Source organism: Kitasatospora sp. NPDC058190, from assembly GCF_042883685.1.
Classification (GTDB): Bacteria; Actinomycetota; Actinomycetes; order Streptomycetales; family Streptomycetaceae; genus Kitasatospora.
Genome location: NZ_JBHVVI010000082.1, coordinates 1 through 42456 on the forward strand (window position 1 = coordinate 1; position 42456 = coordinate 42456).

Annotated in this window: 55 protein-coding genes, 1 tRNA gene and 6 pseudogenes; 25 read left to right on the forward strand and 37 right to left on the reverse strand. The window is 69.9% G+C overall.

Features of this window, described 5'->3' with window-relative positions; all coding sequences use genetic code 11:
• Positions 1-323: 323 nt before the first annotated feature.
• From ACFVWU_RS30610 to ACFVWU_RS30645, 8 genes are all read right to left on the reverse strand, one after another.
• Complete coding sequence (locus ACFVWU_RS30610; RefSeq protein WP_387626996.1) at positions 324-734, reverse strand: gas vesicle protein K; 411 nt, start codon at positions 732-734, stop codon at positions 324-326.
• Positions 724-984, reverse strand: coding sequence for a gas vesicle protein (locus ACFVWU_RS30615; protein ID WP_387626998.1), 261 nt, complete (start codon positions 982-984; stop codon positions 724-726). Before ACFVWU_RS30615 ends, ACFVWU_RS30610 begins: the two co-directional genes overlap by 11 nt.
• Positions 981-1790 carry a GvpL/GvpF family gas vesicle protein gene (locus tag ACFVWU_RS30620; RefSeq protein WP_387627000.1) on the reverse strand — a complete coding sequence of 270 codons (810 nt, stop codon included), beginning with the start codon at positions 1788-1790 and terminating at the stop codon, positions 981-983. Before ACFVWU_RS30620 ends, ACFVWU_RS30615 begins: the two co-directional genes overlap by 4 nt.
• Positions 1787-2233 carry a gas vesicle protein GvpJ gene (gene gvpJ / locus ACFVWU_RS30625; protein ID WP_387627002.1) on the reverse strand — a complete coding sequence of 149 codons (447 nt, stop codon included), beginning with the start codon at positions 2231-2233 and terminating at the stop codon, positions 1787-1789. The genes ACFVWU_RS30620 and gvpJ overlap by 4 nt, the downstream gene beginning before the upstream one ends.
• Before the next feature lie 40 nt (positions 2234-2273).
• Positions 2274-2525, reverse strand: a complete 252-nt coding sequence (locus tag ACFVWU_RS30630) for a gas vesicle protein GvpG (RefSeq protein WP_387627003.1) — start codon at positions 2523-2525, stop codon at positions 2274-2276.
• A gap of 12 nt (positions 2526-2537) precedes the next feature.
• Positions 2538-3251: a GvpL/GvpF family gas vesicle protein gene (locus ACFVWU_RS30635; RefSeq protein ID WP_387627005.1), complete on the reverse strand. Its 714-nt coding sequence runs from the start codon at positions 3249-3251 to the stop codon at positions 2538-2540.
• Between the two features lies 1 nt (position 3252).
• The gene (locus ACFVWU_RS30640; RefSeq protein WP_387627007.1) at positions 3253-3702 is read right to left on the reverse strand and encodes a gas vesicle structural protein GvpA; all 450 of its coding nucleotides are present in this window, start codon (positions 3700-3702) and stop codon (positions 3253-3255) included.
• 65 nt (positions 3703-3767) lie between these two features.
• The gene (locus ACFVWU_RS30645) at positions 3768-4154 is read right to left on the reverse strand and encodes a gas vesicle protein (protein ID WP_387627009.1); all 387 of its coding nucleotides are present in this window, start codon (positions 4152-4154) and stop codon (positions 3768-3770) included.
• Positions 4155-4623: 469 nt separating this feature from the next.
• On the opposite strand from ACFVWU_RS30645, the gene ACFVWU_RS30650 reads away from it, so the two are divergent.
• The 3 genes from ACFVWU_RS30650 to ACFVWU_RS30660 all read left to right on the forward strand — a co-directional run bounded on the left by ACFVWU_RS30650 (position 4624) and on the right by ACFVWU_RS30660 (position 7391).
• Positions 4624-5421, forward strand: coding sequence for a histone protein (locus tag ACFVWU_RS30650; RefSeq protein WP_387627011.1), 798 nt, complete (start codon positions 4624-4626; stop codon positions 5419-5421).
• A 3-nt stretch (positions 5422-5424) separates the two neighbouring features.
• Positions 5425-6498 (forward strand): SRPBCC family protein, encoded by a 1074-nt coding sequence (locus tag ACFVWU_RS30655; protein WP_387627013.1) that lies wholly within the window; start codon positions 5425-5427, stop codon positions 6496-6498.
• Positions 6499-7157: 659 nt separating this feature from the next.
• Positions 7158-7391, forward strand: coding sequence for a hypothetical protein (locus ACFVWU_RS30660; protein WP_387627015.1), 234 nt, complete (start codon positions 7158-7160; stop codon positions 7389-7391).
• Between the two features lie 55 nt (positions 7392-7446).
• Here ACFVWU_RS30660 and ACFVWU_RS30665 read toward each other — a convergent pair.
• Positions 7447-7599 (reverse strand): annotated as a pseudogene (locus tag ACFVWU_RS30665) (ATP-binding protein); the annotation flags it as partial.
• Between the two features lie 495 nt (positions 7600-8094).
• Here ACFVWU_RS30665 and ACFVWU_RS30670 point away from each other — a divergent pair.
• On the forward strand, positions 8095-8907 hold the full coding sequence (locus tag ACFVWU_RS30670) for a tyrosine-type recombinase/integrase (protein ID WP_387627016.1): 813 nt from the start codon (positions 8095-8097) through the stop codon (positions 8905-8907).
• Between the two features lie 591 nt (positions 8908-9498).
• On the opposite strand, the pseudogene ACFVWU_RS30675 reads toward ACFVWU_RS30670, so the two are convergent.
• Positions 9499-9612 (reverse strand): annotated as a pseudogene (locus tag ACFVWU_RS30675) (ATP-binding protein); the annotation flags it as partial.
• A gap of 29 nt (positions 9613-9641) precedes the next feature.
• On the opposite strand from ACFVWU_RS30675, the gene ACFVWU_RS30680 reads away from it, so the two are divergent.
• Positions 9642-9899 carry an ATP-binding protein gene (locus tag ACFVWU_RS30680; RefSeq protein ID WP_387627018.1) on the forward strand — a complete coding sequence of 86 codons (258 nt, stop codon included), beginning with the start codon at positions 9642-9644 and terminating at the stop codon, positions 9897-9899.
• Between the two features lie 386 nt (positions 9900-10285).
• The gene (locus ACFVWU_RS30685; protein WP_387627020.1) at positions 10286-10738 is read left to right on the forward strand and encodes a hypothetical protein; all 453 of its coding nucleotides are present in this window, start codon (positions 10286-10288) and stop codon (positions 10736-10738) included.
• A 116-nt stretch (positions 10739-10854) separates the two neighbouring features.
• Here ACFVWU_RS30685 and ACFVWU_RS30690 read toward each other — a convergent pair whose 3' ends face one another.
• Positions 10855-12498, reverse strand: coding sequence for a CHAD domain-containing protein (locus ACFVWU_RS30690; protein WP_387627021.1), 1644 nt, complete (start codon positions 12496-12498; stop codon positions 10855-10857).
• Between the two features lie 59 nt (positions 12499-12557).
• Between ACFVWU_RS30690 and ACFVWU_RS30695 the strand changes: the two genes are divergently transcribed.
• Positions 12558-13598: a PHP domain-containing protein gene (locus ACFVWU_RS30695; protein WP_387627023.1), complete on the forward strand. Its 1041-nt coding sequence runs from the start codon at positions 12558-12560 to the stop codon at positions 13596-13598.
• A gap of 161 nt (positions 13599-13759) precedes the next feature.
• On the opposite strand, the gene ACFVWU_RS30700 is transcribed toward ACFVWU_RS30695, so the two are convergent.
• Positions 13760-14005 carry a hypothetical protein gene (locus ACFVWU_RS30700; RefSeq protein ID WP_387627024.1) on the reverse strand — a complete coding sequence of 82 codons (246 nt, stop codon included), beginning with the start codon at positions 14003-14005 and terminating at the stop codon, positions 13760-13762.
• A gap of 444 nt (positions 14006-14449) precedes the next feature.
• Between ACFVWU_RS30700 and ACFVWU_RS30705 the strand changes: the two genes are divergently transcribed.
• The gene (locus ACFVWU_RS30705; protein WP_387627026.1) at positions 14450-14947 is read left to right on the forward strand and encodes a DUF6328 family protein; all 498 of its coding nucleotides are present in this window, start codon (positions 14450-14452) and stop codon (positions 14945-14947) included.
• Between the two features lie 378 nt (positions 14948-15325).
• Here the strand turns inward: ACFVWU_RS30705 and ACFVWU_RS30710 are convergent, their stop codons facing one another.
• The 3 genes from ACFVWU_RS30710 to ACFVWU_RS30720 form a co-directional block, all read right to left on the reverse strand.
• A complete protein-coding gene (locus tag ACFVWU_RS30710) occupies positions 15326-15493 on the reverse strand; it encodes a hypothetical protein (protein ID WP_387627028.1) in 168 nt (55 codons plus the stop codon).
• Between the two features lie 16 nt (positions 15494-15509).
• Entirely contained in the window at positions 15510-15866 is a 357-nt protein-coding gene (locus ACFVWU_RS30715) for a PRC-barrel domain-containing protein (RefSeq protein ID WP_387627029.1), read from the reverse strand.
• A 118-nt stretch (positions 15867-15984) separates the two neighbouring features.
• On the reverse strand, positions 15985-16152 hold the full coding sequence (locus ACFVWU_RS30720; RefSeq protein ID WP_387627031.1) for a hydrophobic protein: 168 nt from the start codon (positions 16150-16152) through the stop codon (positions 15985-15987).
• Between the two features lie 324 nt (positions 16153-16476).
• On the opposite strand from ACFVWU_RS30720, the gene ACFVWU_RS30725 reads away from it, so the two are divergent.
• Entirely contained in the window at positions 16477-16848 is a 372-nt protein-coding gene (locus tag ACFVWU_RS30725; protein WP_387627032.1) for a low affinity iron permease family protein, read from the forward strand.
• A 323-nt stretch (positions 16849-17171) separates the two neighbouring features.
• On the forward strand, positions 17172-17858 hold the full coding sequence (locus ACFVWU_RS30730) for an HAD family hydrolase (protein ID WP_387627033.1): 687 nt from the start codon (positions 17172-17174) through the stop codon (positions 17856-17858).
• Positions 17859-18770: 912 nt separating this feature from the next.
• Here ACFVWU_RS30730 and ACFVWU_RS30735 read toward each other — a convergent pair.
• On the reverse strand, positions 18771-19727 hold the full coding sequence (locus ACFVWU_RS30735) for a TIGR03557 family F420-dependent LLM class oxidoreductase (RefSeq protein WP_387627035.1): 957 nt from the start codon (positions 19725-19727) through the stop codon (positions 18771-18773).
• Between the two features lie 217 nt (positions 19728-19944).
• Positions 19945-20277, reverse strand: coding sequence for an SsgA family sporulation/cell division regulator (locus ACFVWU_RS30740; protein ID WP_387627037.1), 333 nt, complete (start codon positions 20275-20277; stop codon positions 19945-19947).
• 513 nt (positions 20278-20790) lie between these two features.
• Between ACFVWU_RS30740 and ACFVWU_RS30745 the strand changes: the two genes are divergently transcribed.
• Both ACFVWU_RS30745 and ACFVWU_RS30750 read left to right on the forward strand, forming a co-directional pair.
• Positions 20791-21351 carry a hemerythrin domain-containing protein gene (locus tag ACFVWU_RS30745; RefSeq protein ID WP_387627039.1) on the forward strand — a complete coding sequence of 187 codons (561 nt, stop codon included), beginning with the start codon at positions 20791-20793 and terminating at the stop codon, positions 21349-21351.
• Between the two features lie 196 nt (positions 21352-21547).
• Positions 21548-22060: a hypothetical protein gene (locus ACFVWU_RS30750; protein ID WP_387627040.1), complete on the forward strand. Its 513-nt coding sequence runs from the start codon at positions 21548-21550 to the stop codon at positions 22058-22060.
• Between the two features lie 112 nt (positions 22061-22172).
• Here ACFVWU_RS30750 and ACFVWU_RS30755 read toward each other — a convergent pair whose 3' ends face one another.
• Positions 22173-22364 (reverse strand): hypothetical protein, encoded by a 192-nt coding sequence (locus ACFVWU_RS30755; RefSeq protein ID WP_387627041.1) that lies wholly within the window; start codon positions 22362-22364, stop codon positions 22173-22175.
• A 742-nt stretch (positions 22365-23106) separates the two neighbouring features.
• On the opposite strand from ACFVWU_RS30755, the gene ACFVWU_RS30760 reads away from it, so the two are divergent.
• Positions 23107-23364 (forward strand): hypothetical protein, encoded by a 258-nt coding sequence (locus ACFVWU_RS30760; RefSeq protein ID WP_387627042.1) that lies wholly within the window; start codon positions 23107-23109, stop codon positions 23362-23364.
• Between the two features lie 83 nt (positions 23365-23447).
• Here the strand turns inward: ACFVWU_RS30760 and ACFVWU_RS30765 are convergent, their stop codons facing one another.
• Positions 23448-23726, reverse strand: coding sequence for a trehalase-like domain-containing protein (locus ACFVWU_RS30765; protein WP_387627043.1), 279 nt, complete (start codon positions 23724-23726; stop codon positions 23448-23450).
• A 289-nt stretch (positions 23727-24015) separates the two neighbouring features.
• A pseudogene (locus tag ACFVWU_RS30770) lies at positions 24016-24412 on the reverse strand (enolase C-terminal domain-like protein); the annotation flags it as partial.
• 630 nt (positions 24413-25042) lie between these two features.
• Here ACFVWU_RS30770 and ACFVWU_RS30775 point away from each other — a divergent pair.
• The 3 genes from ACFVWU_RS30775 (at position 25043) to ACFVWU_RS30785 (ending at position 27539) form a co-directional block, all read left to right on the forward strand.
• A complete protein-coding gene (locus ACFVWU_RS30775; RefSeq protein ID WP_387627045.1) occupies positions 25043-26041 on the forward strand; it encodes a YihY/virulence factor BrkB family protein in 999 nt (332 codons plus the stop codon).
• A 303-nt stretch (positions 26042-26344) separates the two neighbouring features.
• Complete coding sequence (locus tag ACFVWU_RS30780) at positions 26345-26761, forward strand: hypothetical protein (RefSeq protein ID WP_387627047.1); 417 nt, start codon at positions 26345-26347, stop codon at positions 26759-26761.
• Positions 26762-27465: 704 nt separating this feature from the next.
• Positions 27466-27539, forward strand: a tRNA-Met gene (locus ACFVWU_RS30785).
• Positions 27540-27912: 373 nt separating this feature from the next.
• Here ACFVWU_RS30785 and ACFVWU_RS30790 read toward each other — a convergent pair.
• Together ACFVWU_RS30790 and ACFVWU_RS30795 are read right to left on the reverse strand one after the other, a co-directional pair.
• Positions 27913-28146: a DUF6296 family protein gene (locus ACFVWU_RS30790; protein WP_387627048.1), complete on the reverse strand. Its 234-nt coding sequence runs from the start codon at positions 28144-28146 to the stop codon at positions 27913-27915.
• An 8-nt stretch (positions 28147-28154) separates the two neighbouring features.
• Complete coding sequence (locus ACFVWU_RS30795; protein WP_387627050.1) at positions 28155-28559, reverse strand: STAS domain-containing protein; 405 nt, start codon at positions 28557-28559, stop codon at positions 28155-28157.
• Positions 28560-28848: 289 nt separating this feature from the next.
• On the opposite strand from ACFVWU_RS30795, the gene ACFVWU_RS30800 reads away from it, so the two are divergent.
• Both ACFVWU_RS30800 and ACFVWU_RS30805 read left to right on the forward strand, forming a co-directional pair.
• Positions 28849-29373, forward strand: coding sequence for a hypothetical protein (locus tag ACFVWU_RS30800; protein ID WP_387627051.1), 525 nt, complete (start codon positions 28849-28851; stop codon positions 29371-29373).
• A gap of 41 nt (positions 29374-29414) precedes the next feature.
• On the forward strand, positions 29415-29870 hold the full coding sequence (locus ACFVWU_RS30805) for a CinA family protein (RefSeq protein WP_387627082.1): 456 nt from the start codon (positions 29415-29417) through the stop codon (positions 29868-29870).
• Positions 29871-30126: 256 nt separating this feature from the next.
• Here ACFVWU_RS30805 and ACFVWU_RS30810 read toward each other — a convergent pair whose 3' ends face one another.
• The 4 genes and pseudogenes from ACFVWU_RS30810 to ACFVWU_RS30825 all read right to left on the reverse strand — a co-directional run bounded on the left by ACFVWU_RS30810 (position 30127) and on the right by ACFVWU_RS30825 (position 31179).
• Positions 30127-30321 (reverse strand): hypothetical protein, encoded by a 195-nt coding sequence (locus ACFVWU_RS30810; RefSeq protein WP_387627052.1) that lies wholly within the window; start codon positions 30319-30321, stop codon positions 30127-30129.
• Positions 30322-30429: 108 nt separating this feature from the next.
• A pseudogene (locus tag ACFVWU_RS30815) lies at positions 30430-30639 on the reverse strand (plasmid stabilization protein); the annotation flags it as partial.
• Between the two features lie 135 nt (positions 30640-30774).
• A complete protein-coding gene (locus ACFVWU_RS30820; RefSeq protein WP_387627054.1) occupies positions 30775-30927 on the reverse strand; it encodes a hypothetical protein in 153 nt (50 codons plus the stop codon).
• An 84-nt stretch (positions 30928-31011) separates the two neighbouring features.
• Complete coding sequence (locus ACFVWU_RS30825) at positions 31012-31179, reverse strand: hydrophobic protein (protein ID WP_380655450.1); 168 nt, start codon at positions 31177-31179, stop codon at positions 31012-31014.
• A 401-nt stretch (positions 31180-31580) separates the two neighbouring features.
• Between ACFVWU_RS30825 and ACFVWU_RS30830 the strand changes: the two genes are divergently transcribed.
• The gene (locus ACFVWU_RS30830; RefSeq protein ID WP_387627056.1) at positions 31581-32378 is read left to right on the forward strand and encodes an SDR family oxidoreductase; all 798 of its coding nucleotides are present in this window, start codon (positions 31581-31583) and stop codon (positions 32376-32378) included.
• A gap of 842 nt (positions 32379-33220) precedes the next feature.
• Here the strand turns inward: ACFVWU_RS30830 and ACFVWU_RS30835 are convergent.
• The 6 genes from ACFVWU_RS30835 to ACFVWU_RS30860 all read right to left on the reverse strand — a co-directional run bounded on the left by ACFVWU_RS30835 (position 33221) and on the right by ACFVWU_RS30860 (position 36348).
• Positions 33221-33760 (reverse strand): DUF6328 family protein, encoded by a 540-nt coding sequence (locus ACFVWU_RS30835; protein ID WP_387627058.1) that lies wholly within the window; start codon positions 33758-33760, stop codon positions 33221-33223.
• The gene (locus tag ACFVWU_RS30840; protein ID WP_387627060.1) at positions 33757-34014 is read right to left on the reverse strand and encodes a hypothetical protein; all 258 of its coding nucleotides are present in this window, start codon (positions 34012-34014) and stop codon (positions 33757-33759) included. Before ACFVWU_RS30840 ends, ACFVWU_RS30835 begins: the two co-directional genes overlap by 4 nt.
• A gap of 32 nt (positions 34015-34046) precedes the next feature.
• The gene (locus ACFVWU_RS30845; protein ID WP_387627061.1) at positions 34047-34226 is read right to left on the reverse strand and encodes a hypothetical protein; all 180 of its coding nucleotides are present in this window, start codon (positions 34224-34226) and stop codon (positions 34047-34049) included.
• A 113-nt stretch (positions 34227-34339) separates the two neighbouring features.
• A complete protein-coding gene (locus ACFVWU_RS30850) occupies positions 34340-34687 on the reverse strand; it encodes a hypothetical protein (protein ID WP_387627063.1) in 348 nt (115 codons plus the stop codon).
• Positions 34688-34880: 193 nt separating this feature from the next.
• Positions 34881-35849, reverse strand: coding sequence for an LLM class F420-dependent oxidoreductase (locus ACFVWU_RS30855; protein ID WP_387627065.1), 969 nt, complete (start codon positions 35847-35849; stop codon positions 34881-34883).
• Between the two features lie 247 nt (positions 35850-36096).
• A complete protein-coding gene (locus tag ACFVWU_RS30860; protein WP_387627067.1) occupies positions 36097-36348 on the reverse strand; it encodes a hypothetical protein in 252 nt (83 codons plus the stop codon).
• Positions 36349-36557: 209 nt separating this feature from the next.
• Here ACFVWU_RS30860 and ACFVWU_RS30865 point away from each other — a divergent pair, with 209 nt between their 5' ends.
• Entirely contained in the window at positions 36558-37145 is a 588-nt protein-coding gene (locus ACFVWU_RS30865; RefSeq protein ID WP_387627069.1) for an SsgA family sporulation/cell division regulator, read from the forward strand.
• Between the two features lie 5 nt (positions 37146-37150).
• Here ACFVWU_RS30865 and ACFVWU_RS30870 read toward each other — a convergent pair whose 3' ends face one another.
• A complete protein-coding gene (locus ACFVWU_RS30870; protein ID WP_387627070.1) occupies positions 37151-37567 on the reverse strand; it encodes a hypothetical protein in 417 nt (138 codons plus the stop codon).
• A gap of 136 nt (positions 37568-37703) precedes the next feature.
• A pseudogene (locus ACFVWU_RS30875) lies at positions 37704-38481 on the reverse strand (aminotransferase class I/II-fold pyridoxal phosphate-dependent enzyme); the annotation flags it as partial.
• Positions 38482-38648: 167 nt separating this feature from the next.
• Here ACFVWU_RS30875 and ACFVWU_RS30880 point away from each other — a divergent pair.
• Positions 38649-38915 carry a hypothetical protein gene (locus tag ACFVWU_RS30880; RefSeq protein WP_387627072.1) on the forward strand — a complete coding sequence of 89 codons (267 nt, stop codon included), beginning with the start codon at positions 38649-38651 and terminating at the stop codon, positions 38913-38915.
• Between the two features lie 218 nt (positions 38916-39133).
• Here ACFVWU_RS30880 and ACFVWU_RS30885 read toward each other — a convergent pair whose 3' ends face one another.
• The 3 genes from ACFVWU_RS30885 to ACFVWU_RS30895 all read right to left on the reverse strand — a co-directional run bounded on the left by ACFVWU_RS30885 (position 39134) and on the right by ACFVWU_RS30895 (position 40601).
• Positions 39134-39481, reverse strand: a complete 348-nt coding sequence (locus ACFVWU_RS30885) for a PRC-barrel domain containing protein (RefSeq protein ID WP_387627073.1) — start codon at positions 39479-39481, stop codon at positions 39134-39136.
• A 36-nt stretch (positions 39482-39517) separates the two neighbouring features.
• On the reverse strand, positions 39518-39793 hold the full coding sequence (locus ACFVWU_RS30890) for an isoamylase early set domain-containing protein (RefSeq protein ID WP_387627074.1): 276 nt from the start codon (positions 39791-39793) through the stop codon (positions 39518-39520).
• Positions 39794-40097: 304 nt separating this feature from the next.
• Entirely contained in the window at positions 40098-40601 is a 504-nt protein-coding gene (locus tag ACFVWU_RS30895; RefSeq protein WP_387627076.1) for a hypothetical protein, read from the reverse strand.
• A 184-nt stretch (positions 40602-40785) separates the two neighbouring features.
• Here ACFVWU_RS30895 and ACFVWU_RS30900 point away from each other — a divergent pair, with 184 nt between their 5' ends.
• From ACFVWU_RS30900 to ACFVWU_RS30915, 4 genes and pseudogenes are all read left to right on the forward strand, one after another.
• Positions 40786-41220, forward strand: a complete 435-nt coding sequence (locus tag ACFVWU_RS30900) for a hypothetical protein (protein WP_387627078.1) — start codon at positions 40786-40788, stop codon at positions 41218-41220.
• 133 nt (positions 41221-41353) lie between these two features.
• Entirely contained in the window at positions 41354-41608 is a 255-nt protein-coding gene (locus ACFVWU_RS30905; protein ID WP_387627079.1) for a DUF5133 domain-containing protein, read from the forward strand.
• Positions 41593-42045: a hypothetical protein gene (locus tag ACFVWU_RS30910; protein WP_387627081.1), complete on the forward strand. Its 453-nt coding sequence runs from the start codon at positions 41593-41595 to the stop codon at positions 42043-42045. The genes ACFVWU_RS30905 and ACFVWU_RS30910 overlap by 16 nt, the downstream gene beginning before the upstream one ends.
• Positions 42046-42058: 13 nt before the next feature.
• A pseudogene (locus ACFVWU_RS30915) lies at positions 42059-42456 on the forward strand (ATP-binding protein); the annotation flags it as partial.

Sequence of the window (42456 nt, forward strand, 5' to 3'; positions counted from 1 at the left end):
CAGCCGAGTACTTGTACGTCCCCAACGGGAACTCCTGTTCTCCGGATCATCACGATCCAAGTGTCCAGGGTGTCCACGTTCCGGGGGAAACCTCCTTCCGTCATCGGCCCCCACGTGGACCACCAGGTGCTGGTGCGCGACCAACCACCTGCGGGATGGCCCTGTGTCCGGCGATAGTGCTGGCTCTGGCCCCGCGGCTGGCGGCCGTCGAACACCACCCGCCCAGCCGTCGCCCGTGTGGCGACCGCAGCCGTCCGACCGCCCACGCCGCGAGCGCCGTCGGCCAGCCGACAACGCGGTGAACCGCGTACGACGGACTTGGGCTATTCGGCCGGTGGCAGGAGGGGGCCCAACGGTCCTAGATCGAGGTTCAGGTCCTGCATGGACAGCCCGTACCGGGTGCACAGATCGGTCATACGGTCGTGCAGAGCCATGAGGGTGGCTCCCAGGTTCTCCTCCTGTTCCTCGGTGAGGTCGCCAGCCTCGACACGGTGCAAAGCCTGACGTTCCATGAGCTGCCGTAGAAGCTCAACGAGGGTGAGGACGAGTTTCATTAGGTCTCGTTCGACCGTCTCGGGGTCGGTGGTGATCCTGCGCGGCATCTGCTGCGGCCAGCCGCGGTCCGCCTGCGGCTTCTCGTGCACGGTGGCCGGCAGAAGCCGGAACGCGCGTGCGGCGGCTTGGGCGACTTCTTCCCGCCGGTCTGGGTGGGGAGCGGCTCGGTCAGGGCTCATCTCGTTCCCATTTGTCCGGCTCGGCCCGAACCGAGCTAGGGCTAGGGCCGGGGTTGAGTTCGCTGATCGACACGATGAGGGCGCGCAGCGAGATTTGTACGAGGTCGATGTCGGCGATGGACAGGACGAGGTCGCCGGTGAGGACAACTCCGCCGCTGAGCAGTCGGTCTAGCAGATCAATGAGGGCGACCTGTTGCTGTGGCAGTGACGTGCTGGCGTGGGGGGCTGGGGTGCCGTCCGGGGGGTTCACGGTGTGCTCGTGCCGGGCTCAGGGAGGCTGGCGAAGGAGTAGGGGGCCCAGGGGCCGGTGACGTCGACGCGGAGGCCCCTGAGGCCGTCGGTGGCGTGCATGGCCTCCTCGCGGAAGGCGTGGGCGTGGGCAGCGGGTACGAGGTAGGCGTCGTTGCTCACGTTCTGCCCGGGGCCGATTGCCAGCTCTCCTTCCTGGAGGCGGTGGCGTACCCGCTGCACGGCGTGGGCGCGGGCGATCGCCACGATCCGTTCTGCCGCCTGCTCGGCTGCCCGGTGGGCGTCGTCGCGTGCGTCCTGTTCGGTGCGGCGCCGACGCAGGTAGGCGCGCCCCGGGCTGAGCCCTCGATCGGGAGGAGCCGTTGCTGCGGTTGAGACGTCGGACGCGGATTCGATGTAGAGCTTGACGCCCAGCTCCACGTGGCCGTCCAGGTGCTCCAGTGTGTCCAGGAACAGTGTCCGGTGGTCGTGGAGCATGGAGCGCACCCGGTCCTCGTCGAGGTAAACCGTTGCCAGGCGCAGGGGGAGGACGGTTGCGCGTGCCGTCAGTGCTTCGATGACGCCGTTGTGTGCCCTGGCGAGTGCTTCGAGCCAGCTGAGCTCCTCCAGGCGGCGGCGTAGTGCCGCCTCGTGGAAGTCACTGGCGGGGACGGGGCTGACGACTGCCACCAGGGGGGCGTCGTAGTCGCGCGGCACTAGGTGGACGGTTGAGCCAACGACGCCAGTGATGGAGCCGACCTCGTTGGCCAGGGTGGCGCTGCGGCCCCGAGCGACGGCGTAGGCGTAGGTGAGGGAGGCGGCGCTCATGTGTCACCTGGGGTGGGTCGTGGGCGAGTGGTGGGCCGCTTGGTCGGGCGTGTCCGGCGGCGCGGCTCCGCGCCTTCTTCGCGCCTGTCGGCGGGCGGAAGGGCGGCGTTGGCGCGCAGGGTCTCGATCTGTTCGCGCAGGTGCTGGTTCTCCTCTTCGAGGCGGGAGGCGTTGCCGCCATTGGCGCGGGAGGAGAGGGAGGGGTCGTGTTCCCACCAGTCGATGCCCATTTCCTTGGCCTTGTCCACGGAGGCGATGAGTAGGCGCAGTTTGATGGTGAGCAGTTCGATGTCGAGAAGGTTGATCTGGATGTCGCCGGCGATGATGATTCCCTTGTCCAGGACGCGTTCCAGGATGTCGGCGAGGTTGCTGGAGGAGGGCTGGTAGGGCGGGGCGGCTCGGGAGGGCAGCGAGGCGAGGCGGTTGGCTAGGGGGTCACTCACGGTGTGCTGCCCTCCGTTCGCTCATTGGGTGGCCGCGCTGTCACTGGTCACGGTGCTGGGCGTGGGCCCTGATCTCCTCGAGGCGGTCTAGGAGTTCGTCCTCACGTCGGTCGAAGGTCTCCTCGTCGATTTCCCCGGCCAGGAGGGCTCTCTCCAGCGCGGCGAGGTCCTGCTCGACGGGAGCAGGATCGTAAAACTCGTTCTCGGCGGTCTCTACGACACGTTCGAGCACCCAGACCGTGCCGCGAACGGGCGCCAGCGGGAAGGTGAGGATCTGGGTGATCAGACCCATGGTTCGCGCCTTTCAGACAAAACTGTAGGCGGGCAGGGGGCCGTGCAGTCGGAATTCGCAATCCGCGCCGAGTTCATCAGCGAGGCCCTTTTCCGCGGTGAGGAACAGCTCCCGATGCTCGTAGTCCACCAGGAAGGAAATGCTCAGGAAGTCGTCTCCGGTGGGCTCGGACGCCCGTTCCTGGCGGGTATAGGGGCGCAGTGCCTCGGCGATGCTGGCGGCCAGGGCCTGGTGGCGGGCCATGACTTCCTGCGCGACGAGTTCGCCGAGGGCGAGCGGCAGGTCGGGGCTGCTGTTGCCCGCCTTGATGTCGTCGTTGAGTTGTCGGGCCTGGGGCGAGTCCCGCAGGATCTGGCGCAGCAGGACGTCCTCGTCGACGGCGGCCTTGAGGTGGTACTCAACGCATCCTCCCAGCTGGTCCAGACGTTGGAGGTACTCGTCTCGGCGCTGCTCGAGGACGGCGCGGACGGCATCGTCATCGGCGGCGGTGAGACCGAAGCGCAGAGGCAGGACAGTACCGTCCGCCATGAGGCGTTCCTGGACGGCCTGGTGAGCCATCAAGTCGCGTCGTTTGGGTCGCAGCTCCGTGGGCGCGTCGCTGACGACGGCGCGCAGTGGTCCCGCGCCGACGGACCGGAGTGCGGTGGGGACGGAGCCCACGGCGTCAAGGCCTGTCAGGTTGAGAGGGTGATCGGCTGCGGTGATGGAGTAGACGTAGACGGTCATCTCACTCCTCCCGCCGCCGTGTGGGTCGGCGGGTCGGCCTCGTGCGCTTGGGTGCGGTCTCCTCGTCCTCTTCCACTTCTTCTTCGTCCTTATCGCGTCCGAGATGGAAAGCGTCACTGACAGCTTCGACGGCGCCGCTCAGTGCACCCTTGCTCTTGCCATGCGCACCCCCTTCGGTGATTTCCCCCACGATGTCGGTGAGTTGGGTCGGTGCTTTACGCCCGGATTCCAGGTCAAGGCGATTGCACGCCTCGGCGAAGCGCAGATACGTGTCGACGCTGGCGACGACGATACGGATGTCCACCTTGAGAATTTCGATGCCGACCAGCGAGACCCGGACAAAGACATCGATGACCAGACCTCGGTCGAGGATCAGTTCCAGGACGTCGTAGAGAGTTCCGGTATTCCCGCTGCGGGAAACACTGGCTGCGCCTTGCGGCACCACGGTCACGGTGCCTCCTTTCGCCGCCCGCCCTCGCGGTGGGCGTTCTCACTTTCGTCGCGCCACGGAGTTCGTCAGGTCGGCCGGTCGACCTGTCCGCGCGTGTAGCGGCGGATCCGCTCGTAGGACTGCAGTTCGCCCTCCTTGTCCAGCGTTACCCGGTAGCTGGCCAATACGCTGGTGGTCTCGGGGATGCGTTCCAGCTCCACCACCTCCACATCGGCCTGCCAGCCGGCTTCGACGGGCTTCAACGCCGACACTGACTCGGGAGCACGCCCGAGAAGTTCCGCCAGCTGCTCAGCGGCGTTTCGCATGGCCTGTGGCGCTGAGACTCGGCGCCGGGGACGTCGTGGGCGTTCTGGCTGGTTCTGCGTGCGGCGGGCGATGCCGGTCCGCGACCCGGTCGGATGCGGGCTGGCCTTCCTCGGCCCCGCGCCGTCGTGCTCCTTGCCTGCGGTCATGTTCCTTCTCCGGATCGGGGACGACCCGCGCCGCGCACGGCCCACAGAGGCCTGACACCAATAGTATCTGTCGGCTTGCGTCTCACGGGTGGCCGCCGATACCACGGGCCGTGCCCCGCAACGACCGCTCTGCGGGCGGGCGGCGAGTGCGCGGACTGCGTCATAACGTGCGGGAGGTCGCTTCCAGGGTGCGCGCAGACGACGGCGGCATGCAAGACTGGGAATACCGGGCGGGCCCTATCTGCGGGGCCTGTGAAGGGAAGACCCCTTGGATTTTCAGGGCGCGTGCCCTGGTCCGGGTGCGGCTGCGGGCAACCGCGACCGAAGTCTCAGCGACGGACCGTCGCTCTCACACGCCGAGCATCGCAGGCAAGAAGCTCGGCGGTTTCGCGTCCGGCAGGACATCAGACGGGCCCCTTCGCTGGTGCCGATCACTCGAGAAGGGGCGATCGCGGGAAAGGGATGCCCCATGAAGGACATCAACAAGGTCGCCCTGGCGGCGGCTATCGCGGGCGGATACGTCCTTGGGCGCGCGAAGAAGGGGCGCCTCGCGTTCGCCGCTGCCACCTACCTCGCAGGGCGCCGGTTCGGTCTGGACCCGCGCCAGCTCGCCACCGAAGGCATGCGCAGGCTCAGCGAGGTTCCGCAGGTCGCCGAACTGAACAAACAGGTCCGCGGTGAGCTGCTGGAAGCCGGCAAGAAGGCGGTCGCCGCAGCCGCTGACCGTCGCATCGGCGACTTGGCCGACACCTTGAGGGAGCGCACCCTCAATATCGGCAAACCGAAGCCGGACGAGGGGCAGGAAGAGGAAGAGCCGTACGACGAGGAACCGGAGGAGGGCGAGCCTGAGGAAGAATGGGACGAAGAGCCGGAGGAGGAAGAGGAGCCCGAGGAGGAAGAGGAGCCCGAGGAGGAACATCGTCCGGCGAGATCTGCGCGACGGCGCCGCAGCGCCGACTCCGCTGGCGGTGACCGGCCGCAGTCCTCCCGTACGGCACCGAGCAGGCCCGCGCCCGAGAGCCCTGCTCGCAAGCCCGCCAAGAAGGCCGCACCGTCGGCGAAGAAGACCACGGCGGCGGCAAAGAAGACCTCGGCCAAGAGCACTTCTCCCGCGAAGCGGCTGCCGGCCCGCTCCGCTGCTTCGAAGACCGCCGCATCCAAGCCCGCAGGCAAGAAGGCGGCCGCACCCGCCAAGAGAACCGCGGCGAAGAAGACCGCGAGCAAGAGCACCGCCGCCAAGCCGTCGACGCGCACCCGACGGAGGTGAGTCATGGCCGCCACGGGACAAAAGTCCGCGGACATGTCGGGCGTGGACCGACTGCGCGAGGAAGCCGTCAGATACATCGGCGCCCAGCTGGAGCACCTGGTGGAGAAGGCCGGTGACAAGGTTTCTGACCTGACCGGCGCCCTCGGTGACGTCGCTCAGAATGGCGGGGTCCTGCCCAAGGTTGGATCCCGCGTCCTGCAGGGCGACTCACCGCTCAAGGCCCTTATCGGCGAAAAGGCCAAGAGCCTCAAGGACGACGTCATCAACAAGGCCAAAGAGACGTTCGGCGGAGGCGGCAAGCCCGGCCGCAAGGCCGGCAAGAAGACGATGAACATCGTGGAGACGCTGGATGTCGGCGTTCCGGTGCGGACTGCCTACGATCACTGGACCCAGTACGAGGACTTCAGCGGCTTCGCCAAGGGGGTGCAGAGCGTCTCCCAGGGCGATGAGGTCACCACCGACTGGAAGGTGAAAGTCGGGCCGTCGAAGCGCAGCTTCAAGGCGACAGTCCAGGAACAGATACCAGACGAGCGCATCGTGTGGACCTCCGAAGGAGCCAAGGGCAGCACCCGCGGGGCCGTCAGCTTCCATGAGCTCGCCCCGAACCTGACCCGCATCGTCCTCGTCGTCGAGTACTACCCCCACGGCTTCTTCGAGAAGACCGGCAACATCTGGCGCGCCCAGGGGCGGCGACTGCGCCTGGACTTCAAGAACTTCCAGCGGCACGTCTCCCTGACAAACGACGAGGCAGAGGGCTGGCGCGGTGAGATCCGCGACGGCGAGGTCGTCCGTACCCACGACGAAGCCATCGACGAAGAAGAAGCCGCCCGGAGCGACCAGCCGGAGGAAGACGAGTACGACGAGGACCAGTACGACGAGGAAGAGGAGCCCGAAGACGAGTACGACGAGGACCAGTACGACGAGGAAGAGGAGCCCGAAGACGAGTACGACGAGGACGGAGAGGAGCCCGAGGACGAAGCCGACGAACAGGAGCTTGAGGACGACTACGACTACGAGGAGGACGACGAGCGGCCGCAAGAGGAGGAGGACGAGGAGTACAGCGACGAAGCTCGCTAGCAGGACCGGTCGGTGCCGGCAGTCCACAAGGGGCGGAAGTCTTTCTGGTCGAGTGACTCTCATGCCTTGTTGGCTCGGCGGCCTCCAGCATCTTGGCGGCCTCGCGTAGAGTCGCGCCCGCCGCGCGGCGCGATTGGCTGGACCCGCAATCCGCGCCGCGGTATGGACCGCGATCGGCCGGTGGTGCGAACCTAACTCCTGCCATCTGGGAGTTGGAGAACCGGTGGCTACGACGATCTGCTGGACGAGAGCCATGCACTTCGTTAGGTCTGGAGTGGTCCGGTGGGCCCTGGTCGGTGTGCGGTGGGTAACTCGCGGTGGCAGGTGGGGCATTCGCCGGTCCAGGCCTGGCTGCGTAGGTGAGACCTGACAGCACTTGTCGGCGAGTTCCGACAGCGGTTGTCGATCTGTTCGACGGGAAATGTTGCCGAGAAGTGGCAGCACTTGGGTCGTGTCGCTCTGGTGGAAGTCGGTGGAACAGCGCGCCGGGCATGGACCATGATCTGTCCATGGAACGAGTTATTGATCTTGATGAGGCGGTTGCAGAAGTAGCCGGTCGGGCGCCGGGGTGGCGGGCTGGTGGCCTGACAGTGGGGCGGGTGACCTGGCGTGATGAAGCCGCTCCCTGGCCTCAGCGACTTGAGACGGACAGGTCGTTGGTGAACGATCCCGACTCAGTTGGTGTGCTCATCTCGGGTCCGGCGGAGGCTGAGCTGTCGGTGGTGCTGTTCCGTGGTGGCTGGGCCGATGTCGACTACGTCGCCAGCATGGACGACGCCGGGGCCCTTCCGGCCTCGGACATCGCTTCAGCTCGGGAGTTCGGCGTCCAGCTCGACGGCTGGGTGGCCCGTGTGTTCGGTCAGTCCTCCTCTTCGGGCGAGCCGAACCTGTGACAGGGTCTTCCTCGGCGCCCGTCGGGTGCAGCCGAGGAAGACCCTGCTGCGATCCTCAGCCGGCAGCTGCCGCGTGCTGTTCGGCCCGGGCGCGGGTGGTGGCGAGGCGGTAGGAATCGGTTCCCGTCTCGATGATGTTGCCGCCGAAGGTGAGTCGGTCGACGATGGCCGCGCAGAGACGGGGGTCGGTGAAAGTCTTGGTCCAGCCATCTGGGGCTGGCACTTGTTCCCTCACACGAGTTGCCGCTGCCACCAGGCCGTTTCCTGTTCCTGCGGTCCTCGTTGGTTCTCGCGGCAGCGGCCTGGTTTTCAAGGCACTGCCTTGACCGTTCAGGCGCGAGGAAGGTGTGCCGGTGGCCGAGGTGAGACTGCACGTCATCGCGGGCGGGGGCGTCCCGCAGGGACCGCTGGCCACGGACCCGTGGCAGTTCCAGACGGCGTGCGTGGACGCGTTCGTCGCCTCGTGGCGGGCCCGCGGGTTCAGTCCGGTGACGATCGACAACGACATCGGCCTGCTGGAGCGGACGCTCGCCGCACGATCGATGGGCCCTTTCGCCCGCGCTCTCGAGGACTTCTTCACCCAGCACGGCCTGGCCCTGCCCACCGATCAGGCCGAACGGCTCGCCGCCGGGCGGCGCAAGCGCCGCGTCGAGGCCGTCCCCGACCCCTCCGGGCAGCCGTCGCCGCCTTCGACGCCTCCCGGATGCGGGCCCAGGACCGGGCCCGCCGGGCCGGCACCCGACCCCGCAGCCATCACACGCTGGAAACCGCCCTCGGCATCCTCCGGGATCTGGCCCGCTTCCTCACCGAACACCGTGGCAGGGACGACTGGGCCGTCGTCGACGTGCACGACATCGAGGCCTTCCTGGTCACCTTGCCCAAGGCCCGCCAGCGCCGACTCGTCGTCCTGCGGCAGTTCTTCCGCTTCGCCCGCTCGCAGCACATCGTCCTCGTGGACCCGTCCCGCGGACTGACCGCGAAGGAGCCAGGCGGCTTCCGCGGCCGCACCCTCACTCTCGACCAGCAGCGCGACCTCTTCCACCGCTGGACCGGCGACGACCACGTTCACCCGCACGAAGCCATGCTCGGCATCCTCGCTCTGCTGCACGGCGCCTCCAGCGCAGAGGTCCGCATGCTCCAGATCACCGACATCGACCCGCTCGCCCAGACCGTCCGACTCGGCAAACGTCCGCACCCCGTCCCGCTGGATCCCGCTTCCTGGGCTGTGCTCCAGCGATGCCTTGCCCACCGAGCGGCATGGACGACGGCCAACCCCCACGTCATGGTTACCAAAGGGACGAAGGCCGGGCGGGGCCCGGCTTCAACTGCCTATCTTTCCCACGTACTTGACGAATGCGGATACCCGGCCCGGATGATCCGCAGCACCCGCCTGGTCTACCTCGTGAACACAATGGACCCCAAGCTCGTCGCCGCCGCGTTCGGCATGGACCCCGAAGCCACCATGATCTACCTCGCCGACCATGTCGAGGCCGGACGCCTGCCCGCCAACAGGTGATCAGTCTCCGGAGACACCCCAGAAGGCAATCTCGTCCGGAATCCCGTCCTTGCAGAGGACCATGCAGCACCCACTCCACCGCGGGACCTGATCCAAAGCGTCCAAAGCCTCGAAATCCATGGCGTCGAAGTCCGCGCGGCTCGGCTTGTCGGTGCCGAAGCCCGCCTGGATGACGGACGAGACCAACGGGCGCACGGTCCCGAAGCCATGATCCTCGTCGGAAGAGATCACCCGGCCGACATCCAACACCGAATTGGTGCCGTTCGTGCCCAGGAACTCCCAGTAGAGCTCGTTCTCGAACAGCTCGTCGACCGAGGCGGGCGCGGGCATGCCCCACTCCGTAGGGCTGCAGTAGTTGCCGGAGGCGAACTCCGCCACTCGCAAAGCCTGCAATGCGGCGCCGAGGTCCTCCTGGTACGGCGCGACGTATCTCCAGCCCGATGCACCCACGTGTCGTCTCTTTCCTGCGGTACTGACCCCTTGCGACGCGAGGATGCTAACCGCGTGTACCGACACCACGATCTTCGCCGGTGAACCCGGTGACTTTCGGCACCGCCTGGCACAGGTTCGCCGGAACACGTGCGCTTTGCCGAAGGACTCGTTGGAGGCGATGGCGACGCTGTTCTTCTCCTCGCGCTCGGTCAGAACCTGGAACAGCAACTCGGCGCCCCTGCGATCGAGTTCCATATATCCGAGTTCATCGATCTATGCCGATATCGGCATAGCTGGACGAAGTGGGATACATCCCTTTCGAATCAGAGGCCGCGAACCTGTTCTTCCAGCTGATCTCGAACAGATACGAACGCGCGAGCGTGATCGTCACCTCGAACAAGCCGTTCGGGCGCTGGGGAGAGGTCTTCGGCGACGAGACCGTCGCCGCCGCCATGATCGACCGACTCGTCCACCACGCCGAGGTCCACTCCCTCAAAGGCGAGTCCTACCGCATGCGAGGACGCGAACTCGGACGCATCCCTACCGACGACAACGACTGACGCACACCATCCAGCGAGACCAACGGATGGCCCACAACTGAACCGTTGGAACCGGCCCGTTTTGAGCCGTTGCCGACACGGGCGACATCGGAGAGCTTCACTCCCTCCACACGTAGTGCACAGACACCTTGGCAAGGACCTGGAGCGTCTCCCGGTGGAGCCCACCGGGTGCGTCGTAGCCGAACTGGCCGAGTTCGACGCAGTGGGTGCGGTACTGCCATTTCCGTGGACAGGCCCAGCTCGTGAAGGCGGTGCGCTAACGCCACCGCGGCTAATCTCCGAATGCCGTCTGGCCTGGAGGATCCATGCCGTGGACGGGCCCTTGGGGGCGCGGGCGAGTAGTCGGCCGCGGGCATCTGGTGGGCCCCGGATTCGGCGTCGGGGCCATGCGGAATCTGCTCCTCGCCGTGCAGAACGAGGTGGCCGAGCTCGCGGGCTTCGTCGAAGCGGCTACGCTCGGCGATCTTGCCGGTGTTCAGCAGGACGAACGGTACGCCGAGGTTTCGAAGGAAAATGCGTCCACTGCGCTGCAGTTGCGGGAGAGCGAGAACACCCGGTTCCAGCAGGTGCAGCATGTTCCCGATCGGGGGGTCGCCGAGCCCCCAGCGTGCCCGCACAAGGTTGGCGGCCTCTTCGGCCGGGAAATGGCGGAGGCCGACGCGTCGGGCAGGGGAGGTCGGCTTGACCTTCGGGTCGGCAGCGGGCAGGCGGAACCTCTCCCCGATCCAGTCCTGGAGGTTCCAGGCGCGCCGGCCGTTGCTCCGCGATGTCCGCACGCTGCCAACCAGCGGCGATGGTTCACCACCCGGGGCCGGGCCGCGCTCGGTCGCGACTCCTAGGTGCCCTGCTGGACCCGCGCTCGCCCCCGCCTACACCACCACCGGCGCCCCCATGCTGGACCAGCGCCGCTGGGGCAAGCTCTGGGTCATGCCGAACGACACGTGCGGCGCGCTGGTCAGGGCAGCTGCGTGAGCTTGCGGCGACCAGCCCGCCGGCGCAGCTTCGGCAAGTGCTTCTGTGCGGCTTCGGCGGTGTGCCGCTGGCGTTCGTAGAGGACACCGTAGGCGAAGGCGTGCCGGTCGTCGCTGCTACCGGGGTCCTGGCTTTCGAGGGCGATCAGTTCCTGTAGCGTCACCACGCTGTCCTGGTGCGTGCCCAGCACCTTGTGCAGCTTCTTCATCTGGATACCGAACTTCGCTGCTCGTTTCGCCGTGCGGCGCGGGATGTGCGATTGGCCCTGGTCGGCGGTGTAGCGGGCGCGTTTGGCGGCCTTGCGGGCGCGGTGCAGCGCCTGGTCGCGGTGCGGGCCCGGCTCGGTGCGCAGGGCGCGGTCGAGACGTTTCAGGGTCCGGCGCTGCTCGCGCCGCAGCGCGACGGACAAGTATCCGCGCGCCTTTCGGTTCGCTCGGTGCCGTAGTGGCGGGTCGGTGGCGAAGGCGTCGAGGCCGTCCAGGAGGGCGAAGTAGCGTGCGCCGTCGAGTTCGGCGACCGCTTGCTGCCAGGCCTGCCTGTAGCTCTCGGCGTAGCGTTTGGTGAGTCGACCTCGTAGAGCGCCTTGGCGTAGCTGGGCGGGGACGGCGTCCAGCAGGTTCACCAGTTCCTCGCCGAGTACTTCCTGGTCGCGGGCCCGGCCCAGTACCCTGCCGAGCCAGCGAAGTTCTGCGGCCAGGGGCTCGGCGCGGTCGCGCTCGAAGAGCCGCCGGTGGGCCTTGAGCAAGCTCCGCAGCCGGCGCGCGGTGACCCGCATGCGATGTACGGAGTCCGCCTGGCCGCTGCGCACGGCCGCATCGCGGGCGAGGAGCGCATCGCGCTGGGCTCGGAAGGCGTCCATGACGAGAGCGCCGGCCGACCCTGCCGCCGGGGCGCGCGGTGACCCGGCCAAGCGGGCTTCGGACATGCGGGGCTTGCCGAGCGCCCGGGAAAGCTTCGAGGGCCAGGCCGAGCGCACCAGCCCCGCGTCGGCGAACACGGTCTCGATCCGGTTCAACAGGGCCGGTGTGCCGTGCTCCAGCTCGACCTCGAACTCGGTCCACCCACTGACCTCTGTACTGGTCCCGCCCGCCGGGCCGACTTCACCTTCGGACCGGTATCCGGCCGTGTCATTTTCGGCGAGAGCGGCCTGATCGCCCGAGGGCTCGACGAGCACCCGTTTGGCATCGAGGATCTGGGCCGCGACCCGGTCTTCGGTGATCTGCGCGAGCGTGCATCCCCGACCGTCGCACAGCAGCAGCTGGGCGCGGCGGGTGTGCAGGTGTGCGACCGGGGCGAGGTTGGTGCCGCGGACGAAGGCCGCGACGAGTCCCGCGAGTTCGGCCGGGACGTCGTTGGGGCCGCCGGCCGCCAGCGGCAGCCGCGTCTCCTGGCGCTCATCGTCGCCGCGCGGCAGTTTCAGGTGCCAGCCGGCGTCGCTGCCGCCGGTGCGCCGGCGCAGGGTGATGTGGCGACGCAGCAGGCGCAGGTCTTGGGTGTCGTAGTAGATGGCGTCGAGGTCCTGGGGTTCGGCGTTCTGCGCGGTCGCGACACCGGGCACCCGGTCGAGCCGTTTGGGAAGTGTGGTCCCGTCGTACTTCCGCTCCGTCTCCACATGTTGTGTGCTCATGCCCTGCGCGTGCCCGCGCCAGCTGCGGCCAAGCGTGAAGACCGGAGGACACTGGGGGCATGGATCCGGTCGAAGCGCTGCGGCGGATCGCCTTCCTCCTGGAGTGGAGCGGTGCCTCCCCGTACCGGGTGCGTGCCTTCCACACGGCGGCCGGCGCCGTCCGCGACCTACCGCCGGGCCCGATCGACGCGGCGTGGGCCCGGCGGCTGCCTGGGGTGGGCCCGGTGACCGCCGAAGTGATCGCCCAGGCATCCGTCGGCGAGGTCCCGGCTTATCTCGCCCGGTTGGAGGCGCAGACCGGGCCGGCCGCCCGGGTCAGCTGGGAGTTGGCGGCGGCCAGCGCGGGGGACTGCCACCTGCACTCCGACTGGTCGGACGGCGGCAGCCCGATCGAGGAGATGGCGGAGGCGGCCCGTGCCCTGGGACATAGCTGGGCCGTGCTGACCGATCACTCGCCGCGCCTGACGATCGCCCACGGCTTGAGTCCCGAACGGCTGCGGCGCCAACTGGAGGAGGTGTCCACCGTCAATGCCCACCTCGGCCCAGGCTTTCGGCTGATGACCGGTATCGAGTGCGACATCCTCCAGGACGGCTCGCTCGACCAGGAGGAGGACCTGCTCGCGCGGCTCGACGTGGTGGTGGCCTCCGTACACTCCAAGCTCCGCTCAGAACCCGGGCCGATGACCGCCCGCCTGGTGGCGGCGGTGCGCAACCCACACACCGACGTACTCGGGCACTGCACCGGCCGGATCATCACCGGCCGGGGCCGACCGCAGTCCCCGTTCGACGCCGAGGCCGTCTTCGCCGCATGCGCCGAGGCCGGCACGGCGGTCGAGATCAACTGCCGGCCCGAGCGGCGCGACCCACCCGACGACCTACTCCTGCTGGCGGCCGAGGCAGGCTGCCTGTTCGCCGTGGATACTGACGCCCACGCCCCCGAGCAACTGCACTGGCAGTCCACCGGGTACGCCCGCGCCGCGCGGGCCGGCCTGGGCCCGGACCGACTGGTGACGACCTGGCCGATCGGGCGGCTGCTGAACTGGACCGCACGGCGCACAGCCGCAGGGCCTGCTATCGCCCGGCCGGGCGCTCCACCTTGAGGCAGACGTGACACGGCTCACGCTGCCTGCAGGTGGGCGCCCACACCGACGGTCACGAGCGGGGCAGCGTGACCCCGCACCGATGCCGTTTGCCGGTCCTCGGGTTGATCCACTGCCCCAGGACGCCGTAGTCGATCTGGGCCTCCGAGCCCGGCGCGACGTCATCCCGCAGCACCGTGACCTTCGAGCGGGCCGCCTCGTCCGGCAGGTTCGCGTTGCACCCACCGCCGAAACGATGCAAGCGAAGCCTTCAACTTCTGCTCGTCGCGCAGGCATTGATGGATCGTAGTGCCTGTGGTGGTCTCCAGCAGCTGCTTGATGTAGTCGCGGTGTTCCTCGATCTCCGGCCAGGTCAGCTGCTCAGCCGCCGGCTGGCCAGGTCCGGGAACCAGCTCTTGATCAGCCACCTCCCCCGTGTCCGCGGGCGCCGCGCAGGCGGCGTGGACGGACCGGCGCAGGAGCGGGGTCGTCCCGTGCGACCCGGGGCATGGGCCCCGGGGCGCGGGACCCGCGGCGCTCAGGCCGGGGGTGGGGTCAGGCGCTGCCGCCCCCGCCGTTGGCGGTGGCCGCGACGGCGCCGTGTGCCGTCACCGGCAAGGGAGACGCTCAGGGTCAGGAACTTGACCGGGACCGGCGGAACTTTAGGAAGGCGAGCTCGAAGGTCAGCCGGATCCGGGACGGCGGGGTTTCGGTGCGCTCCGTGTCGGTGCCGACGAAGCGGTAGGTGCCACCGCTGGTGAGGTCACGGCCGGTAGCACCCCCCACCCACAGCGCGCGGCTGACCGCGCACGGTTGGGGGCGATGGCGAATCATGGGGGACGGAAGGACTGGTACGGCCGAAAGGACAAAAAGTGGGCGAGAACGGGAAGGACGGGAACGAAGAGTCGGAGGAGAAGGCGGACCGCAAGTGGGAGGAGATGCTCCAGGAGGTGCGTGTCGCCCAGACCGGCGCGCAGATCCTTTTCGGGTTCCTGATCAGTGTGGTGTTCACTCCCCGATTCATCCAGATCAGTCCGGCCGACCGGACGCTGTACGACGTCACGGTTGTCCTAGGTGCGGTCGCCACCGGCACGCTGATCGCCCCCGTCGCCTTCCACCGCTTCCTGGCCGGACACCAGATGATGCCCGAGCTCGTCCGCGCCGGCGCCAGGATGATCGTCCTGGGGCTGGTTCTGCTCGGCATCACCGTCGGCGCCGCCCTGGCACTGCTCCTGCACGTCGCCACCGGATCGGGCATCGCCTGGGCGGTCGCGGGCGCGGTGGTGTTCTGGTTCGCCGTCTGCTGGCTCGTGCTGCCCTGGATCGCACTGCGCGCAGGCAGGCGTCGAGCGACACGACCCGAGGCATGATTCTCTCGCCTTCCGGCGATCACGGTAGTGGGACGGCGTGCAGGAAAGTTGGCTTGTTGGCCCGATCCGGAGGCGGCGGCCAGCGGCCGGGCAACCTCCCCGGTGATCTACACGCGGAACGCGCCGGGCCCGTCCCCGCACACCGGCTCGCCGTCCGAGGTGACCTCGCCGGTGGACCGGTGGAGTAGACGACAAAAACCTCCGGCGGCCGGTGCGCGCCGGGCGTGCCCGGCAGAGTGACGGCATTTCTCGCCGACGGCCACCGGTGGCACCCGGGTCGGACCACGCAGAGACCGCGTCCGGTCGGCCGCCCGCTGGCGCTGGCCCGGGGGCCCTGGGCTTCGCCATGCGTTCTGCGGCCTTGCCAGCCACAGGGGTTCAGCGCACGGGACGGCGTCCGGTATGCCGGAAGCGCGCGGCACCCACCACGAGCGCGACGACGAAGACGAGCACACCGACGATGAGCAGGTAAAACAGTCCGTGGGCGACGGCTCCGACGATGCCGAGGACGACCGCCGCGAGGACGAGCAACAGCACCCAGACCATCCAATCCTCCCGTCGATCAGCGCCTGGCCAGGCGGCGTTCTCCGCCAGCGCCCGGCAGGTATTTCAGCTGGTAGTGCGCAAAGACGTCCGGCTCCTGTTCGGCCGGCAGTACGCCGTCGGTGTCGATGGCCGGGGCATTCTTCACCAGGGACTTGACGAAGGCGACCTTTAGGTAGCCGGGGCCGACCTGCGCCCCGCCGAGCGGGACGAAGACCAGCCGGCGGCGGGTGGGTAGACCGACGATGACCGTCGCGAAAGAAGGCTCGTCGGAGGCGGTGTCCACATAGACCGACTCCATGGTGCCGATCTTCTTTCCATCCACGTCAACGACGTCGTGCTCGCGCCACTCCCGGATATCGGCAATCTGAATCATGCACCTGCCTCCGTTCGCCCGTTCGCTCCTTGGCGTCCATCCTGTCGCCAGTGGCGGTACTCCGCCTGCGGACAGGTCAACCAGGGCTTCGAGGCCCTGGCACGGCGCGCGCAGTCGGTCACCAGCGGTACCAGCGGGCGCGGCCTGATCCAGAGGCACCACGGACAAGGAATCCGAGCAGCCACAACACCAGGACGGCCAGCGCCACCCACCACAGAATGTGGAGGGCGAAACCTGCCCCGAACAGCACCACGATGATGAGCAGAACCAGCAGCAGCGCGACCATGGTGATCACCTTCCTCGTCCGGTCGTTTGCCCAGCTCGGCACGAATGATGCGTAGACACGCCGCCCGGACTGTCCTCGGCGCAGATCGCCGAGGATCGGCCTGTTCTGGCCGGTGCCAGGAATCAGGGGCGACGCGGGCCGCGTCCTTCGGCGCTTCCCACTGCACTCAGGACGCCGCTGGGGGTGCGCTCCGCAGCCGGTGAGGCGAAGGTAAAAAAGGTAAGCTGCGCCTGGCCGGGCCGGGTCCATGGACGGAGCGGCCTTCTGTCGCCGCCCTCCGCCCGTGTCACGCACGGCAGCCGCGGACGGAGAAGGGCGGCGGACATGGTGTTTCAGCATCCGGCGCGCAAGCGCGAGGACGGCCAGCGTGGCCGGTTCGAGGAGTTCGCGGAGCTGGCGTCGAACTTCACCAGCTCGCCACTGTTCGCGCTGCTGTGCCTGTTGTTGGTGGGGGTATTCGTGGCCGTGAACGTGGCGGGGCTGTCCACCGAGTGGCGGCTGGTGGTGGGAGACACGATGAGCGCGGTGACGCTGCTGTTGTTGGCGATGCTGAAGAACTCCGAGCGGCGGGCCGAGCACGCCATCCAGCGCAAGCTCGACGCCATCGCCCGCGCCATGCTGGAGCAGCAGGAGGGCAAGCGCGGGCAAGCCCACGAGGACCTGAAGGCAGCCATCCGAATGGAGGAACGCTTGTAGCGCGGGCGGCACTGTTCAGGCAGAGCTGCTGCGTGAGCGAGCGAGGCGCAAGGGCGGTCACACATCCCGCGGGGGCGGATCTCGGGTTCCTCGTCCTCGCCGGTGGTCTCCTCTCCCCCGGGCCAGGTGCGCGGCGCGGAGTACGACCAGGCCGCGCCCAACGGCTAGGGGCGTGCCCGAACCGCCGCGTACGCCGTGGAGCTCGGCGCCGAGGTGGCCGTAAACGGGGGCCGATCGGGTGGGGTGGCGCGCGGGACCGGCTGGTGGGCCGTAGCGTCGAAGATCGGCGGATCATCCTGGCGTGAGCGATGAGGAGGCAGCTGATGCCGGCCACGGCGCTGTTCGATGTCGACGGAACTCTGCTGGACACCAGCTACTGGCATACGATCGCCTGGACCGAGGCACTCGCCCAGTTCAGCCACCACCCGGTGATGGCGCGCATCCACGGGGCGATCGGCATGGGCGGCGACCAGCTCCTGGACCATGTACTCGGTGACGACCGCGACCGGAGCGAGGACGAGGCGATCAGCGCGGCACACCAGGCGCTGTTCGCCCGGTTGTGGCCCGGCCTGCGGGCCTTCGACGGCGCCGCCGACCTGCTGCGGGAGCTGAAGCGGCGCGGGTGGAGCATCGTCCTGGCCTCCTCCGCCTCGGCGCGGGACCTAGCCGTGATGCGCCGCGTCCTGGACGCCGACGACGTGATCGACGCCGCGACCAGCGCCGACGACGTGGACGCCAGCAAGCCCGCCCCCGACCTCGTCCATGCCGCCCTCGACAAGGCCGGCATCGGACCGCAGCAGGCGCTGTTCGTCGGCGACACCCCCTGGGACGTGCAGGCAGCGGGCCAGGCCAAGGTTCCCTGTATCGCGGTGCTGTCCGGCGGCTTCGGTGAGCGGGTCCTGCGCGCGGCCGGCGCCCTCGAGGTCCACACCACGGTGGCCGAACTGCTCACAGGTCTTGACGGCAGCGCGCTTGCCGACCCGAACCGCTATACGGCCGGATCCCGGTAGAGCGCGTCGGGGTGGACGGCACGACCGGAGAGAAGTACGCAGTCACGGTCGAGCTCTACGACCTGCTGCAGGCCGAGACCGACCGCCGCCAGGCCCAGTGGCGCTTCGCCGATGCCGCCCGCCGTGCCCGGCACGGGATCCTCGACATCGATTCGGGCGTGGCACTGGCAGCTGGCGCCCGCGCCGTGCACGCCCTCGAGCCCTCCGCCGCGATGCGCACCGTGCGCCGGCCGACGTGCCCACCTCACCCTCCATCCCCAACCCGAGGCCGCGGAACTTCACGGGGGTGGCGGACCTGGCAGTGGCCTCCAACGTCACCCGGCCGCGCCATCTGGCCCATACTCTGTCAGGCACTGGTGCCGGGCGGGCCAGGAGCCTCGGGCAACTCGGCCCGGTGCGGGTGTACCCCGTGTCTACGCCGCCCAGCTCACCCGCGAGCCCGCTATGGCTGGCCAGTGCCGGGCAGATCGGAGCGGAACTCGCGGCCCCGACGTCTCATGCCTCTCCGACAGGCAAACAATCGCCGGTACTCCAGGCCTTGGTCGGGCGTCTTGTCCTCCATGGGCCGGGGCGGCGCCCCTCCGCCGGTCAACCTGGACAAGGCTCTCGATTACATCGGCGGCGCAGGTCTGCGGCCCTGCTCCTGACCCCTCGGTTGGCCAGGCACCCGCCTCGCCCTTGTCCGCAGCGGACTCCGTCGTCCGGTCACCCGTCGCCTTGCCGACGGCTTCCTTGGTCTTGCCCCTGGCCGTCTCGGCGACGTTGCGCGTCTTGTCCTCGCCGCTCATCACGATCACGCCCCTTCCCGGCCGCAGCGGACCGGTTCCTTCCGCGCAGCTGCGCCCGTCCGCGAAGCATGACCCCAACCACCGACGAGCGGCCAGGCGAGGATCGGGGCGGATCCTGGTTCATTCAGCGGTGCAGGGCTGGCAGGACCAGCTCGCGGTAGGCGTCGAAGAAAACCTCCTGGTCAGGGCCGATCTGCCCGACGTACACCTCGTCGAAGCCGGCCCGCGTATAGGCGCGAATCGTCTCCACGTGCTTCTCCACGTCGTCGCCGCACGTGACCGTGTCGGCGACCATGTCGCGGGTGACCAGCAAGCTGGCCTGCTCGAAGTGCGCCGGGGTGGGAAGGACCTGGGCGAGCTCGCCGGGCAGCAGCTCGGTCGGCCACAGCCGGTGCACCACGTCGACGGCCTTGTCCCGGTTGCTGCTCCAGCACACCTTCACCCCGCCCACCACCTTCTTGCCCTCCCCGCCGCCCTCACGGAAGGCGCCCACCAGGTCCGCGTCAGGGGTCATGGTGACGAAGCCGTCCCCGATCCGGCCGGCTAGCCTGGCGGCCTTGGGCCCGAACCCCGATACGAGAACGGGCAGCGGCCCGTCGGGCGCGGTGTACAGGCGGGCGTTGTCGACAGTGTAGTGCCGTCCGCGATGGCTGACCTGGTCGCCGCTGAACAGCTTGCGCATCACCTCCACCGCCTCCTCCAGCATGTCGGCGCGCTCCTCGAAGGACGGCCACCGGTCACCGTGGATGTGCTCGTTCAGCGCCTCGCCCGTGCCGACCCCGAGCGTGAACCGCCCACCGAGCAGCACGCTGGAGGTCGCGGCGGCCTGCGCGGTGACCGCGGGGTGTAGCCGCACCGTCGGACACGTCACCAGCGTGGTAACCGGCAGGCCGACGGCCTGCGACAGCGCGCCGATCATCGACCACACGAACGCGCTGTTGCCCTGCGCGTCGTTCCACGGATGGAAGTGGTCCGAGATAGCCAGCCGGGTGAACCCCGCCTGCTGCGCCCGCCGGGCCTGGTCGATCAGCTCGGCCGGGGTGAACTCCTCGCACGACAGGAAGTAGCCGTACTCGGTCATCGGATCCCGCTCCTCTCCGGATTCCCCCCTTCCCGGCGGATGCCCCGGGCGGCACAGGCCACCACGCTAGGTCGGGCTCACGCCGGCCGGACCGTGGCCACGCCGGGCCGCCGTCGGATACCAGCGCGATCGGGTGAAGCGGAGAACGACGGGCCTGCTGCGGGTCCGTGGCCCGATTCTGTCCATCCGGGACTGTGTTCAACCAGCGCCTCGACGTTCAGACAGACAGCAGCTGCCGGATGCACCGGTCCCAGTCGATGTGCGACGCCTCGGCGCCGTCCGGTACCAGCTGTTCGGTCTCGGCGAGGAACCGGGCCAGGGCAGCGGCGGGCGCGCTCAGGAGCGCCACTCCCGCTCGCCCGCCCAGCGCGACGAACACCTCGCCGCCGTCACCCGGTTCGATGTGGACATCGCCGTCTCCGGCCGGCTCGCGCAGTCCGACTGCCAGCATCTCGCGGGACACCACCCACACCGTGCCCTGTTCGTCCGCGCCGAAGTCCAGCTCGACCGCGAACGGATCCTCGGGCCGGTAGCAGCACTCGACGTCCACCGCCTACCAGGTCCCCTCGCCATGGAACAGGCACATCGTCACACGCGTACATACTCCGGTCAACCGACATCCCACCCTTCCCGGACCGCCATGTTCGGGATCCTTCCCGGGCCCGTGTGCCCCGATTAACCGGCGGCACCGGCCCCGGTTGCACTGGTCCAGTGAAGAAGATGAGAGTCCGTCAGTGGCAGCCCTCGTCGTGGTCTACCGATCAACGCGCCTCACCGGACAACGAGCGCCATCGTCCGAGGTCGACGAAAACCGCGGCCCGGTAAGGGCCGCCGCAGTGTCTGCCCGCCAGGTGGGCAGACAAACGAAGCCGCCCGGCTCGGAGCCCAGGACGGCCCGGCCAGGCCGGCAGCCCGAGGAGGATCAGTCCGGGGACCGGACCGTGCGCCGCAAGGGCCGATCGGGTGAGGCTGCAGCGAGCCGGGTGAGCGCGGTTGACCAGGCGGGGATACCTCTGGGTCGGGCGGGAGAGGCCCGACCCCGGACGAGAGAGGCGGACGTGTGATGGGGCACGGCGGGAACGCGATCGACGAGCTGATGACCGACCACCGCGAGGTCGAGGAGATGTTCGCCCGCATCCAGGCGATGACCACTGGGAGCCAGCAGCTGCGCGACATGGTGGACGAGGTCACCATCGAGCTGGTGCGGCACTCGGTCGCCGAGGAGCAGTACCTCTACCCGGCAGTGCGCGAGCACATCCAAGGCGGTGACCGGCTTGCGGACAAGGAGATCGCCGACCACGGCCGAATCGAGAAGATCCTCAAGCAGCTGGAGAAGACGGACACCGATACTGCGCAGATGGGCCCGCTGCTGCAGCAGCTCATGGACGAGGTCGCCGCCCACGTCCAAGACGAGGAGAACAACCTCTTCCCCATGCTGCGCCAGGCCTGCACCGCGCAGCAGTTGGACGACCTCGGCGACAAGATCCGCCGCGCCAAGTCCATGGCCCCCACCCGCCCGCACCCCTCGGCGCCTAGCAGCCCGACGGCCAGCAAGCTCCTCGCACCCGGCGCCGGCCTGGTGGACCGGGCCCGGGACTTCGTCACCGGACGCGGCAAGTCCTGATCCAGGCGCCGGCCGGGCCGCGCGAGTGGCCCGGCCCTGCTGCACGGGCAGCGCGTGACCCAGGTCATGGGCTTTGATGGCGGGCGCTGCCTATGCTGGTCGGCCACGAACCGGGGCAGCACCGCCCCGCGCACCAGCCCGTGCCCCCACCGGACGGAGAGGGGGCGTCGGCCCGCTCCTCAGAAAGCCGATCGCCGTGCCCACCGATCTGACGTCCGTCATCGCCGCCTGCACCCGATGGCTCCTCGACGCCTACCCGCCGCCCGCGGGCGCGCTCAACCACGCCTTGGCCGACGCCCAGGCGCGCCAAGCCGTCACCCTCGCCGCCCACCTGCGCTACCCCACCGGCCTCGACATACAGCTGCTCCACCTGTGCGGCCCGGGCGGCACCGACCGGCTGGACTGGCTCACCGGATGCGATGCGGAGCCCGACGGCACCGCGTGGCGGACCTGGGTGGACGAGACCGTCGTCAGCTGGGCGGCCTGCCTGCTGGCCGACCGGGCCCTCGCCGTCCGAGCAAACCGGGCTCGCGTAGCCACCGAGCATCACACCGACCGCGCCGGCCTGCACCGCCTCATCGACCCGGGCGCCCACGACATCGAAGCCGGCGCACTGCTGCACCATCCCGACCTGCTGGAACCCATCGCGGCGCTGCACCGCCCCCAGCTGATGGAGCTACTCCCGGTCGAGGCCGCCGGGACACCGTGACAAGCATGCGGCCGCACGCCTGTTCCCACTCCCGCGACGGGGTTCGCGGTGGCCCTTGCACCCTGGCCGGCCAGCCGGGAGGGCGTCGCGCTGCCAATGACCGGGACGCCGGTCACGGAGCTTGGCTATCAGCCGGTGGCGGCTCGGGCTCGTCGTCCTCGTCGTCTTCGGCCTTGGCCCGTACGTCCCGTGGGGTCGGCGCCACGATGTTGCGTTCCTCCGCGGACCGATCCCGCGTCTCCTCATCGGGCTGGGCGTCGTCCTTGGCGCCAGGTTCATGGTCGGCGCGCTCGGCCCAGAACATGCCGTGGCCGTACCGGACCGGCGGGCCCACATCAAATATGACCTCGCGCGGTGGGGTCTGCATCACGACGGCGCCGACCGTGCCATGCGCACCGGCGTCGCGCGAGCGTGGCGGCTGTCTCGAGCATGAGGGAGTGGACGAAGGCCTGGGACAGGTTGCCGCGCAGCTGGCGCTGGGCGACGTCGAATCTCCGCCGCGTACAGGCCGGGCGGTTCGCAGACGGCGCGGTTGCGTTCGAACCAGCGCACCGCCTCGGCTCGGCTGCCCTGCTGGTGTTGGGCGAGGGCGACGAGGAAGCCGCACAGCAGGAACGCGCCCTCGGCGTCTTCCAGGGGGCGGCGGTCGTGGCGGAAGCGGCAGCAGTAGTGGTCCTGGGCGGAGGTCGGTCAGGACGGCGTCCAGGGTGGCGGTGGGGCGGGGGTCGCCGGGGGCAGCAGGGCGGCGCGGATGGCGGGCATCAGGAGTGCCGCGTCCCGACCGACCAAATTGGTTGAGCGCTGCCTCAAATTGGTTGAGCGCTGCCAGCGTCCCATGGGGTGCAGGCAGTCGGCGGAGGTCTCGGCGACGAGCCGGTCCGCGAACGCCTCCCCGGCCGCCCGGCCGCCGCCGGAAGAGGACGCCTGGGCGGCGATGGCGCGCAGCCCGGCGACGCAGATCAGTCGGCTGTGCCCAGCCGTCGGTGTGGAGCTCCCAGATCCCGACGTCCGGCTGCCGGTGGCGGACGGCGATTGCGTCGGCCGCGGTGAGCGCGGCGCGCCAAGCCGTCGGCATCGAGCCGATCATGGCGGGCGGCGGCGAGCAGCAGCAGGCTCTCGCCGGAGATGTCGAATTGGAACTGGCAGTTGACCTTGTTGCTGACGACGTCGAAGCCACCCGGTTAGCCGGGCAGGTCGAGGGTACGCTGGTCCGGCACGGGGGCGCCGGTGGCAGCCGCACCCCGGTGCGCAACGCAGCATCGCCCACGAGCGGCATCCCGTGCGCCCGTGAAGCGCACGTGTAGATCGCCGGCCCGCGCCGTCCAGTCACCGGCCTCGTCGCGCCTGATCTTCCGCAGCGGGTGCGCTCCGAAGCCCGTTGCGGGGTTCAGCTGCACGTCGAGGTCGGCGTCGCCGTCGACGGCCGTGATCCTGCGCAGCACCACCGCCCGGTGCGCGTCCCCGGGGTAGGCGAGGGCCTCGCGGCACGCCGGTGGTGGTCCACCGGCTGCGCCCGATCAGGCTGCCCGGTTCGTAGTAGCCGCCCCACACGTACGACTGAGTGTGTGACGGTGTACCAGCCGTCACCGCCGATCAGGGCGGCGAAGACGGCGTCGCTGTCCCAGCCGGGTGCGCACATCCACGCGATGTCGCCCCGAGGCCCCACCAGGGCTCCGCGCCGACCGTCGGCGAGCAGGACATGGGGAGCGGCGGGCCTGCGGTGGGGGCGGTCAACGGCTCATCTCCCTCGAAGGCGACGGACGGTCGGTGGAAGGCATGAAAGTGGTCCCGGGTGGGCACACGCCGGACGGTCAAGGAGGTGACGGAGATGACCGGGATCAGGGTGGTCAAGCGTCCCGCCCCGCAGCGCCCGCGGCCTCCGCTCGACCTGCGGACCCCCTCGGGCCGTCCGTTGCCGTACTGAGCGAGCCCGCTCTAGGACACGCCGGTCCGCGTCAGCCCGGGGCACGGAACCGCTCGGCAACCGCACTGCGCAGGCTCAGCCCGAGGCCGGGCCGGCCCGCCTGGCCCGGGCGCAGGATGCCTCCGTCGGGGCTGAGGGCGCCGTCGAACAGCAGGTGCTCGATGCGGACGTGGTCGTGGAACCATTCCAGGTGGCGCAGGTTCGGTACCGCGGCGGCGGCATGGGCATGGACGTGGGGCGCAGTGCCCCGACAGCTGGAGGTGGTGGGCCTGGGCGAGGGTGGCGGCGCGCAGCCACACGGTGATGCCGCCGCAGCGGGGGGCGTCGACCTGCAGGCAGTCCACGACCGGGGCCATGCGGGCGAAGTAGGGCAGGTCGTAGCCGTACTCGCCAGCCGCGACGTCGCTAGTGACCGCGTCACGGAGGAGAGCCGGTGTTGCACACGGCGCGGCTCATCGCCCAGGATGTCGAAGACCGGACGGCCGACGACGAGGTCGCGCAGCTGACCGGTGATCACCTGGGCGGTGGCGGAAGCTCAGGCCGGCGGGGTCCCCACTGCGGGCGTGGACCAGGACCATGGTGGTCGATTCCCAGGTGAGTGTGCCGTCGGCCTCCGGGGCCTCGGTGGGTACGAGGACACGCACGTGCAGGTCCTTGCCAGCGGCGTGACGCGGGCGGTCATGACGTCTCTTCGATCGCTCGGCGGCCGCCCGTGCGTACTGGAGGAAGTCGGCCGCAGCCAGGGCGCAGGTCACGCCCCAGATTCGGTACGCCAGACCACCCCACTACGTGGAACCCGGGGGCCGGAGCGCTGCTCTTTTCGGAGAGAGGCTGCCTCCAGAAGCCGGACTTCGCCCTCGGCGGCGTCCTACGACAGCGACGGCCGTGGAGCGGACCGATCGGCATCCCGGTGGGTGGCGTAGGTGTGTCGGGCGAGCCGAGGCCTCGCCCCGCCGACCGCCGACCGGCCCCAGACCGGCCGGTAGCCTGCCGCGCGACGGGGTACACGCGTATGGGATAGGCCCCGTCGGCGGAGCCGGACGACAAGAAGGCCAGGGATGAACCCCATCGAACGCACACTCCGCGCTCTCGACCGCGCCCAGCAGCACCACACTGTCCCGGGAATGGTCGTCGGCGTGGTCAAGAAGTATGGAGACGACCGCGGCAGTCTGCTAACTGCCCTCATCGCCTACTACGGGTTCATGGCCCTGATCCCGCTGCTGCTCCTGCTCAGCACCATTCTCAGCTTCGTCCTCCACGGACACCCAGGCGCCCAGAAGGCCGTCGTCAACTCCGCGCTCGTCGACTTCCCCATCATCGGCGACCAGCTCCGCCAGAACATCCACACCGTCCAGGGCAGCGGCCTCGCCCTCGTCGTTGCCCTCCTCGGCCTGGTATATGGCGTGCTCGGTATTGCCCAGGTCCTTCAGCACGCCATGGCCGAGGTCTGGAACGTGCCCGGAGTCGTCCGCCCCGGCTACTTCCCGCGCCTGGCCCGCGGCCTGCTGCTGTTCACCACGCTCGCCGTAGGCCTGCTACTCGCCACCGCCGCCGCTACCCTCGTCGCCACCACTCTTGGCGGGCCGGCCGCCCACATCGGCGCCCTCGTCCTGTCCGCCTTGCTCAACACCGGCCTGTGCCTGGCCTGCTTCCGCATCCTGACCCCCAAGACCATCCCCACCCGCCCCCTGCTGCCCGGATGCGCGATCGCCGGGCCCCTGTTCACCGTCCTGCAGGCCTTCGGTGCCCTCCTCGTGGCCCACCAACTTCGCCACGCCACAGCTGTCTACGGGTTCTTCGCAACCGTGATCGGCCTGCTCTCCTGGCTCGCTCTGGCCGCGACGATCACCGTGTACGCGGCCGAGACAAACGTGGTTCTGCACCGGCGACTGTGGCCGCGAAGCATCCTGCAGCCACCGCTCACCGAGGCAGACGAGAAAGTCCTGGGATCCATCGCGGACCAGGAAGAACGCCGCCCCGAGCAACACGTCGACGTCGACTTCGAAGACGACAACAGATCCCCCGAGGACGGGCGGCCGCACCAAAACGACACCTGACCCAGAAAGTTAGGACCAGGCGTGGGCCCCAACGAAATGACTACGAATCGACCGACGGGGTCCGAGACGCCGGGCGACCTGATCTGGGACGCACCCGACCCTGCCTACACGCCAGTCAACCTCAGGCGTGCGGCGAGTGGACGCGCGAAGGCCAGGCCCCTCCCCCGCGACCGACGGGGACGGAAGAACACCTCTGTCGTTGTGCAGCGCATGACTGATCAAGCCGATGACCGCAGGGGCGCGCCCGCGCCAATGGTGTGGGCGTTCGTGGTGCGCCCATCTGCAGATGACGAGGAGACGCCGGTGGCGGAGGCGATCGTCGAGTTCGCCACTGACTGGTACCCGGTATTCGTGGCCGACGCCCTCGACAGCGGCCTCGCGCTCGCCGCCGGCCAGCCACCGCCAACCACTGCGGTCGTGTACCTGCAGGGCAGCCAGCTCACCAAGTTGGTCCTGGTCGGTGGCCGGGAGGTGTGGGAACCCAGTTCGCCGGTCGAAATCACCGCAGGATGGCTCTCTGCCGCCGAGGCCAGAGGCGCCATCGTCCTGATCGTCGTACCGCCGGGCACTTGGCCTACAGACCTCCTGGAGCTGCCGCCTCATGTCCGCGATGACGTCTTCACCGCCGCCCTCGAGGACGCATACGAGGCGGGACAGGTCCTGCACGGGTCTGCCCGGCTCACTGCGGCGGACCCGATCACCGGTTCGCACCCCGGCTGAGACCGCGCCCGGTCGGTTGGATCGAGGCTTACCGGTGGTTTGTTAGACCGGGGAGTAGAGATCAAGGGCGTGGCCGGTGCCGACGGCGTCGATCAGGGCTTGGAGTTCGGGTGGCGGGGGTGCGTTGGTCCAGGCTCGCCAGCAGCGTTGGAGGGTGATCCAGGGGTCGAGCCAGGCCCGGACGGCACGGATGGCCTTGGGCCAACAGGCCGGGTGGGGCTGGTGGGGTCGGTGTGGGCCCCCTCTCGAGCCGGTCCGGTTTCCGGCACTATCGGATCACCTTGAGTGCTGTCCTCGACCAGGGACAGCAGCACGGCGCGCAGGCGCGGGTCCTTCTCCGCCGCGGCCGGGCGGCCCCCACCGGGGCGGCGTACCCGCCCGTCCGACCCGGCGCCCGCCTCCAGATCGGCCAGTCCGCGGCTGACGCAGCCCTTGGACACCCCGGCCGCCGCAGCAACGGCGGCAATCCCCCCGTGCCCGAGCTGCCGAGCCTCCGCACCGTACAGCAACCGACGCTGACGCTCGTTCAGATGCGGGACCACCGCTTCGAACTTCGCCCGCAGCGGACCGATCAACTCATCGAAACGCCTCATACCACATCAACGAGCCCAAGTCCCGGAAGCAACCCGTAGATTCCCGACGGGCCCCACCGAGAAAAACGGTAGGGAGCGCTCTACCGGGTGCCGTAGAGTAAAGGCCACCGACGCGGGGTGGAGCAGCTCGGTAGCTCGCTGGGCTCATAACCCAGAGGTCGCAGGTTCAAATCCTGTCCCCGCTACGAACGTGAAGGCCCGGCTTCTGCCGGGCCTTCACTGTGTCCGGAGCCGTGCGGCTCGCCCCCTTCACCGGCCCCCGCCACGACGCCTGCCGGCCCATCGGCCTCACCGGAGGCTGGGCACCGCGTTTCGGCCCCCGGCCCGCGTCGGTTTCCGGCCGGTCACCGCCGCTGCCCTGATCACTGACCCGGTCTGACGCGACCGGTCGGCGCTCACCGGGGGAGTGCCACTGGCTGCACAGACCCTCAAGGTGCGCCCAAGAGAGCAATGGGGTGATCTTGCAGCCGCAGGCTGCCGGGCAGTCCTCGCCCGTTGAGGCAGTGCGCCGTACTGCCCGGCCAGTTCGTCCCTACCGCGCAGGCACCTCGCCGGTGGTCAAGGTAGCGCTGTGGCGTGCAGGCAGGTATGGCGACCCGGCCCGGGGCCGGCGGTGAGCGGTCGGGCGACGTCGCCGATGATCTCCACACGTAGCCTCCCCGCGTCGTCGGCGTACACCGGGTGGCCGTCCGCGGTGACCTCGCCGGTGGGCTGGACCAGGACGACCTCTGGCGGGCCGTGGCTTCCGGATGGGCCCGGTAGCGTGATCGCGTAGCGTGGCAGTTCGTCCATGGTCTGCCTCAGTCTGTGCCCATGCTGGTGGGCTCCGTGAGGGCTGCCAGGACACTGTCGCGGACGGTGAAGACTTCGTCGGCTCCGGTGATCTCGAGCAGTCGCCGCACCTGGGGTGACGGGGTTGCCAGGATCAGCCGGACGCTGTTCGCAAGAGCGTCGAGACGCGCCGAGAGCAGGGCATTGAGACCGGTGGAGTCACAGAAGGAGAGGTCGGCCAAATCGACGACGAGGCGCGGCAGGCCGTTCTTGACCGCGCGACCGAGGGCCTCCTCGAGGTCCGCACGCTGGCCATGATCGACTTCGCCGTGCAGGCGCAGGATGTGAGCGATCCCGGGGGCGTTCGTTGAGTCGATCCGCAGCCGCGGTTCGGCGCTCGGTTCGTCCTCTGGGGCCTCGTGCCGGGGAGACATGGGGGGCTCCCCTCCGGCGGGGAAGTTGTCTGCAGTAGATCCTGCCTCCCGAGCCCCGGGTTGGTCCACCGGCAGGCGCCGGACGCGGGTCCGACCGCTTGAGCGGCCCCGTCGCAGTCCTGCGGTTTGCTACAAGCCACTTGCACCCTGCTCCGCTGCGCACGAGCGCTTTGCTCGGGATCGCGGCACGATGAGATGGCCAGACTGTTTCGGGCCCTGACCGGCTCGGAGTCGCCGCGCTCAACCGCGGCCGGCCCGGCTACCGGTCCTTGATCAGGGAGGAACCGCGATGTCCCCCCAGCCGCTGGCCGAGCCGCTGCACATCTACCTGAACGATCACCTGACCGGCGCGTTCGGCGGCGCCGCACTTGCGGACCGCATGGCCCGCACCCACCCCGACAGCGGCCGTGCCGACGACCTGCGGCGGCTGGCCCGCGACATCGAGCAGGACCGGGACGATCTCGTGCGGATCATGAACCGGCTCGGCGTGCCCGTCCGGCGCTACCGGACCTGGCTGGGCCTCGCCGGTGAGCGCCTCGGCCGGTTCAAGCCCAATGGGACCGTCGTGCGCCGCGCCCCGCTCAGCGACCTGATCGAACTGGAGACGCTGCGCACCGGGGTCGAGGGCAAGTCCGCGGTGTGGCGGGCCCTGCGCGCCATCGCCAACACCGACGAGCGCCTCGACCCGGCGGAGCTGGACCGCCTTTCACAGCGGGCCGCCGAGCAGGCCCGCACCCTGAACGGCTGGCATCAGGCGGTCAGCACCGCGGTCCTTTCGCCCAGCCCCGGGCGGCCGGGTGGAAGCGCCTTGTGAGCAGCCCTGTGCCCGGAGGAGGGGCGAGCCAGGGCCGGGTGGTGCTTCATGCGGCCCTTCATGCTGCCGGGAGCACCGTGGCGGTAGCCAAGTCCCTGACTGGTGGCCTGCTGGCACTCGTGCTCACCGAGGCGCCGGGTGCGAGCGAGGTGTTCGTCGGCTCGATGACGGCGTACACGGATGGCGTCACGCACGGTGTCCTGGGCGTCGAGCGTGCGCTGGAGCGGCGCGGCGCCGTCGACGCCAAGGCGGCCCGGCAGATGGCGTCCGGCGTGCGGCGGCTGATGGGCAGTACCTACGCCCTGTCCACGACCGGGGTGGCCGGTCCTGGCGAGCAGGACAGTCAGCCGGTGGGCACGGTGTTCATTGCGCTTGCCGATGCCAGCGGCACACGCTGCATCTCCCCGAACCCGGACGGTGACCGGCGCGCCATCCAGGAGGAGTGTGCCGCCGAGGCGCTGCGCCTTCTGCAGACCCGTCTGCACCCCTCGCCTTGACCGGGTAGGGCCGGTCCGGGTCATCGGGGCTGTTCGAGGGGGCCAGGCGGACGGTGACGGTCTTGAAGACGGGTTGCCTGGACGCGGAGTCCAGGCGGGTGGGGATGAGTTCGTTGGCGGTGCGCTCGTGGCGCGGGGACCCGTCGGCGAGATCGGCGCCTTGGTCCCAGTAGCCGCAGTGGAAGGGCAGGAAGAGTAGGCCCTCGCGGATCCCGGTGAGGACTCCTTCCGTCGGCCCACAGCAGTGGCCTGCCGGTCAGGGTGCCTGGGTGTCGGCGGCGGGCGGCTCGGCCTCCTGGCCGTCCTCGTCGTCCCTGTCGTCGGCCTTGGCCCGGACGTCCTTGGGGGTGGGCGCCGTGATGCTGCGCTCCTCCGCGGACCGCTCCCGCACCGTTTCGCCTTCGCGCGAGGGTTCGTCCTCGTTTCGGGTGCTCGTGTCGTCCGTGCTCATCGCATTGTCCTTCCCGTCATGCCGGGTGGCGGATCCGGTGCACCGGGCGTGTCTCGCCCGGTGGGTGCCGGTTGGCCGGCCTGGTGCCGGTCGCTGTGGGCCGCGTGGTCAGTGGCCGAGGGCGCTGGCGAGTTCCTTCTTGTTCATCTTCGAGCGGCCGTGGATGTTGCGCTGCTTGGCCTCGTTGTACAGCTGCTCCTTCGTCGGGCCCTGGGAGCCGGAGTGCGAGTGCTGGCCGCCGCGCCGGGAGGAGGACATGTCGTGGGTGGAGGAGCGGCTGGCGGTCTTCGACTCGCCGTGCCGGGCCCGTTCCTTGTTACCCGCAGGCATGATTCCTCCTCTGTGGAATGCCCGATCGTGTACCCCGAACGTAGGGCGCGACTCGTTCGCAGGCTTCCCGGAAGCGGCAGACGGCCCTGCCGGACTGCTCCTCCAGCCGGGCCGGGCGGGCGGTCACCGGGCTGGGCGCCTGCGGGAGGCGGAGAGCGCGAGATGGGCCAGGCCGGCCACGAACACCGCGATGCCGATGAACAGCAGGTACAGCACTCCGTGGACGACGCTCACCAGTCCCAGGACGATGGCGGTCACCGTCAGCGCCAGGACCACGCTCCCCGCGGGGACTCCCTTCCGTCATCTCGGACGGCCGGCTCCTTCGGCTCCGACGGCCGGCCCGGGTGAGGCCGGCTGCTACTACCAGCGATACCAGCGGCTGCGTCCGCCCTCTGCCGCGCCGCGGAATACAAAGCCGAGCAGCCACAGCGCCAAGACCACCAGCGCCACCCACCACAGCACGTGGACGGCGAATCCGAGACCGCCGAGGATCAGTGCGAGCAGTAGAACCAGGACAAGAGCGAGCATGGGAGACCCCTTTTCGACAGTGTCCGACGCCCCATGAGTGCCCGGCGATCGAGCGAGGGGCGCTGCGCCCGAGCGTGTACCCGCGTTCCGCGACTCGACGCACGCCGTAGCTGCTTTCGTCCTGCTCCGGCCGCCGGCGTTCCTTCGGCCTCAACCGGGCCTTGTCGCAGCGAGCGGTTTGCCCAGCGTGGGGGCGGGCAGCCGAGGCAGGGGTTCGAGCACCGCAGAACGGCCAGCGGCGCCTGGCGCGGCCGGATCAGCCCGAACTGATCCCGGCGACCGGAATCCCGGGAATCGAGGAGCGACCATGGTGAAGGTACTGCTCGTGCTGCTGTGCCTGGTCCTGCCGTGGCTGGCGGTGCTCATCACAGAGCCAGCCGCACCCCGGCAGCGGGGAGCAGATGGAGCCCCAACCGGACCACGGAGAGACCTCCTACCGCGGCTCGGGCCGCCTGACCGGCAAGGTCGCGCTGATCACCGGCGCTGACTCCGGGATCGGGCGGGCCGTCGCCATCGCGTTCGCCCGCGAGGGTGCCGACGTCGCGTTTTGCCACCTGCCGGAAAAGCGGGCCGATGCCGACACCACCACAGCCCTGATCGCACAGGCCGGCCGGCACGCCCTGCCCGTCGCCGGGGACCTGCGGGACGAGGAGTTCTGCAAACGCCTGCCCGACCAGTGCCTCACCGAGCTCGGCGGCCTGGACATCCTCGTCAACAACGCCGCCTACCAGATGTCCCAGCCCGACGGGCTCACCGCGATCACATCCGGTCAGTTCGACCGGGTCATGCGCACCAACCTGTACGGCATGTTCTGGCTCACCAAGGCCGCCCTGCCCCACCTGCGCCCCGGGTCCTCGATCATCAACAGCGCCTCCGTGCAGGCGTACAAGCCGAGTCCGCACCTGCTGGACTACGCCATGACGAAGGCGGCGATCGTCGCGTTCACCCAGGGCCTGGCCCAGCAGCTCGCACCCGAGGGGATCCGGGTCAACGCGGTGGCGCCGGGTCCCGTGTGGACTCCGCTGATCCCCGCGACCATGGACGAGGAGAAAGTCGCGCACTTCGGCGAACAGTCCCCGCTCGGCCGCCCCGCCCAGCCCGCCGAGATGGCCCCCGCCTACGTGTTCCTCGCCTCGCCCGAAGCGTCATACATCACCGGCGAGATCCTCAACGCCACGGGCGGCACCCCCCTGCCCTAGCTGCGAGCAGGTGCTCCTGTAGGGCGTCGCCGGGCCAAAGCGCGGCGCGGTTCGCGCCTTCGCCGAAGGGCTTCCCGGGTAGCCCCGCAGGTGAATCTTGTTGCCTGAACAGCGTGCTGGGCAGGTGGGACGCGTAGGGTGCAGGTGTCGACCGTGGTCCGCGGGATTGCGGTCGTTCCCGCCGTTCGCAGCCTTCGCGCTTGGAAACCCTTCCCGGTATGGCCGTTACAGCGCTGGTGTCTCATTCGCCCCGGCGGGCGAGGAGGCGGTCATACACCCCGTCAGCCACATCCATGCCGCGTGCGCGACGGCGCCGCCATGCGAGGCTGCTTGGCGGGCCTGCACTGCCCGGATCGGCATTACCGCCGTCTGCTACTTCACCGGCGAGATCGACCTCGACACCCAGGAGATCGCCGCGGCCGCGATCAACCGGCCCGCGCGCACCCGCTGGACCAGCTCTGCGTCGTCCTGCGCGACGTCACCTTCTGCTCCTGCACCGGACCGAACCCGCCCTGCAAGCCCGATTCGAACTCACGCGCGAATGCGCCGCCCTCGTGCTCATCGCCCCCAGCCCCCAGGTCACCCGACTGCTGTTCCTCACCGACACCACCGTTCCACGTCCTCCCCGAGATCCCGCTCAGATACCGGTGGTCCGGCCGAAAGGTCAACACCACCCGCCCTGGAGCGGGCGAGCACGGCTTGTAGCGATGAAAGCGGCAACCACTCTCCCGGTCGCCACGGAACGAGCGTGCTCGACGGCCATTCGGGCCGGATCCGGCGGCGGTCAGGACGATGACCGCCGGACCTCCCGTCCTGGGCCGCCTGCCCGAAAGCACGGGCCGTCATCGCGGAGGCCGGCCGCCGCGCGCCTCGCCGCTCTCGCCTGTGGCGGCCTGGCGTGCAGCTGTACGCCGCAGCACGACCTGGGGCAGGACGAGCCAGGTCGTGGTGAACCACGCCAGGACGGAGGCGCTGATGATCCACGCCGCGGCCGGGTTGCCGGTCGCGATGCGCAGCAGGAGCAGCAGGGCGGCGGCGATGGTCAGGGCGAGAATGATGAGTCCGGTGGCGATGAGGTGGCCGGCGACGTGGGTGAGTTCGGGTTTCATGCCGTGGCCGGCGAGGAGGCGGTGGAAGGCCACGGGTGCGACGAGGGCGCCGGTGGCGACGGCGCCGAGGATCACGGTGGCGGTGTAGAGGTTCTTGTCGAAGTCGGGCAGGCCGGCGAAGCGGGGGGTGAAGGCGACGCCGATGAGGAAGCCGAAGAGGATCTGCGCGCCGGTCTGGCACACGCGTACTTCCTGGAGCATGTCGGTCCACAGGCGGTCGGCCCGCTCTTCGGGTGTCTCGTCCCGGCCCGGTGCTCCCTTGTTCGTCGTCAACGGATCCTCCCCCGGGTACGGGCGATTCTTGCCGCGGCGGTCTGGGCGCGTGCGCAGCGCAGGAGTTCCTCGCCGTATGGCAGGGCGATGAAGGCCGTGACGGCGGCGGAGCCGGTCAGGTAACCGACGGGCAGCGGGAGGACTTCGAGGAAGCTGTGGATGTGCTGCTCGATCGGGGTGACCTCCCGCTCGCCGGTGGCCAGGGCGACGTCCCACAGCGCGGTCGCCCCGTGGGCCAGAGCCGCGCCCGTCATGGCGGTCAGGACCAGCGGGTTGATCTCGGCGGTCAGGCCCAGGTGACCGGGCCGCCGGCTTCGGCCATCATCAGCGTGTGGACGAGGGACTCGCGCAGGCCGCTGGTGTCCTCGATCCTGGTGCGCCGGTGCATGGCCCAGTCCGCGACCGCCGGGGCGAACCACAGCGGCAGGACCCCGTAGAGGAGGAAACGCCTGCTGGCGTCCTCCACACCGTCGGACCCTAAGCCCGCCGAGAGGTCAGGCCGGGAGCGCCGGCTCCTCCACCAGGGCGTCCTGTTCGGACTGGGCACGACGTCGGCACCTCCTGTGGGGTCAGTGGCGGTTAGGGACGGTCGTCGTGGTGGCCGCACAGCCAGGCCAGCGCCTGGTAGGCGCCCAGCGCGCCCGCGCTGTCCGCACCCGTGGTCAGGGCCTCGCGCAGACGGACCGCGGCGGCCTGGCACTCGGCCAGCAGCTGCGCCCGGCATGGCCCGGCGGCGCCGAGCGCGGCGGCGGCGGCGGTGACCGGGGCCGCGACCTGGGTACCGGCGGCCCACCGGTAGGCGCCCAGGACTGCGTGGTCGAACCCGGTCCACGGCTGCGGGCGCCGGTTCGCGGTCTCGATCGCGTCGAAGACCTCGTCCAGCGGGCGCACCCCCACAGCCGGGAGCATCGTCTCGTCACTGGTCATGCCCGCAACCTACGTCCGCCGGAGGCAGCCCGCCGCCGGGCGGCTGGGCGGACGGCGAACTTTCGGGGCACCGCCTGGTGACAGGTCGGCGATCGGGTGACCCGATCCCGGCGGTTCTGGTATCAAGTCCGCCGGCCGGCGCTTCCACGACCGGCCGGTGGCGGGCCAGCACCGGTTGCCGGGGCCTGTAGGTTCACAACGCTGCTCGCAGGGCCGGCAGCAGCATGGTCTCGGCCCAGTCAAGGAAGGCCGGCTGGCTGTCGCCGCCGACTTGGACGAGCGCGACGTCGCCGAACCCGGCATCGGCGAACGGCCGGACCGCGTCGACGAAGTCCTCCACCCGGTCACCGCAGCAGATGGCCTCGGCGACGTCGCCGGGGCGCACGAAGCGGCTCGCGGCGGCGAAGCCCGCGGTCCCCGGCAGGTCGGCGTTGACCTTCCATCCGCCGCCGAACCAGCGGAACTGCTCGTGGGCCCGTCGCACGGCGGCGTCCCGGTCGGTGTCCCAGCACACCGGCAGCTGGCCCACCGCCGGCTTCCCGGCCCCGCCGTGCTCGGCGAATCCCGCCACCAGGGCCGGGTCGGGCTCCACGGCGATCACCAGATCGGCCAGCCGGCCCGCCAGCTCGCAGGAGTCCGGCCCCGAGACGGCGATGCCGATCGGTGGCGGCCGGTCGGGAAGGTCCCACAACCGGGCACCCTCGACGCCGAAGTACCGGCCGTGACGAGTCACGTACCCGCCCTCGAACAGCGCCCGGATGATCTGCACGGCCTCGTCGAGCATCGCCTGGCGCACCGCCACCGCGGGCCAGCCACGGCCAACCACGTGCTCGTTGAGGTTCTCGCCACTGCCCAGGCCGAGCCGGAAACGGCCGCCGGAGAGCAGCTGCACCGTGGCGGCCTTCTGCGCGACCACGACGGGGTGGTAGCGGAAGGTCGGGCAGGTGACGTAGGTCATGAGCGGGATGCGGGAGGTGGCCTGCGCAGCGGCGCCGAGCACCGCCCAGGCATAGGGGGCGTGGCCCTGCTCGTCCAGCCAAGGGAAGGAGTGGTCCGAGATCACCGAGAAGTCGAAGCCGGCCCGCTCCGCGCGCACCACGTCCGCGACCAGATCTCGCGGGCCACGCTGCTCGGTCATCATCGTGTATCCGATTCTCACCATGGCCCGCGTCTGCCCCGAACACGGCACCCTGCACACGAGCGGCGCCCCCTGCTTGAAACGGCTGCACTGGCGCCGACCGGCAACGAGCCGTGTTCGGCCACTGTCAGTCGCTGACCGACGTGGGCGACCGCCTCGCCCGCCTCACCGCCCGCGGGGGAATCGGGGCGGTTGCGAGTCCCGTTCCGAGCACGTGACCGTCTCCTGCGGCGTTGCAGGCATCGCGGCTCCATTGTGAGCAGGGGGCCGCTCAGCTGTCCGCTGCGGGTAGGGCGGTTCGGACTACCCGGTCGGCCTCCATCTCGACGACGACGGCGAGTACCGGGTGCAGCCAGCACACCACCGACCGGACCGGATGCGGCTCCCGAAGCCGCCCGACGACCTGCGCCCAAAGTTCGGCCCGCTCCCGCTCGGACAGCTGCCCGGTTACCAGCCGCCGACCGTCGACGAGCACCACCAGCAACCGCAGCGGGCCGCCCGGTCCGCCGACGGCCCCGATCATCCAGCCCCTCACCACGACCCACCCCTACGCCGCGCCAGCACGGACAGGACAAGCATCAGCGGACTCCCTCCGTACACGAGGTACAACCAGCCGAGCATGCCAGCAGCCGTCGGCGAGCGCGATCCACTCGACGGCCGTTCCTGCGCGACCTGCCTGACGAGTGCTCACCGACACCTCGCCGGTCGGCGGCCCCGAGGGTCGGGCCGCCGATGCTGACGCGCGCGGACACCTCAAGCCGAGCCGGGCCGCCTTCCGCGTTGACGGCCAACGTGCGTCGAAAGCGCGGGAGTTGTGCGGATATCGGGCTTGCTGGCTGGCGGGTGGACGCTGGGGTAGGCGCTGCTGGCACGCACCGGGCTGTCCGGGTCGGTGCCCACCAGGAAGGTGATCGGATTTGCAGAAGTCCGCCGTCCGCCCGCTGCCCGTCACGTTTCCCGAAACTCTGCTGCCCGACGTCCCGAATCGACGCCGAGTTTCCCTATGCGGCCTGCCTGGTGTTCCCGTCGGCCCCCTTCGGCTGCGCGAGCGGTGCGGGGTTGTGCTGGCACTTCGGCCGCGAACTGCTGAACGAGGGCCGCCACGCCCCGGTCGGCAACGGAGACGTCAAGGTCAGGCCCGGGCCCGCCGGTGAAGTACTTATCACCCTGCAAGGCTCAGACGGCCAGGCGGTAGTCAGCGCCCCGCAGGACGCCGCGACTGGCTTCCTCGCGGACTCGTTCACGTTGGTGCCCGCAGGATCGGAGACCGATCACCTTGATGTCGACACGGTCTTCGCCCGCCTGCGCGCCGGCGGCTGATTGCTTCACGCGGTGCCGCCCTGGACGGCGACGCGCACACTGCGCAGTTCGGGGTCGGCGGAGTCGGGGATGAGCATCCCGGCGTCGTGCCCGGTGCGCAGGTAGTCGATGACGTCTTCGTTGAGAAGCTCGCCGGGCAGCGCGGCCGGGATGCCGGGCGGGTAGGGGGTGAGCATCTCGGCGGCGACGCGGCCCGCCGCCTTGTCGATGGGCACCTGCTCGGTGGGGCCGAAGAACGCGTCGCGCGGCAGCATCGCCTGCTCCAGACGAAGCTGCGGCGGGTCGGGCACGTGCACCGCCGGAACGGGCGGGAAACCGGGCGCTGCCTGGACCAGTTCGGCCAGCCCCCGCAGCAGGGTGTCGGCGGTCGTGGGGTCGTCGGCGTGGGTGAGCTGGGCGCTGATACGGCGGTGGTCGCACACGTGAAGGGTGATCTGGTGGCGGGAGCGCAGCCAGTCGCCGGCGCGGTAGCCGCTGGTGCCGAGGGCGCGTGCGGCCGTGCTGGACCATCTGGCGCCGCCAGCCGTCCAGGGCCGCGTAGACGAGGACGGAGGGGCTGGTGGTGCCCAGCAGGTCCTCGCGCTGTTTGAGGACGGCCGGGTCGACGAGTCGGCCCTGAAGGTGGAAGACAGAGCTCTGCTCCAGGGCGGAGCCCATCTTGTGGACGGAGGTGACGCACACGTCCGCGCCCGCGTGCATCGCCCAGGTCGGCAAGTCCGGGTGGAAGGGCAGGTGCGCGCCCCACGCCTCGTCCACGATCAGTGGCTTCCCGGCGTCGTGGCAGACGTCGGCGATGGCGGCCAGGTCGGCGCACGTCCCGTACGGCGTCGGTGAGGTCACCAGCGCCCCTCGGGCGTCCGGATGCCGGTCCAACATGGCGCGGAAGCAGTCCGGCGGAGGGCGGGTGCGCCAGATGCAGCCCTTGGCCCCACTGGGGTTCGACCCAGACCGGGCGGATACCGGCGAGGACGAGGCCGGCGATGACAGACTTGTGCGCGTCCCGGCCCACCAGCAGCTGCTCGTGCGGGCCGGCGACGGACAGCATCGCCGCCTTCACCGACAGGGAGCTGCCGCAGGTGGAGAAGAACGTGTGGTCGGCGCCGACGGCCTCCGCCATCAGCGCCTGGGCGTGCTGGAGGATCCCGCGGGAGCCGGTGCGGTCGTCCAGGCCCCCGGTCGCCAGCACGTCCGCACGGAAGACATCAGCGCCGAGCGTGGCCAGCACACGCGGGTCGGTGCCACGGCCCTGCTTGTGACCGGGTGGCGTGAAGGACGTCAACGGGTTGGCATGGAACGCCGCGAGGGCTTCGAGTACCGGTGCCTGGGACTGATCCACGCCCGGCGTGTGCCCTGCGCCCAAGGCCGGAAACGCCGGCTGGACGCTGCGGTGGGAGGCCCGGCGTGCGTTCGGCTCCCCGGTGAACCGGGGAACGGGACCCGGTGTTCACCTCGAACGGCGCACCCCCGGGTGTGGATCCGAAAGGGACATCAGAGGCTCGGTGGATGGGATCGATCATCGTGCTTTTCGAGCTGGAGCCCGACGTGGCCATCGGCGCGGACGGCGTCGAACCCGCCGTTATCGCGGTGCACGCCACCGGTGCCGATCCTGAGGTGCCCGAGGACCCGCAGCCGTACACGCTGTGCGGGCTGGAGACCGGCCCGATGGAGCATACGCACTACCGGCCGACCCGGCCCGGCGAGTCCTGGTACCCGCCCGCGCTTGCCGACCAGCGGTGCCAGGAGTGCGAGCAGGCCCTGCGCACGCTGTGACTGTGTAACCACGGCGCCGCGAAGGGCGCGCCGCAGGGCGACCGGTCAGCAACGGGCCGCGAGCGCACCCTCGTCTTCCCCAGGTGGGATCCAGACGGGCGAGCAGCCGGAGCCTTTCGTCGGGTCGGGCCCGGGGACCGTGGCGGCTGCGTCCAGGTGGGCCTGGCTGGAGAGCGCGTGCGGGCCCGGGCCGGCGGCCCGGGCCCGCAACTGCCGGGTCAGCGCGGCAGGTTGCCGTAGTAGCTGCCGAGCGAGGTCCGGTAGCCGGCGTCGTTCCTGTGGATGTCGGGGTTGTACTCGGGGGCGTCCTTGATCTGGTCCTTGGTGCGGCCCACGTGGATCGTCTCGTTGTCGTGGTCGACGCGGGTGATGGTGCCGGCGGGCAGCATCACGTGCTTGCCGATCAGCCACGGCCTGCAGTTGACGACGATGTAGGCGGCACCGACCTCGTCGGTGGCGTCGTCGACCTTGCCGACGGTTCCGTCGGTGGCCTCGACCTTGTAGCCGTTAAGGTCCGTGCCGGGCGCGTACTGCGAGGAGGCACTGTAGCCCCAGATGTCCGTCATCACGTGTCCATTCCTGTCGTTGGTGCGCGGGGTCGGTCAGGTGTGCAGGTAGCCGTTTGCCCCGTCGTGGCCGTCCGCCTCGTGGTCGTCGAACCAGTGGCCGCCGTGGGCGAGGTAGCGGAAGGCGATGCGGCTCTCGGCGGGCATTTCCACGGTCACCGCGCGCATGCCGTCCGCCCGGATGGTGAGCGGGTGGATGCCCGCCTGCCAGTTGTTGAAGTCCCCGACGACACTGACCTCCCCGGTCGGGTGGTCGGCGGGCAGGATGAAGGTGACGTCGGTGGCGTCCTTGCGGCGAGTGCGCTCAAGCACGGCGGGGATCTCCTCACGGCGGCTGCGGGTGCCCCGATCCTGCTGCTTGCGAGGTCGCCCGCCGTCGTGGCGCGGCTTCGGACGCGTGCGGGCCACCCGTTCGGTCCACCAGGAAGTGGTACCGGGCCCGGTCCGCAATCGGTCCCGCCGAGCTGCCGCGGCCCCGGGTCCGGCGCTCACGACCCGCCGTGGCAGCGCCGATCGTCACTAGTCCCACCACGCCCGGATCCCGGAACTGCGCAGCCCCTCACCGGCCGATCAGCCCGGACGGCACCTCCCCCGGCGATCCGGCCTGTCAGCGGGATCACGTGCGCCCCAGGTCGTGGACGGCGATCCAGTGTTCGACGGTTGTGATGTCCAGGCCGGCGTCGGCTGCGATAACCGGCAAGTCGACGCCGGCCTGCCATGCGATGACCACGGCCTGGCGCAGGTCTTCGGTACGCGCCTCCAGACCGGCCTGCCGCGCCTCGGCGGAAGCCGCGTTCAGCGCGTCGGCGTCCCGAACGAGGCGGTCGGCGGCTCTCCGTACGGCCTGGCGGGCAGTGTCCGTGACGTCCGTGACATTGTCTTCCGTCACGTGATCACCGTCCTCGCGTTCAACGACCGAGGGACGGTCGAGCTCGATCAGCACGTTCAACGCCTCTGCCGCAGCCGCGGCCACCGGCATCGACGCGTTGACCAGATCAAACGCCCCCGTCCGGTCCCCGTTCTGCCACAACTCCAGAGCCGTCGCGGCCAGGTCTCGTAGTTCGGTGAGCTTCGCGAGCGCCATGAGCGGTTCCGGCTCATCGGCGGAAGGAACAGTCACACAGTCATCGTCCACCGGCCGGCCCGCCCAACCAAGATCATCAAGGCCGTGGAAAGGCGGGCCGGTTCGGAAACGGGTTACCTGTCGGTCGGCGATGCACACTTGTGGCGTGGCCACGACGTCCGGCGCAGAGCCTGGCTCGGCGAGTGCGGAGTGCCACTGCTCATAGCTGCGAGGTGTCACCATGCTGTCCCGCTGGTCGTATCGCCGACCACGCCTCGCCGGATGGCCTCACCGGAGCGTCCTCAGGTGGCTAGCGGCGGCCGGTCTCGCTGTCGATGCCTACATCCACGCCCACCTCGCCGACCAGTACGACGCGGTCAGCGCGTCGGTCAGCCAGGGCGATCTCTTCAGGCTCGAAGCCGCCCTCGCGGCCCTGGCCGCGCTACTGGTACTCGTCTGGCCTCGGCGGTCGGCAGTCACCCTCGCATTCGTCGTGGCGGCCGGCGGCCTCGCCGCACTGCTCCTCTACCGCTACGTCGACGTCGGCACCCTCGGACCGCTGCCCAACATGTACGAACCCGTCTGGTTCAGCGACAAACAGACCGCGGCCATCGCCGAAGGCGTCGCCGCGCTCGCCGCCGCTCTCCTCCTCCGAAGCCGCAGACCGGTGATCTGACCGCGAAAGCAACCAGCAGCAGAGCCACCCCAAGCAACGAGGCCGGAGCCGCGGTGGCGGCGCGCTCAGCGGACCGGAACGATTGAGCTGAAGAGCGTGTTCGCACCGGAAGGTGTAGGGAGGCGGATCTCGAATGCCATTGATCGACTTCTCCGCGCTGTGTGCGCTTGTGGCTGAGGCAGACGCGCTCACTCGCGACTCACGAGTCCGGACGAGCGAGGGCGGGCGTCGGCTTGCCGACGTGCACTACACGATCTGCGTCTATACCGGTCTGCGCGACCCGATGCAGGCCGTGGAGCAGGCCCGCGGGCTCCTGCGGGCTCACCAAGACTCGCTCCTCGAAAGCGATGGAAGTTCGCGACCTTCGGGGCCGTGCATCCCGGCCTAGCACCTGAGCTGGCGGGCGCATCCGCCACGCGGCTTGGTCATGGAAAGGACGACACCATGCTGCTGCTTGGACTTCTCCTGCTCGGTGCGACGGGGGCCTTCATCGGCCTGCTGATCACGGACAACACCTCCGGTGGACCGGACTACGCGCTGACGGTCCTCGGCAACCACATCGCCACCCTGGACAGCCTCGCGATCTTCCTGGCCGGCATCGCTCTGACGCTGATCGTCGGTCTGGGCTTCGCCATGGTCGTCGCCGGTGCGCGACACCGGCGGACGACCGGCGCGCGTCACCGGCGGACGGCTGTCCGCACGGTCCGAGTACCGCCTGAAGAAGTTGCCGCCGAGCAAGGCGACAGGGCCGACAACGTGGCTGAGGTGCCACCCGCTACCACGGCCAAGCCCGCCCGACGCCACCACTTCCGCTTCGGCCATTGAGAGACCAGCCTTGATGGCGCGGTGCCTGGGTACGACGCACCATGGACAGGGAGGGCTGGCCGCTGCTGGGGAGAAGGTCATGGGGTCGACTGCTCTGGCGGAGTATCGCCGCGGCGCCGACCCCGACCTGCAGCCCACCTACCCCGCGTCCGGGCGGCCGGGCCCGGCCTCCGCCCGCGGCAGCCGACTTCGCCTGTCCAAGCACCGCATGACCACCGCCGTCGCCGGCGGGGCCTACCCGTTCCTCGCCGAGGCCGGCCTCGGCGCCGAGGGCATCTTCATCGGCCGGGACCTCCACGCGGAGGGCTCTTTTTGCTACGACCCGTTCGCGCTCTACAACTCGGGCCGAATAGAGGGGTTCACGAACCCGAACGCGATCCTGTGCGGCGTCATCGGCATGGGCAAGAGCGC

What these genes read in the sequence shown, in the direction of transcription:
- ACFVWU_RS30610 (WP_387626996.1), bottom strand. Translation starts at nt 734, where the DNA reads ATGAGCCCTGACCGAGCCGCTCCCCACCCAGACCGGCGGGAAGAAGTC.
- ACFVWU_RS30620 (WP_387627000.1), bottom strand. Translation starts at nt 1,790, where the DNA reads ATGAGCGCCGCCTCCCTCACCTACGCCTACGCCGTCGCTCGGGGCCGC.
- ACFVWU_RS30630 (WP_387627003.1), bottom strand. Translation starts at nt 2,525, where the DNA reads ATGGGTCTGATCACCCAGATCCTCACCTTCCCGCTGGCGCCCGTTCGC.
- ACFVWU_RS30635 (WP_387627005.1), bottom strand. Translation starts at nt 3,251, where the DNA reads ATGACCGTCTACGTCTACTCCATCACCGCAGCCGATCACCCTCTCAAC.
- ACFVWU_RS30645 (WP_387627009.1), bottom strand. Translation starts at nt 4,154, where the DNA reads ATGACCGCAGGCAAGGAGCACGACGGCGCGGGGCCGAGGAAGGCCAGC.
- ACFVWU_RS30650 (WP_387627011.1), top strand. Translation starts at nt 4,624, where the DNA reads ATGAAGGACATCAACAAGGTCGCCCTGGCGGCGGCTATCGCGGGCGGA.
- ACFVWU_RS30655 (WP_387627013.1), top strand. Translation starts at nt 5,425, where the DNA reads ATGGCCGCCACGGGACAAAAGTCCGCGGACATGTCGGGCGTGGACCGA.
- ACFVWU_RS30670 (WP_387627016.1), top strand. Translation starts at nt 8,095, where the DNA reads ATGCGGGCCCAGGACCGGGCCCGCCGGGCCGGCACCCGACCCCGCAGC.
- ACFVWU_RS30685 (WP_387627020.1), top strand. Translation starts at nt 10,286, where the DNA reads ATGCGGAATCTGCTCCTCGCCGTGCAGAACGAGGTGGCCGAGCTCGCG.
- ACFVWU_RS30690 (WP_387627021.1), bottom strand. Translation starts at nt 12,498, where the DNA reads ATGAGCACACAACATGTGGAGACGGAGCGGAAGTACGACGGGACCACA.
- ACFVWU_RS30695 (WP_387627023.1), top strand. Translation starts at nt 12,558, where the DNA reads ATGGATCCGGTCGAAGCGCTGCGGCGGATCGCCTTCCTCCTGGAGTGG.
- ACFVWU_RS30710 (WP_387627028.1), bottom strand. Translation starts at nt 15,493, where the DNA reads ATGGTCTGGGTGCTGTTGCTCGTCCTCGCGGCGGTCGTCCTCGGCATC.
- ACFVWU_RS30715 (WP_387627029.1), bottom strand. Translation starts at nt 15,866, where the DNA reads ATGATTCAGATTGCCGATATCCGGGAGTGGCGCGAGCACGACGTCGTT.
- ACFVWU_RS30720 (WP_387627031.1), bottom strand. Translation starts at nt 16,152, where the DNA reads ATGGTCGCGCTGCTGCTGGTTCTGCTCATCATCGTGGTGCTGTTCGGG.
- ACFVWU_RS30725 (WP_387627032.1), top strand. Translation starts at nt 16,477, where the DNA reads ATGGTGTTTCAGCATCCGGCGCGCAAGCGCGAGGACGGCCAGCGTGGC.
- ACFVWU_RS30730 (WP_387627033.1), top strand. Translation starts at nt 17,172, where the DNA reads ATGCCGGCCACGGCGCTGTTCGATGTCGACGGAACTCTGCTGGACACC.
- ACFVWU_RS30735 (WP_387627035.1), bottom strand. Translation starts at nt 19,727, where the DNA reads ATGACCGAGTACGGCTACTTCCTGTCGTGCGAGGAGTTCACCCCGGCC.
- ACFVWU_RS30745 (WP_387627039.1), top strand. Translation starts at nt 20,791, where the DNA reads ATGGGGCACGGCGGGAACGCGATCGACGAGCTGATGACCGACCACCGC.
- ACFVWU_RS30755 (WP_387627041.1), bottom strand. Translation starts at nt 22,364, where the DNA reads ATGTTCTGGGCCGAGCGCGCCGACCATGAACCTGGCGCCAAGGACGAC.
- ACFVWU_RS30775 (WP_387627045.1), top strand. Translation starts at nt 25,043, where the DNA reads ATGAACCCCATCGAACGCACACTCCGCGCTCTCGACCGCGCCCAGCAG.
- ACFVWU_RS30790 (WP_387627048.1), bottom strand. Translation starts at nt 28,146, where the DNA reads ATGGACGAACTGCCACGCTACGCGATCACGCTACCGGGCCCATCCGGA.
- ACFVWU_RS30795 (WP_387627050.1), bottom strand. Translation starts at nt 28,559, where the DNA reads ATGTCTCCCCGGCACGAGGCCCCAGAGGACGAACCGAGCGCCGAACCG.
- ACFVWU_RS30800 (WP_387627051.1), top strand. Translation starts at nt 28,849, where the DNA reads ATGTCCCCCCAGCCGCTGGCCGAGCCGCTGCACATCTACCTGAACGAT.
- ACFVWU_RS30810 (WP_387627052.1), bottom strand. Translation starts at nt 30,321, where the DNA reads ATGAGCACGGACGACACGAGCACCCGAAACGAGGACGAACCCTCGCGC.
- ACFVWU_RS30825 (WP_380655450.1), bottom strand. Translation starts at nt 31,179, where the DNA reads ATGCTCGCTCTTGTCCTGGTTCTACTGCTCGCACTGATCCTCGGCGGT.
- ACFVWU_RS30830 (WP_387627056.1), top strand. Translation starts at nt 31,581, where the DNA reads ATGGAGCCCCAACCGGACCACGGAGAGACCTCCTACCGCGGCTCGGGC.
- ACFVWU_RS30840 (WP_387627060.1), bottom strand. Translation starts at nt 34,014, where the DNA reads ATGACGGGCGCGGCTCTGGCCCACGGGGCGACCGCGCTGTGGGACGTC.
- ACFVWU_RS30850 (WP_387627063.1), bottom strand. Translation starts at nt 34,687, where the DNA reads ATGACCAGTGACGAGACGATGCTCCCGGCTGTGGGGGTGCGCCCGCTG.
- ACFVWU_RS30855 (WP_387627065.1), bottom strand. Translation starts at nt 35,849, where the DNA reads ATGGTGAGAATCGGATACACGATGATGACCGAGCAGCGTGGCCCGCGA.
- ACFVWU_RS30860 (WP_387627067.1), bottom strand. Translation starts at nt 36,348, where the DNA reads ATGATCGGGGCCGTCGGCGGACCGGGCGGCCCGCTGCGGTTGCTGGTG.
- ACFVWU_RS30865 (WP_387627069.1), top strand. Translation starts at nt 36,558, where the DNA reads ATGCTGACGCGCGCGGACACCTCAAGCCGAGCCGGGCCGCCTTCCGCG.
- ACFVWU_RS30880 (WP_387627072.1), top strand. Translation starts at nt 38,649, where the DNA reads ATGGGATCGATCATCGTGCTTTTCGAGCTGGAGCCCGACGTGGCCATC.
- ACFVWU_RS30885 (WP_387627073.1), bottom strand. Translation starts at nt 39,481, where the DNA reads ATGACGGACATCTGGGGCTACAGTGCCTCCTCGCAGTACGCGCCCGGC.
- ACFVWU_RS30900 (WP_387627078.1), top strand. Translation starts at nt 40,786, where the DNA reads ATGCTGTCCCGCTGGTCGTATCGCCGACCACGCCTCGCCGGATGGCCT.
- ACFVWU_RS30905 (WP_387627079.1), top strand. Translation starts at nt 41,354, where the DNA reads ATGCCATTGATCGACTTCTCCGCGCTGTGTGCGCTTGTGGCTGAGGCA.